Below are 57,671 nucleotides of genomic sequence, written 5' to 3' on the forward strand. Positions count from 1 at the left end.
GGAACCAGGAAGTTACGAGCGTAGCCCGCTTTAACGTTAACCTGATCACCCAGGCTGCCCAGGTTTGCTACTTTATCAAGCAGAATAACTTGCATTACCTTATCCTCTTAAAGTCGTTAATGGACAGCTACCGATTACTGATGACGATCAGTGTACGGCAGCAGGGACAGGTAGCGAGCGCGCTTGATGCAACGAGCGAGCTGGCGCTGGTATTTTGCACGAGTACCGGTAATACGGCTCGGGACAATTTTACCGCTTTCGGTAATGTAGTTTTTCAGTGTAGCGATGTCTTTGTAATCAATCTCTACAACGCCTTCCGCGGTGAAACGGCAGAACTTGCGACGACGGAAATAACGTGCCATTAGGCTAGTCTCCAGAATCTATCAAATCAATCTGCTCGGCATGTAACACCATTCTACTCTGCCCATTGCGTGCCTGATGGCAGCTAATGAAACCTTCAAGAGTGAGTTGCGTGCCGACCGTTATATGTTGAGTAATCACCTGATGGGTGCTGCCGCTGATAATCACCGGCATTTGACACCAGGCTTGCCGGTGGAAACCGGCTTCCTCTTGCACAGAACGATGCTCAAGCACGAACTGGCAATGAGGAATCCCTGACGGGCTGACTTTTCGAACTGGCGTCTTGCACACAGTGCCAGACAGGCGCAGCCGATTTGCCGTCATGTCGGATTACTCTTCAGAATCCCCAGCATCTGAGTCATCAGCCGATTCGTTAGCAAAGTCTTCGCGACGATCACGACGCTCATCTTTCGCTTTAACCATCGGAGATGCTTCAGTTACCGCGTGCTTAACGCGCATAACCATGCTGCGGATAACGGCGTCGTTGAAGCGGAAGTTAGTTTCCAGCTCGTCAATCACTTCCTGCGGAGCTTCTACGTTCATCAGAACATAGTGTGCTTTGTGCAGTTTGTTGATTGGGTAAGCCAGCTGACGGCGGCCCCAGTCTTCCAGACGGTGGATCGTGCCTTGTGCACCGGTGATAGCACCAGTGTAACGCTCGATCATACCTGGAACCTGTTCGCTCTGGTCAGGATGGACCATAAATACGATTTCGTAATGACGCATCGATAGCTCCTTACGGATTATTCAGCCTCCTGTCGGGGTCAGCTGCGGCCCATGGAAGCAAGGAACGTTATAGGTGGTGGATCATTGCAATGAATGAAACACACCTCTGAATGCAGCTGAAAAATTGACGCGTAATCATACTGGCGTCTTGCTTGAAACTCAAGCGCACAATTCATCAAATCGCGGGGTTCGTGCCGGGCGCTAACACCTTTTGTGCTAAGCATTGTGATTCAGCGGGTTAAGTCGCGATGGTTCAAATTCTCTGAACGAGGCGTTCAACAGGACGATCTGGCAGCAATGTGGCGAAGAACTACACTATTTACAGGCGCAACGGTTTGGCCAATTTGTCGCGTCTTAGAGTGAATTCCCTGTGAGTTTGGAGTCGATTATGAAAACTATCATTATCGCCACTTTACTGGGTCTCTTCCTGTCTCCACCCGCTTTTGCCAGCTCCGCTGACTATGCGCAGCAGATGAGAAGTAACAGCAATGCGGCTTCAGGCTATGTCTACGTCAACCGGCTGGATGCGCCTGCCAATACTAACCCAGTCAGTGCCAATAGCAGTGCGGCCGATCGGTTGTCGTCACAACTGTAATCCGGCTTGTCGTAACAGGCTGGCGTTTATCACGCCAGCCTGATGTTTTCTATAGATGATGTTTAAAGAAACTCACCAACGCCGTTAGCGCCGCTGGCGTAATCTTGTGCCCGATATGTTTCTCAGATAATGACGTCAGATGCTGATCTAACCCGGCTTCACGCAACGCTTTATCCAGTCGCGCCGTTTCGGCAAATGGCACCACTTCATCCGCTTCACCGTGCCACAGCAGCAAAGGCCGATTGGCCAATTTATCTAAATGTTGGCTAGGATCGTAAGGCGCTAACGGAGCCAGACGCGCAGCGAGCGTCTCTTTTTGTTCTGGCGTACGCGCCACCAGCGGCGGAAACAGCGTTTGGCTGAGCTGCATAAAGTAACCGGAACCCATCATGCACGCCACGCTGTGGATCTGCGGATAGCGTGCCATCGCGCCCAACGCGGTCATACCGCCCATCGAAGCGCCCGCCACCGCGAAGCGTTCATCGGCGATCCAATCGTGCTCACGCAGCGCAGCTTCCAGCAGCGCCACTTCGTCGATGTTCTGTTTGAGGATCTCCCAGAAATGCGTCATGCGCGCTTCGGTATCGCCGTTATAGCGTGCGCCGTGCATATCCGCATCCGGCATGATGACGCGAAAACCGGCTTGCGCCAGCGCCACCGCAAAGTAGCTGTACACCTCTTTGGATGAAGTAAATCCGTGATAGAACAACACCGTCGGTAACCGCGATTGCCGCTGTCCAGCCGGTGCCGCATGAATGCATTCGATCCCCGCCAGATTCTCCGTTGCCAACTCAATCATACCGCCTCCGTTGAGAATGATTATCACTGGACACAGTGTAAGTGCTACACGACAAAACGCGAGCCACTTCACATTTAATTCGAATAATTTCCGCACTAAACTTTTTGTGCTTTTTGCCGTTGATCTTGTACCCCTTCAATAATTTCAAAAAAGGTACTTTATGAAGCGTCTTTCTCTCAGCGCCATGGGTCTCGGAATTAAGCTGTCTGTATTGACGTCTTTGAGCGTGGCAATTGTGCTGTTTACTCTGACCTTAACCCTGAGCCATAACGCCGCGCGTCAGCTTGAACAGCTGGCAACCGATGATATGCAGAACCAGGTGCTAGGCATTAATGAAATGGCCACCATGTTCAACGCCACACTCTCCGAAGAGGTGGCCAACTACACCAAGCTATTCCAAAGCTTTCTGCCAAAACGTTTTAGCCGTGACGAAAACGAGCGCATTCAGGTCGGCGCGCTCAGCACGCCCACGCTGCGTGCCGGATTAAAAACCCTCAACCTTGATCAGATTGCGGTGGATGATTTCCTTGATCGTACCGGCGCAGTCTCGACCATTTTCGTGCGCGATGGCGACGACTTTATTCGCATCGCAACGTCGTTGAAGAAAGAGGATGGCAATCGCGCCGTTGGCACCAAGCTGGACCGCAGCAGCGCGGCATGGCGCAGCGTCAATCAGGGCCAGGTTTATCGCGGCCTGGCAACGCTGTTCGGCCATCGCTACATCACGCAGTATCAGCCGGTGCAAGACAATGACGGCGCGGTGATCGCTATTCTGTTTGTTGGCGTGCAGATTGATGCGCAGTACACCTTGATGCGCGACAAAGTGCTGGCTCGCCATTTAGGTGATAGCGGCAGATTCTTTGTGCTGAACGGCGCGCCGGGCAGCAACCAGGGGCAATACCTGTTTGATCGTCAAAACGAAGGCAAGCTGCCACAGTGGGATCAAGCCACCCAGCAACAACTGTTGAGCCAACCAAAAGGATTGATCTCGTTGGAACTGGATGGCGAAACCAAACTGTTGGCATGGCAACAACTGCCTGGATGGAACTGGATTATTGCCGGTGAAGTCAGCCGCGCGAGTCTGCTGGCGCCGATCACACACAGTCGCAATCTGTTTATGGCGATAGGTTTGGCGCTGGTGATTGCCTTTGCGCTGGGCTTCATCTGGTACAGCCGCCGCGCCATTACGCGTCCGCTGCAACAGGTGATTCATCTGGCCGAGCAGTACGCCGCCGGTAATTTGCAGGCGCATCTCCAATCCAGCCGTCGTGACGAAATCGGCCAGTTGGTCAGCGCGATCAACGGTATTGGCGACGGGTTGGAGAAAGTGGTGAGTCAGGTGCGTGCGGCCGCGCGCGATATCAGCAGCGGCACCGACAGCATCGCCGCCGGCAGTTCGAGTATCAGCGAGCAGATTGGCCGCCAGGCCAGCAGCGTGGAAGAAACCTCAGCCAGCATGGAACAGTTTGGTGCCACGGTGGCGCAAACTGCGGCCAACGTGCGTCAGGCAATGGCGTTGGTGGGTGAAGCGGCGAATACCGTCAATCACGGCGGCAGCACCGTGGCGCGCTCGGTGGAAACCATGTCGGAGATTCGCGTTGCTTCGCAAAGCATTGCCGATATTACCCATGTGATTGAATCGATCGCCTTCCAGACCAACATTCTGGCGTTGAATGCCGCGGTTGAAGCGGCGCGTGCTGGCGAACACGGCAAAGGCTTTGCGGTGGTAGCGGCGGAAGTGCGCGCGCTGGCACAACGCAGCGCTAATGCCGCTAAAGAGATTGACGGTTTGATTGCCACGTCGATCGACAAGGTGGCCGCGGGACACGCGCTGTCCGAGCAAACGCGCGATGCGATGAGCCACATCGTCAATCACATCGAGCAGGTTAAAACCTTGATGGGCGAGATTAATATTGCCGCACAGGAACAAGCGGCGGGTATTGGTCAGGTTAATCTGGCGATGAACCACATCAGCCAGGCAACCCATCAAAGCAGCGATATGGTTAATCAGTCGGAAACCACCGCCAATCATTTGAGTCAGAAAGGCCATCATCTGACGCAGTTGGTGAGCATTTTTCATCTGAAGGACTAAAAGCCACAGGAAGATGGCTTACACTTGAGCCATCTTCCCTGTTCAGGAATGGCTATGCGCACTCTATTTCTGGCGTTGTCTTTATTGTTGAGCGGATGTTCTGCTTTCACCACCACGCCACAAGCGCCACCCGCACCGAGCAATCATGCGCAGGAAATCACCCGCGCACAAAGCTATGGTTTGCCGAAACTTGGCAATATCACTGCTACCACACGCGGTTCACCGGATGATGCTCAGCGCGCCATTGCGGCTAAAGCCAATCAAGCCGGTGCGGTTTATTACCAAATCCTGATGCTGGATGAAACCACTATTCCGAGCTTCTGGTACGCCACGGCGATTCTGTATGGCGCGCCTTCAGCCAGCGCTGGTGCGCAGCAGTAAGCGCGAGCAGAGATCCTCGCTCAACGCGCGATGCCCGCGTGTATCCAATTGCTGCTGGCACCATGCATCGGCCAGCGGCGGTTCCGCTACTTTCAGCAAAATTGCCGCCGTCGCCAGCTGATACAACTCGCGGGTAATTTCGCGCGCTTGCCCTTCGCGCGGATTGGCGAGCTGCAAACGCAGTTGCCGCCAACGGCGATCAAAATGACGATTGCTGCCTTTCACCGCGTCAAACTCATCGTGCAGCATGGTCATCACTTCAGCGTGGCGGCCCATCACGCGCAGCACATCGAGACACATTACGTTGCCAGAGCCTTCCCAAATACTGTTTACCGGCATTTCACGATACAAGCGCGGCAACTCGCTCTCTTCGCAGTAACCAATGCCGCCCAACACTTCCATCGCTTCCGCGACAAACGGCATCCCCGCCTTGCACACCACGAACTTGGCGGCGGGCGTGAATAAGCGTGCATATAAACGTTCATGCTGATTCGCGGGCGTTGACCAGGCACGCGCCAAGCGCATCAACAATGCCGTTTGTCCTTCCAGTTGTAGCGCCTGCTGCGCCAGCACTGCGCGCATCAAAGGTTGATCGCTGAGATTTTTGCCCATCACCTGACGCTGCTGCGCATGGTGTACCGCAATCGATAGCGCGCGGCGCATTTGTCCGTGGCTGCCCAACGCACAATCAAAGCGTGTCATACCGCCCATTTTCAGGATCAGCCGCACGCCCTCGCCTTCCTCGCCCATCAGCCAGCCGATGGCATCCTGAAATTCCACTTCGGCGCTGGCATTCGAGCGATTGCCCAACTTGTTTTTCAGGCGTTCAAGACGGATGGCGTTGCGCGTGCCGTCGGGCAGCAAGCGTGGCAGGAAGAAGCAGCTCAGTCCTTGCGCGGTTTGCGCCAGAATCAGATGTGCATCGCTTTGCGGCACCGAGAAGAACCATTTGTGGCCGGTGATACGATACGCTTCGCCCGGCCCGCGTATGCCTAAGGGTTCAGCGCGCGTGGTGTTGCTGAGTACATCGGTGCCGCCCTGTTTTTCCGTCATGCCCATACCAATCAGCAGACCACGCTTTTTATTACCGGGCAGATGATGGGCATCGTAACGATCGCTGAGCAGCGTATCGCACCAATCTTCGTAGGTTTGAGGAAGGTGATTTTGCAGTAGCGGAATGGCGGCGTGCGTCATGGTGACCGGACAAAGCGAACCGGCTTCAACCTGCGCATGCAATATAAAGCGCGCCGCTCGCGCCACCATCGCATGCGGCTGCACATCAGGTTGCCAACTCAGATTGTGTAAGCGGCTGGCGCATAATCCCTGCATTAACAAATGCCACGCCGGATGAAAACGCACTTCGTCGAGACGTTCACCGCGCGCATCGTAGCGCAGCAATTCTGGCGGTTCGGCATTGGCCAGGCGGCCGAGTTCCAACGATTCGGCGCTGCCAAGTTGCAAACCTACCGAAGCCAGCCATTCACGGTCCCAGCTGGCGCCTTCGCGTGCCACGGCCTCGCACAAGGCGATATCACGGGTAAACAAATTGCTGTTGTTGAGTGGATGTGGCTGATTGAATACGGTGTGGGTATTCCAGTTCATTGAGCATTCCCCTTCATACGTGTTTCTAAAGTATGAAGGGGATTTGTAGTTATGCCTGGCCTGGAAAATCTTTTGCGGCGAGGATCACGCCTGGCGCTGACGTACCGCTTCGAACAAGCAGACGCCAGTGGCGACCGACACGTTCAGAGAAGAGACGCTGCCAGCCATTGGAATGCTGATCAACTCATCGCAGTGTTCACGGGTTAAGCGACGCATGCCTTCACCTTCCGCGCCCATCACCAGCGCCATTGGGCCGGTCATTTTGCTTTGGTAAACGGTATGATCGGCTTCGCCTGCGGTGCCCACCACCCAAATGTTGTATTCCTGCAACAGACGCAAAGTACGCGCCAGATTGGTGACGCGAATCAACGGCACGTTTTCCGCCGCGCCGCTCGCCACTTTTTTGGCGGTGGCATTCAACGGAGCTGCACGATCTTTTGGCACAATCACCGCATGCACACCCGCCGCATCAGCACTGCGCAGGCAAGCGCCCAGGTTGTGCGGATCGGTAACGCCATCCAGCACCAGCAAGAATGGTTTTTCCAGACTTTGCAGCAGATCCGGCAGATCGCCTTCCTGGTACTGTTTGCCCGGTTTCACGCGCGCCACGATCCCCTGATGCACGCCGCCTTCAACCTGGCTATCGAGCCATTGGCGATTGGCAACTTGCACCGGAATGCCCTGAGCTTCCAGCGCGAGGATCAGCGGATGCAGGCGACGATCGTCACGGCCTTTGAGGATAAAGACTTCCTGAAAACGCTGAGGATCGCGCTCCAGCAGCGCCTGCACGGCATGAATACCAAAAATTATTTCACTCATTACTTTGCTCAAGGTTGGATGTAGATCGTTGAGGACTGGCCCATTCGGGCCAGCCATCTTTAGGCTTCGTCAGGTTGCTTCTTCGACGCGCGCTTGGCTTTGGTAGCGGCGGCGATTTTACGGGTTTTATCCGAGACTTTTTTGCCTTTTTTCTCAGTTTTCACCGCAGGCTCAGCAACGGCCGGTTTTTTCTTGCCGCCTTTTGCGGCCTGAGCGGCGACTGCGGGTTTCTTCTTGTCGCCACGGAAAGCAGAATCTGGCTCGAAGGTGCCTTTCTTACCGGCATCGCGACGACGTTTGGCTGGCGGTTTGCCGCCACGTTTTTCACGCTCGCGTTCGGTTTTACCTTCGCCGCGCGGCACGCGTTTGCTGGAGATCAGCGCAAAGTCGATTTTGCGTTCGTCCATATGCACCGCATCGACGCGCACTTCGACCGCATCACCGAGACGATAAGTACGGCCACCGGATTCGCCAATCAGACGCTGCCCCACCGGATCGAAGCGATAGTAATCGTTATCCAGCGTCGAGACGTGCACCAAGCCATCAATGAACAGGTCATTGAGGCGTACGAAGAAACCAAAACCGGTGACGCTGGAGATCACACCGTTGAATACGTTTCCGACCTGATCCTGCATGAAGTCACACTTCAGCCAATCAGCAACATCGCGCGTGGCTTCGTCAGCACGACGTTCAGTCAACGAACAGTGCTGGCCGAGTTGCAGCATCTGCTGCATGTCGTAGTGATAGCCGCCGGTTGGCGTGGTGATGCCATCTACTTCGCCACGCTCTCTCGCCAGCAGATATTTGATGGCGCGATGCAGCAGCAGATCCGGATAGCGACGAATCGGTGAGGTAAAGTGCGCATACGAAGCCAGCGCAAGGCCGAAGTGGCCACGGTTTTCAGGATCGTAAACCGCCTGTTTCATCGAACGCAGCAGCATGGTTTGCAGCATTTCGGCGTCCGGACGATCGGCCACTTGTTTCAACAAATCGGCATAATCGATCGGCTGCGGTTTCGCGCCGCCCGGCAGGCTCAAGCCCAACTCGTTCAACACCGTACGGAAGCTCTTGATGCTGTCTTCGCTTGGACGATCGTGATCGCGGAACAATGCTGGTTCCTGGTTTTTCTCAACAAAACGCGCCGAAGCGATGTTGGCGAGAATCATGCACTCTTCAATCAGCTTGTGCGCATCATTACGCGAAGTACGCTCAACGCGCTCAATGCGACGTTCGGCGTTGAAGATGAACTTGGCTTCTTCCGTTTCAAACGAAATGCCGCCACGTTGCTCACGCGCAGTTTCCAGCACTTGGTACATGTTGTGCAGTTCATGCAGATGTGGAACCTGCGCCGCATATTGCTCACTCAGCTCGACATCGCCTTGCAGAATGCTCCACACTTTGTTGTAAGTCAGACGCGCGTGGGAATTCATCACCGCTTCATAGTGTTTGAAGCCAGTGAGTTTGCCGCTCGAGGAGATGGTCATCTCACACACCATGCACAGGCGATCCACCTGCGGATTCAGTGAGCACAAACCGTTCGAGAGGATTTCCGGCAGCATCGGGATAACTTGCGACGGGAAATACACCGAGGTGCCGCGCTGATGCGCTTCGTCATCCAGCGGCGTGCCCGGACGCACGTAGTAACTGACATCAGCAATCGCCACCCACAGGCGCCAGCCGCCGCCACGTTTCTTCTCACAGAACACGGCGTCATCGAAGTCACGCGCATCTTCACCGTCGATAGTCACCAACGGCAATTTACGCAGATCGATACGGCCTTGTTTGGCTTCTTCCGGCACTTCTTCTTTCAGTTTGGCGATCTGTTTTTCAACTTCTTCCGGCCAGGTGTGCGGAATTTCATGGGTGCGCACCGCCATATCAACGGCAAGGCTGGTGCCCATATCATCGCCCAGCAGCTCGGTGATTTTACCCAGCGCTTTAGTGCGACGCGTGGCGCGTTGGGTGATTTCCACCACTACCACTGAGCCCATACGCGCATTCAACGTTTCTTCTTGTGGAATCAGGATGTCGAAGCTTAAGCGGCTGTCGTCTGGCACCACAAACGCGGTGCCAGCATCCGTGAAGAAACGGCCGACGATTTGGCTGTTGCGCGGCTCCAGCACACGCACTACGCGCGCTTCACGGCGACCTTTACGATCGGCGCTGCCTGGCTGCGCCAGAATCACATCGCCGTGCAGACAGAATTTCATCTGCTCAGCGGAGAGATAGAAATCATCTTTCTGGCCTTCCACACGCAGGAAGCCATAACCATCGCGGTGACCAATCACTTTGCCACGTAGCAAATCGAGACGTTCAGGCAAGGCATAACATTGACGGCGAGTGAACACCAACTGACCGTCGCGCTCCATGGCGCGTAGACGGCGGCGCAGCGCTTCGAGCTGCTCTTCGCTGGTGATGTTCAGTTCCTGCGCGATATCATCGCGGTTGGTCGGTTTTTCCCGTTTTTCTAACAGTGCCAGGATAAATTCGCGGCTTGGAATAGGGTTTTCGTACTTTTCAGCTTCTCTATCCTGGAAAGGATCTTTTGACATTACGGTTCCTCCGATGTCATTTAATTTGAATTGCCACCGGCGGTTCGGACAATAAAAGTTGGTACAGCGAGTCGTTGTTTTTGACCAAATCGGCCAGCGTGTACTTGTCCAGTTCCTTGAGGAATAGCTGGACCGCATCGTACAGCGCTTTGCGTAAGCGACAAGCTGGAGTAATCACGCACTCATCACAGTTCACCAGCTGCAATGGCTCCATTTTTCTCACCACGTCGCCGATCACAATTTTTTCCGGGTCCATGCCTAAACGAATTCCGCCGTTTTTACCGCGTGTTGCGGCGACAAAGCCTGCCCGGCTGAGTTGGTTGATGATTTTAACCATGTGGTTACGCGACACCCCGTAGGTATCGGTCACTTCGGTGATGTTGGTCTGCTTACCTTCCGGTAACGTCGCCATGTAAATCAGCGCACGCAGACCATAATCGGTAAAACTTGTTAGCTGCACATATACCTCAAAGAATCATCGGTCGTTATGGTTATGCGCCGGTCGGCGTGATATTTAAGTATGATGATAAACCAGAGCGTGGAGGCCGGTGCGTTTTTTTCCGGCAAGTGCCGATATTTGCGAGAAAAAACAGAGTGAGAGGCGTTGAAGAGCAGATAAATGAAGGCCGGACATTGTCCGGCCTCTGAAGATTATGCGTCGAACGGATCGCGCAGAATCATGGTCTCACTACGGTCTGGGCCGGTAGAAATAATATCAATCGGCACGCCAGTTACTTCTTCTACACGCTTGATGTAGTCGCGAGCCGCTTGCGGCAGACCATCCAGCGTCTTCACGCCAAAGGTGGTTTCGCTCCAGCCTGGCATTGATTCATAAATCGGCTCAATGCCTTCCCAGCCTTCAGCAGCCAGCGGCGTGGTGGTCATTTCGCGGCCATCTGGCATGCGATAACCCACGCAAATTTTCACTTCTTTCAGGCCATCCAGCACGTCCAGTTTGGTCATGCAGAAACCTGACAGTGAGTTGATCTGTACGGCACGGCGCACGGCAACCGCATCCAACCAGCCAGTGCGACGACGACGACCGGTGGTCGCGCCAAACTCGTTACCTTGTTTGCACAGGAACTCGCCAGTTTCATCAAACAGTTCAGTCGGGAATGGACCTGCACCCACACGGGTTGAGTAGGCTTTCACGATACCCAGTACGTAATCAACGTAACGTGGACCAATACCAGAACCGGTCGCTACGCCACCTGCGGTGGTGTTAGAAGACGTCACGTACGGATAGGTACCGTGATCGATATCCAGCAGCGTACCCTGCGCGCCTTCGAACATGATCAGGTCGCCACGCTTACGCGCGCCGTCCAGCAGTTCAGAAACGTCAACTACCATGCTGGTCAGGATGTCGGCAACAGCCAGCACATCGTTCAGCACTTTTTCGTAGTCAACCGCGTCGGTTTTGTAATAGTTAACCAGTTGGAAGTTGTAGAAATCGACGATTTCTTTCAGCTTCACCGCAAAGGTTTCTTTGTTGAAGAGATCGCTCACGCGCAGACCGCGACGAGCCACTTTATCTTCATAGGCTGGGCCGATACCGCGGCCAGTGGTGCCGATAGCTTTGGCACCACGCGCTTTTTCGCGCGCCAGATCCATTGCTACGTGGTATTGCAGAATCAACGGGCAAGCTTCAGAGATCAGCAGACGTTCACGTACCGGCACACCGCGCTCTTCCAGCCCTTTCATCTCTTTCATCAGCGCTTCAGGCGACAACACCACACCATTACCAATGATGCTGGTGACGTTTTCACGCAGAATGCCAGAGGGAATTAAGTGGAGGACGGTTTTTTCACCGTTGATGACAAGTGTGTGGCCTGCATTGTGGCCACCTTGATAACGCACGACGTAATTCGCGCGCTCTGTCAGAAGGTCTACGATCTTACCTTTACCTTCGTCACCCCATTGGGTGCCCAGTACGACGACGTTCTTACCCATTTTTTCAAAATCACCGATTGCTTAAAAAAGGATTCTACCACCTGATTTTGTCTCTTTCAGCACTTTTAGCATACGATTGCGCTGTTTTTTGCCTGAGTTTTGGTCAGCTCACAACATGTTGGGGGAAGCGCGGCAATGAGACACAATTCACCGTGCGACAGCGCACAAATTTACGCTAATTAACGCGCATGCAAGCTGATCATGGCGTAAATCACCACGCCAGCCACCACTAAACCACCGCCAAAACGATGCAGAAGACGATCGGGCAACTGCGTCATCGCCAAAATCATGCGACGCCAGGCGCGCGGCATAAACATCGGCCCAAGTCCTTCCAGCACTAAAACCAAAGCCAGCGCCATCCAGATGGTTGTATTCATGATTTTTTCCCAAAAAAAAGGCCGACAACAGTGTCGGCCTCAGAGTTATATCAGTTCTTAACGCGTAGCGTTAGAGGGCGCTTTCATATAGCGGAAGAAATCGCTATCCGGGCTCAATACCAACACATCCTGGTTGTCTGCGAAGCTATTTTCATAAGCGCGCAGGCTACGGATAAAGGCGTAGAAATCAGGATCCTGGCTGAAAGCATCAGCAAACAGTTTTGCTGCTTCACCGTCACCTTCACCGCGTGAAATCAGAGCCTGACGCTGTGCTTCTGCCAGCGTACGCGTTACCTGATAATCGGCCTGAGCACGCAGTTTTTCTGCTTCTTCCTGGCCTTGTGAACGTTGGCTACGTGCAACCGCTTCACGCTCAGCGCGCATACGGTTGTAGATCGCATCAGACACTTCGGTTGGCAGGTTAATCTGCTTGATACGCACATCAACCACCTGAATACCTAATGCCGCCATACTGTTCGGGTTCGGTGCCGGTTCGCTGCTGTTGGTTTCACGCTCTACACGTGCCGCCGCATTCGCAATCGCATCATCGGCGGCTGGCGTCTGCACTTCATCATCAGCACCTGCGGTACCGGTGTTCAGCGCATCGCGAACGTCAGTCGTTAAACGACCACGCGAATCAGTAACGATGTCTTTAACATCCAGACGACCCATTTCAGAACGCAGACGGTCACTGAACTTACGTTTCAGCAGTACTTCCGCTTGAGAAACATCGCCACCGCCAGTTGCCAGGTAGTAACGGCTGAAATCACTGATGCGCCATTTGATATAAGAATCAACGATCAGGTCTTTCTTCTCTTTGGTAACAAAGCGATCGGCTTGGTTATCCATGGTCTGAATACGTGCATCCAGCGATTTAACCGTTTCAATGAATGGAATCTTGAAATGCAGACCTGGCGCGTATACCTGCGGTTTGTTTTCGCTATCGCGCAGAACTTTGCCAAAGCGCAGCACAATGCCACGTTGACCTTCCTGCACCACGAACAGTGACGCGTAAAGCACCACCAGCACTACAATAATTACGGCGATGATTGGCTTACGCATCGATTACTCCCTCCCTTCGCGCTGGGTATCGTTGCGCAGCGCATTGGCGCGACGCTGATCCATGATGCTGTCTGGACTGTATGATGAAGTGTCGCTGCGGCTCGCGTTGCTGCCGGAAGACGAAGGCGACTTCATCAGGTTTGTCGTCTTGTTGCCGCTCTGGCCTGATGCCTGACCACCGCGCATCAGCTGATCCAATGGCAGAACCGTCAGATTGTTACCACGATCGCTGATCAACACTTTGCGAGTGTGACTCAACACGCGTTCCATGGTTTCGATGTAAAGACGCTCTTTAGTGATTTCTGGTGCCGCTTTATATTCTGGCAACAGACGGGCGAAACGTGCCACTTCACCTTGTGCTTCAAGCACAGTACGTTCTTTGTAAGCGCGACCTTCTTCCAGGATACGCTGCGCCTGACCATTAGCACGCGGCTGCACTTCATTCGAATAGGCTTCGGCTTCACGCACGTACTGCTCACGGTTTTCACGTGCAGCAATCGCATCATCAAACGAGGCTTTAACTTCTTCTGGTGGACGCGCCGCCTGGAAGTTTACGTCAAGCAGCGTGATGCCCATGTTGTAAGGACGAATGGTTTCGTCAAGCTCGCGTTGGGTTTCGCTACGCACCACGGTACGGCCTTCAGTCAGGATGCGATCCATGGTTGAACGACCAATAACGCCGCGCAATGCGCTGTCCGTCGCCTGACGCAAGCTGTCGTCAGCGCTGGTCACCGCATACAAATAACGCTCAGGATCAGTGACGCGATACTGTACGTTCATCTCAACGCGCACCACGTTCTCATCCGAGGTTAACATCACGCCAGAAGCCGCCAATTCACGCACCGCTTCAACGTTGACCGCACGAACCTGATCGATGAAGGTCGGTTTCCAGTTAAGGCCTGGCTCAACCAGATGGCTGAATTTGCCAAAGCGCGTAACCACACCGCGTTCTGCTTCTTTGATGGTGTAGAAACCGCTGGCCGCCCAGATTACTACTGCCGCGACGGCAACAATGCCAACCACTTTGCCACCGCTACCGCCGCTGCGCTGGCCATTATCATTCTGTTTGCCACCGCCCAATCCGCCGAGTTTTTTACTCAGCTTACGGAAGATATCATCCAGATCAGGAGGCCCCTGATCGCGCCCTCCTTTATTTCCCCCAGAGTTGCCGCCTTGATTATTGCTGCTTCCCCACGGGTCGCGGTCCTGTCCGTTATTTCCGGGCTGATTCCACGCCATGTCTCTACTCCATTTATTGTATTTACGTTTTTTACCCTTCATCTTTCGGATTGCAGCTTCGTTGGCTGCCTTCGCTCACCCCAGTCACTTACTGATGTAAGCTCCTGGGATTCACTTAGTTGCCGCCTTGCTGGAATCCGAAATATTCGGTTAAATCCTGCACACGCGGCCTGCAACGATAATAACGACAATCTTCAAGATATTGAGTAAAGGCGTTTGGGCAATGTTAAACAATATAATCAGCTAGCGACGGCTCTTGTTTGCATAAACGACGCCAATCAACAATCGGCATACGCACGTGCAAACTCACACAGCCATCATCTTCATTCCATTCTTTTTCTATTGCGTGTAACTGGTAAAAACGACTGCGTAAACGGCCTGCTTCTGGCGGCAGGCGTAAATCGTATTGCGCAATTTCTCCGGCTAAACGCTCAGAAAGCGCCTGCCACAGTAACGGCAAACCGAGTCCGGTTTGTGCGGATAACCAAACGCGAATCGGTTGGTTCTCTTCGTTGCGATCGATACGCGGCTCAAAGCCTTCCAACATATCGATTTTGTTCATCACCATCAGTGCTGGAATTTCATCGGATTCTATTTCTGCCAGCACTTCATTCACGGCTTCAATGTTGTCATTGATGCGTAAATCAGCCGCATCAACCACATGCAGCAGCAACGCTGCCTGACGCGTTTCTTGCAACGTGGCTTTAAACGCGGCGACTAAGTCATGCGGCAAATGACGAATAAACCCAACGGTATCCGCTAAAACCACTTCGCCAACATCGGCCACATTCAGGCGACGTAAGGTCGGATCAAGCGTCGCAAATAGCTGATCTGCTACATAAACATCAGCGGAAGTGATCGCATTAAACAGGGTAGATTTGCCTGCGTTGGTGTATCCCACCAGAGAAACGGTAGGCACATCGGCTTTTGCACGTGATTGTCGGCCCTGATCGCGCTGCTTCTCAACACGCTCAAGGCGAGAAAGGATCAGGCTAATTCGATTGCGCAGCAAACGACGGTCCGTTTCCAACTGGGTTTCACCCGGACCACGCAAACCGATACCGCCTTTTTGGCGCTCAAGGTGCGTCCATCCACGCACTAAGCGGGTTGCCATATGGCGTAACTGTGCCAGCTCGACCTGTAATTTACCCTCATGGGTACGGGCGCGCTGGGCGAAAATATCAAGAATTAAGCCGGTGCGGTCAACAACACGACATTCGCACACACGCTCTAAATTACGTTCCTGGGCAGGAGTTAAGGCATGATCGAATAAAACGACCGATGCTCCACTCGCTTTCACCGCATCGGCAATTTCAACTGCCTTTCCTTCACCGACAAAATATTTGGGATGTGGCGCTTTACGGCTGCCCGTAATGACTTGCAGCGCTTCAACGCCCGCAGAAGAGACAAGAGTTTCAAACTCCTGCAAATCTTCCAGCTCTTTGTCTTGGGAGAACCAGATGTGTACCAGTACGGCCTGCTCACCGGCATCATAACGGTCAAACAAGCTATAACCTCGCTAAATAAAATAACCAGGACGGGAAAACGTTATCGCTCCCCAGCCCTGGCTTTACGGCAGCGCAAAATTATTCTGCGTTATCGCCGTCTTGTTGTGGCTGCGACTGAGCGCCTTGGCTGCTTCCGCTGTGATGATAGTTGCTGCTACCACCGCTGCCGCCCGCGTTGTTGCTATGGTGCGAAACCGGACGAGAAGGAACCACTGTAGAGATGGCGTGCTTATACACCATCTGGCTAACCGTGTTTTTCAACAGAATGACGAACTGATCAAAGGATTCAATTTGCCCTTGCAGCTTAATACCATTCACCAAATAGATCGAAACCGGTACACGTTCACGACGCAATGCGTTCAAAAACGGGTCTTGTAAAGATTGCCCCTTAGCCATTCTATCTTTTCCTTATATGCTTGTTGTTTGTTGCTTTAAGAACCGTGGTTCAGAAAAACTGCGTAAAAATTTGCGCACGATAACGAACCAATTGTACACAATCATCCCTGCTACGCACTAACTACCTTAAGCACCGCATTACGCGCTAACTCTGGCTCATCACTGTCTAACCAGTGAACTTCAGGCCAGCCACGTAACCAGGTCATCTGGCGTTTAGCGAGCTGCCGAGTGGCGCAAATTCCCCGATAAACCATTTCGTCGTAATCGATTTCACCGGATAGATAAGACCACATCTGGCGATAACCCACACAACGAATGGAAGGCATGTCCGTATGCAAATCACCTCGCGCAAACAGTGCACGAGCCTCCGCTTCAAATCCTGACGCTAGCATCTGGTCGTAACGCAACGCAATGCGTTGATGTATCAGTTCGCGGCTCGCAGGTGCGATAGCAAACTGGTACACGTCGTAGGGTAACGCTTCGCCGGAGGTTTTTGTCAGTTCCGTTAAAGTTTTACCCGAAATAAAAAAAACTTCCAGTGCTCGCGAAAGTCTCTGCGGATCATTCGGATGAATACGACTACCGGCGACCGGATCGATTTCACACAGCTGGCGGTGCAGGGCTTCCCACCCTTTCTCCGCCGCCATTTGCTCTATCCGCTGACGCACCTCGGGATCGGCCGAGGGCAACGGCGACAATCCTTCAAGCAACGCCTTGAAGTAGAGCATGGTTCCACCAACAAGCAACGGAATCTTCCCCTTCTGGGTGATTTCCGCCATTTCTGCCAGCGCATCGCGACGAAATTCTGCAGCGGAATACGCTTCCGCTGGATCGCGAATGTCCAGCAAACGATGGGGCGCCAATGCCAACTCTTCTTCCGACGGTTTCGCCGTGCCAATATCCATCCCGCGATAGATTAAGGCAGAGTCAACGCTAATAAGTTCCACCGGAAGTTGCTGACGCAGCGAAATCGCTAATGCCGTCTTACCGGAGGCGGTAGGCCCCATCAAAAAAATTGCCTTTGGCCGGCTAGCCTGGTTTAGTTCACTCATGCTTCAACGCGTTAATCGCGCTCTCAATCTCAATGGTCTGTAACAGACCTGAAGGCGGCGATTTCAGCAGTTGTGGACACAGCCTTTCCAGCTCTGCCAACAGTGCAATCGCCTGCGAGTGATTCCAGTGAGCGTCTTCTGCATCATCACGACGAGCCAGCCATTGGGCCAACATCGATGCAGAAACCTCTTGCTGCCGGGCCAAGTAGCCTAACAGTTCTGGAATCAAGATTTGTAAATTTTGTGTTCGTAACGGTAAAGGGACGGCACGCAAGGTCACATGCTGACCTTCCCGTTGTAAATCAATGCCCATCAGGTTTAATAGCGCCGATTGTTCACTGATTACCGCCAGTTCAGGCGCCGCAATTTTTAGTCGTACTGGGATCAGCAACGGCTGCGGTTTTAAGCCCTCTTCTCCGGGTTGCAGCTGGGCCTGTTTCAGCCAACGCGCAGCAACCGCCAGCGCTAGCACTTGCAGCTGATTGCCGCGTTCCAGCAGCGCGTAGCGATCTTGCAATACGCTTAACACGCGACCAAAACTTTGCGCATGCGCAGTCAGCGGTGTTTCACGCGGTTCTGGCTGACGAGCTGGCGCAACAGGTGAAGCAGGTGCTGCGGCACGCGGTGCTTCAACCAGCGGCGTTTTCATTAACTGTTTATAGGCAGAACCTTCACGCGCACTGTAAACCGGTTCTTTGTTCTGCCAGCCGGCACTGGCACCAGCAACACCGCCACTGCGCGGTTGTGCGAAGTGGTTAGCGCCCGCTGCCTGACGGTTTTCAGGTTGCCATTTCGGCGCAGGCTCCTCGGCGTGAGCGATCGGCAATTCTGGAGCGCGACTGGCTTGCAATGCGCTCATCACGCCTTGCCAGATAAAATCGTGCACCAAACGCGACTGATGGAAACGCACTTCATGCTTGGCTGGGTGCACGTTGACATCCACCTGATGCGGGTCGATCTCCAGATACAGCACGTAAGCCGGTTGCTGATCATCGCCCAGTTGGGTTTGATACGCCTGACGAATCGCGTGATTGATCAGCTTGTCGCGCATCATGCGGCCGTTGACGTAGCAGTATTGCAAGTCGGTCACCTGGCGCGAACCGTTCGGATCGGCCACCCAACCGCGCAGCGCGAGATCGTCATGCTGCCAATCGATACGCAGCGCATGTTGCATAAACGTGGTGCCGCAAATCGCACCTAAACGCCGTTCACGCTGCGCATCGTCGTTGACCGCGCGATATTGGCGCATCAATTTTCCGTTGTGACTCAGCGAAATCGCCACATCAAAGCGCGCCAGTGCAATGCGGCGAATCACTTCATCAATGTGGGTAAACTCGGTCTTTTCGGTACGCATGAACTTGCGACGTGCGGGCGTGTTGTAAAACAGGTCGAGCACTTCCAGCGAAGTGCCCACGGGATGTGCCGCCGGTTTTACCGTCACATCCATATCGCGCCCTTCCGCATAGGCTTGCCAGGCTTCATTTTGCTCGGCGGTGCGAGATGTTAGCGTTAAGCGGGAAACCGAGCTGATACTGGCCAGCGCTTCGCCGCGAAAACCGAGGCTCATGATCGCCTCAAGATCGTCGAGCGAAGCGATTTTACTGGTGGCATGACGCGCTAGCGCCATTGCCAGTTCCGCTTTAGCGATGCCACAACCGTTGTCGCGAATGCGGATTAGCTTGGCACCGCCCTTTTCAATATCGACATCAATACGTGTCGCGCCCGCATCGAGGCTGTTTTCCACCAGCTCTTTTACGACCGATGCCGGACGCTCAACCACTTCGCCCGCGGCAATCTGGTTCGCCAACTGCGGCGGTAAAATTTGTATTGGCATGGTGGAGATCCTCTGGCAGGTTGGCTCACGCGGAGCCAACAATCAGGATTGCGGAATTTTTAGGTTTTGCCCCAGCATCACGTTGCTCGACTTCATATTATTCGCCTGCATGATGGCTTTCGAGCTCACGCCATAGCGCGCTGCAATCGCCGTCAGCGAATCGCCGCGCACTACCTTATGCCGGGTTGGGCGGCTCGCCGCCGCTACGCTTACGTTGGATTTGGCAGGCACTTTCAGACGCTGTCCCACCCACACCACATCACGCTTCAAGCTGTTCAGGTCACGCAGCGTTTCCATGCTCACACCATACTTCGCGGCGATGCCGGAGAGCGTTTCGCCGCGCGTTACCGTATGACGCTGGGTTGCGCCGGTATATTGCACCGTGCCGCTCGCCGGATTGCTGGCTACGCTAACCGCCGGTACGCTGTCCAGCGGCCGGTTTTCCTCCTTTGGGATCGATTGCAGCGGATGCGCGAGGAAATAATTGCGTAAGCCTTTATAAATCGACTGAGCAATTTTCTCCTGATACGCGCTGCTGCCGAGCAGCCGCTCCTCCGCGGCGTTACTAATAAAGCCGGTTTCGACCAGTAAAGAAGGAATATCCGGGGAACGCAATACGCCAAGGCTGGCATGTTCCGGCAGACGTTTATGCAGCGGCGTGATGCCGCGCAGCTGTTGCAGCACTTTAACGGCGACGTCATAACCGACGCGCTGTGAATGACCAAACTGCAAATCCAACACCGCCTGGCTGAGATACGGATCGGCCTGACTGTTCGCCAGTAAATCACCCGCGCCGCCTAGCAGCTCAGATTGTTTCTCTTTCTGCTCGAGCCAGTTGGCCATTTCGTTGTTGGCGCGACGGTTAGACAGCACCCAAACGGATGCGCCGCTCGCGGAGTGATTTGGCGCAGCATCGGCGTGAATCGAAACCAGCAGGTTAGCGTTCTCTTTACGCGCCACTTCGGAACGGCCCATCACCGAAATGAAGTAATCGCCGTTACGCGTCAGCACCGGTTTAAACATCGGATCTTGATCCATCAGCACTTTCAATTTGCGCGCGATGGAGATGGTGACATTCTTCTCGTGCAAGCCGTGCTGACCCGACGCGCCAGGATCCTGGCCGCCGTGTCCGGCATCAATCGCCACAATCACCACATCATTGCGACTGACAGCGCTGCCAGGACGCACGGTAGTATTGCTGCTGGTCACCGCAGTGACCGGATTGGCATTAAACGGATTGGCCTGGCTTTCAGTCTGGCGCGCGGTGGTAACCGGTGCGGTCGGCGCGGTGGCGCGCTTAGCCGGCTGCGTGCCACGAATGGTGAACACCACACGATATTGATTGCCATCGCGCTGCGTGGTGGCGCGGGTTTGCGCCGCTTGCGTCAATTCAAATACCAGACGCAAGCTTTGCTTGTCTTTCGGTTGGCTGTGACGAATACGCTGCACGATATTTTCACCGCTGAAATTCAACGGTAAACCTTTAATCGCACCGCTTTGGCGAATATCCAATACCACGCGATTGGGATTGTGCAGCGGGAAGAAGCCGTAAACCGGCTGACCGTTAAAACTCAGCGTGACGGTCGCCTGGCTGTCGCCGTTATCCACTTTGATATCGGATAACGTGGCTGACAGCGCCGAAGCAGAAAACAGACACAGCAGGCCCAGAACAATGATTTTCATCCGTGACATCATGCCGAATCCCTGCCTTGCTGGAATTGCTGCAACAACGCTTCCCCAGTGGCTGAAATCGCGCTGATTTCCGCTTCACGCGCGGCATCGACGTAACGCAGCGTCAACGCCAAATCCGGTTCGGGCAGCACGCCAGTGCCTTGCTGCGGCCATTCCACCAGACACAGCGCATCACCGCTGAAATAGTCGCGGATGCCCATAAATTCCAACTCTTCGGGATCGGCAAGACGATAAAGATCGAAGTGATACAGCGTGCGCGAGCCGAGTTCGTAAGGCTCAACCAAAGTGTAAGTTGGACTTTTCACATTGCCTTGATGGCCGAGCGCCTGCAAAAAACCTCGGCTAAAGGTGGTTTTACCGGCACCTAAATCGCCATAAAGATAGATCACCAGCGCGCTGTCACACACGCGCGCCAATTGCGCACCCAGATTCAGGGTTGCCGCCTCATCGGGCAAAGAAATAACACAGGTCTTCATGCTTTATTGTTGGATCATCTCTGGATTAACAAACTGCCACAGCAGTTCGAACAAATCAGTGGCTAACATGCCGCGAGTTCCGCGTTGACGCGCAACGGCATCGGCGGTTGCGCCGTGTGCAACACAGCCCGCGCAGGCTGCCTCGAATAATGTCAGTTTCTGGCCTAACAAAGCGGCAATAATTCCGCTTAACACATCGCCCATCCCGCCGGACGCCATGCCTGCGTTGCCGACATCGGCAATCGCTAATTCTCCCGCCGCGCTGGCGATAATCGTGCCAGCGCCTTTCAGCACCACAACGCCACCGTAGCGTTTCGCCAGGGCTTGAGCCGCCGCAATGCGGTCACTCTCAATTTCGCTGGTTTTCACGCCCAGCAAGCGTGCCGCTTCGCCTGGATGCGGCGTAATGATGCGATTCTGACGGTTATCAGGATTGATTGCCAGCAGGTTAAGCGCATCCGCATCCCAAAGCATCGGCTTTTCACTTATCGCAATCTTTTTCAGTGCCTTCCGAGCCCAATCACGTTGACCGAGCCCCGGTCCAACCGCGATCACATCTGCCCATTCCAGTGCCTGATCCAGACGTTCCTCGTTCAGCGCATCCACCATCAATTCCGGCCGCGCAGTAAGAATCGGCGCAATATTATCTTCATGTGTCAGCACACGCACAAGCCCAGCGCCAGTGCGCAAGGCCGCCTCGCCAGTCATACGGATCGCGCCGGCTGTGCCGCTGTCGCCGCCAATCACCGCTAAACGCCCGTTATCACCTTTGTGCGAGGTGGCGCGACGTGGTTTGAGCCAGCGCGATAGATCCTGCGCATCGTAACGGGTGATTGGCGCGCGCTCTCCTGCCAGAAACGCGCTTAAACCGAGATCGTCGTGATGCAATCGACCAACATAATCGCGCGCTTTGCCAGTAAGTTGGCCCGGCTTCAGGGCAATCATGCTGAGCGTGTGATCGGCAACCATCGTTTCACCCGGCGCGATGCCGGTCGCCGCGATTAAACCAGAAGGCATATCGATCGCCAGCACCGGCGCAGCGTGCGCGTTAGCTAGTGTAATCAGGCGATTGTAGGGCGCAGCAGGTGCGCGATTTAAACCAGTACCGAGCAACGCATCGATGATCACGTCAACCTGTTCCGGCCAGATTGCATCGGCCGCATGAATCACACCGCCCGCGGCCAACCACGCTTCGCGCGCTTGCTGCGCTTCTTCCGGCAACGCTTTGCTGCCCTCGCAGGCCAGCAACGTCACGCTAAAACCGGCTGCCTGCGCCAATCGCGCAACCACATAACCATCGCCGCCATTGTTGCCATGCCCGCAAAGAATCAACCAATGCTGCGCTTGCGGCCATAATTGACGCGCCAATTCATAACTGGCTTGCCCGGCGCGCTGCATCAGTTCGTACAGCGTTAATCCCAGACTATCGGCGGCATTGCGCTCCAGCTGCGCCATGGCCTGCGCAGGCCAGACAGAGTGTGTTAAACTGCGGACGTTTGCTTCAACTGCCTGGTTTCTCATGTCATACCCTCTCGATCTTCAACAGCTCGCTCAACAAATTAAACAGTGGGGACGCGAACTCGGCTTCCAACAGGTTGGTATTTGCGATACCGATCTCAGCGCCGAAGAGCCCAAACTGCAAGCCTGGCTGGAGAAGCAGTATCACGGCGAGATGGATTGGATGGCGCGTCACGGCATGATGCGTGCGCGTCCACATGAATTGCTGCCCGGCACACTGCGCGTCATCAGCGTGCGCATGAACTACCTTCCAGCGAAAGCCGCGTTTGCCAGCACTTTAAAAAATCCGCAACTGGGCTACGTTAGCCGTTATGCGCTGGGGCGCGACTATCACAAAGTATTACGCAATCGACTGAAAAAGCTTGGAGAAATGATTCAAGCGCACTGTGGTGAACTCAATTTTCGCCCGTTCGTCGATTCTGCACCGATCCTTGAACGCCCAATTGCTGCCAAAGCGGGATTAGGTTGGACTGGCAAGCACTCATTGATTCTCAATCGTGAAGCCGGTTCGTGGTTTTTCCTCGGCGAACTGTTGATTGATATTCCGTTGCCAGTCGATCAGCCCCAAGAAGAACAGTGTGGCCGCTGCGTTGCCTGCATAACCATCTGCCCCACTTCCGCCATCGTTGAACCTTATGTGGTGGATGCGCGTCGCTGTATCTCCTATCTCACCATCGAATTGGAAGGCGCAATTCCCGAAGAGTTCCGTCCGCTGATCGGCAATCGGATTTACGGTTGCGATGATTGCCAGCTGATCTGCCCGTGGAACCGCTACGGCCAACTGACCGACGAAGATGATTTCTCACCGCGCGCCGTATTACATGCACCGCCGCTGACCGATTTGTTCCAATGGGATGAAGCCAAATTTTTGCGCATCACCGAAGGTTCAGCGATTCGTCGTATTGGACATCTGCGTTGGCTGCGCAACGTGGCGGTGGCATTGGGCAATGCACCTTGGGCAGAAGAAAATATTGCGGTATTACAACTGCGCAGCGGTGAGCATCCGATGCTTGATGAGCATATCGAATGGGCAATTGCACAGCAGTTAGAGAAACGCGCGGAACAAGCGGTGGAAGTGCAGCCTGCGAAGAAACAGCGCTTGGTGCGCGCAGTTGAAAAAGGTTTGCCGCGTGATGCGTGATTGAGCAGTCGCACAGGATAAAACGCTTTTCCACATGCTGTGAATAACATTATCCAACTGTAAAGTGACGAAGATCGTAATTTCGTTCAGTAAGTAGAATCACACACTGAAACATCCTAAACATAACACAAATCAATAAGTTACATTATAGATGTAAATAGATACGTCCTGTTTTGCGCGCACGGGCATGTCCAGAGCTTGTGGATAACTCTGTTCAAAACAGTTTTGTAGATAGGGGAAAACAGCGTCAGCACGTTGCAGGCACATTGTGGATAACCTGTAAAACTACAGTAACTAACAACAGGCATTATGCGGACTAACAAGGTGTGCACATTTCCAGAAATAAACGTGGTACTTAAGATCGATAACGACCAGCAGCAGTTTTAAATCTGATTGCGCCCTAGGGCAAATAACATTAGTGAATATAAAAATTTGGAGCGGGAAACGAGACTCGAACTCGCGACCCCGACCTTGGCAAGGTCGTGCTCTACCAACTGAGCTATTCCCGCATAATCTTCGTATTTTAGTCGACTGCGTTAGCGACTGACTAAATCCGTGATTTGGATGGTTTACTGCAAACTCTGGAGCGGGAAACGAGACTCGAACTCGCGACCCCGACCTTGGCAAGGTCGTGCTCTACCAACTGAGCTATTCCCGCATTAGAGGTTACTTCTACTACGATACAAATTTTGGAGCGGGAAACGAGACTCGAACTCGCGACCCCGACCTTGGCAAGGTCGTGCTCTACCAACTGAGCTATTCCCGCGCCGTGTACCGTATGAAATTCTTCACCGGTACGGGGTGCGCATTATACGAGAAATCCTTTCAGTCGCAAGAGTCTAAAAGCAAAATTTTGCGCTTTCTGCGCGATCGCTGCTTTAATCGACAACCTGGTGATTTCCTGCGCACCCTTTGCTGATTAAAGCTGCAAGAAGTGTTCGCGGTAGTACGCCAGCTCGGCAACAGACTCGCGAATGTCATCTAACGCCTGATGACTGCCAGACTTTTTAAAGCCAGGCAAGATATCCGGCTTCCAGCGACGCGCCAGCTCTTTCAGCGTGCTGACGTCGAGATAGCGATAGTGGAAATAGGCTTCCAGCTCAGGCATATACTTAAACAGGAAACGACGATCCTGGCCGATACTGTTGCCGCAAATCGGCGAGGTATTTGCCGGAACCCATTGTTTAAGGAACTCAATGGTGGCCAGTTCTGCTGCCCGATCGTCGTGCTGGCTGGCTTTCACCCGCGCCACCAAACCGCTGTTGGTGTGGGTACGCACGTTCCAGTCATCCATCAACGCCAACTGGTCGTCAGATTGATGCACGGCGAACACCGGGCCTTCCGCCAGAATGTTGAGATTGGCATCGGTGACGATGGTGGCGATCTCAATAATGCGATCGCGTTCCGGATCGAGTCCGGTCATTTCGAGGTCGATCCAAATCAGATTGTTTTCATTTCCCGCTGTCATGCGTTTCCCGCCTGTTGCCAAAGTCGTCATTAAACTCATTTCAGGTGTATCATAGACGTTTTGCCCAGCAGGGCGAAGCCTGGCGAGAGCCGTGAGAGGATGCGTGAGTAAAAACAAACTGTCGAAAGGTCAACAACGTCGTGTCAGCGCCAACCATCAGCGTCGTCTACAGCAACGGAGCGATAAGCCGGAGCCCGATGATAGCCTGTTTGGAGAGGCAGCCGATGGCGTGGTGATCAGCCGTTTCGGCATGCACGCAGACGTGGAAGACAGCGCAGGCGAAGTGCATCGCTGTAACATCCGCCGCACTATTCGCTCGCTGGTCACCGGCGATCGCGTGTTGTGGCGCGCAGCGATCGGCGGCGGCAAAGGGATCGTGGAAGCCGTTCACGATCGTAAAACCGTCTTAACCCGCCCAGACTTCTACGACGGCGTGAAACCGATCGCCGCCAACATCGATCAGATCATTATCGTTTCGGCGATCCTGCCGGAACTGTCGCTTAACATTATCGATCGCTACTTGGTTGCCAGTGAAACCTTGGGCGTTGAGCCGCTGCTGGTGCTGAACAAGACCGATCTGCTGGATGCCGAAGGACGCGCCTTTGTCGATGAGCAGATGGAGATTTATCGCAACATTGGTTACCGCGTGTTGATGGTGTCCAGCCATGCCAAAGATGGTTTAGTCGAGCTGGAACAAGCGTTAACCGGCCGCGTCAGCATCTTTGCCGGTCAATCGGGCGTGGGGAAATCCAGCCTGTTGAACAATTTGTTAGGTCTGGATGTTGCCACTGAAATACTGACCAACGATGTTTCGAACGTTTCCGGCCTCGGCCAGCACACCACCACCGCATCGCGCCTGTATCACTTCCCGGCTGGCGGCGATGTGATCGATTCTCCCGGCGTGCGCGAGTTCGGATTATGGCATCTGGAACCGGAACAAGTGACTCGCGGATTTGTCGAATTCCGTGAATATCTCGGGAGTTGCCGCTTCCGTGACTGCAAGCACGATACCGATCCTGGATGTGCGATCCGCGAAGCGGTAGAAAACGGCGCTATCGATATTTCCCGCTTCGATAACTACCATCGAATTCTGGAGAGTATGGCGCAGGTAAAAACGCGTAAAAACTTTTCCTCCGACGAAATTTAACGCGTACAACGGCACATTCGCCAATGAGCTGGGGCGCTGTTACAATCCGCCCCCCTTTTTGTTAACGACACGTAATTAAGCCAGGAGGCAACGGTGTTTGATCGTTTTAAACTCGGCCTGAATCATATTTTGCCCAAAAAAGGGCTCACCGAACTCGCCGGTTGGGGTGCGAGTCGTCGTGGTGGCTGGCTCACTAAAGCGGTCATCGACATATTTGTCTGGTACTACAAAGTGGATATGGCGGAAGCCAGCAAGCCACATACCGGCAGCTATCGTACCTTCAATGATTTCTTTGTCCGCCCGTTAAAAGAGGGCGCGCGTCCTATCGATCCGGACGCGTCTTTATTGGCGCTGCCAGCCGATGGCGCGATCAGCCAATTAGGCCGCATTGCGGGCGATCAGATCTTCCAGGCGAAAGGCCACACTTATAGCTTGCAAGCGCTGCTGGCGGGCAATGACGATCTGGCGGATCAATTCCACGACGGCGAGTTCGTTACCACTTACCTCGCGCCGCGTGACTATCATCGCGTGCACATGCCATGTAACGGCGTCCTGCGCGAAATGGTGTATGTGCCAGGCGATCTCTATTCTGTTAACCCGCTGACCGCTCGCAACATTCCGAATCTGTTTGCGCGTAACGAGCGCGTGATCTGTGTGTTTGATACCGATCACGGCCCAATGGTGCAGATCCTTGTCGGTGCCACCATTGTTGGTAGCATCGAAACCGTGTGGGCTGGCACCATTACGCCGCCGCGCGAAGGGGTGATCAAACGCTGGCGTTATCCTTCTGCCGATCATGATGGCGCGGTTGTGCTGCTGAAAGGTCAGGAAATGGGTCGCTTCAAATTGGGTTCAACGGTGATCAACCTGTTCGCGCCAAATCGCGTGAAATTGGCCGAAAGTCTTGAAGCTGAGAGCAAAACCCGTCTTGGTCAGCCGCTGGCTATCGCCCTGCCCCAGCCCGGCGACAGCGTCTCACTCAGCAAATAACCGGAACCTCTCCCGTGCGCGTTTTTCTCTCTTTACTGCTGAGCCTGGTGCTCAGCAGTTCTGTATTTGCAGCCTCCGTTCCGCAATCCAGCCAGCTCAAGCAAGAGTTGGATGCGGCTAAATCCGCGAAAAATTCCCCTGCGCAAACCGAACAGGTTCAGGCGCTGGAAGCGGCGATCAACTTCCTCACCGAACGCGACGAGTCGCAGGAGCGGGCTAAGCAATATCAGCAGGTGATTGATGATTTCCCGCGCCTGTCGCGCGAATTACGTCAGCAAATCGCCACGCTGACGGAAAGCAGCAAAACGGTGCGCAGCAACATGAGCAGCGCCGAGTTGGATCAGGAATTGTTGCAAGTTAGTAGCCAGCTGCTGGAAGAAGGCCGCCAGGCGCAGCAAGAGCAGGATCGCGCACGCGAGATCAGTGATTCACTTTCACAGCTGCCGCAACAGCAAACCGATGCACGTCGCGCGATGACCGAAAGCGATCGCCGGGTACAGAGCGCATCGGCGGCCTCCACTCCTTTAGCGCAGGCGCAGATCTACGCGCGCCAGGCGGAAAACGCTGCCAATAAAGCGCGCGTTGATGAACTCGAACTGGCACAACTCTCCGCCAACAATCGTCAGGAACTGGCGCGCATGCGCGCTGAAGTGCATCAGCGCAAAGCCACCCAGCTGGATAATTATCTGCAAGCGCTGCGCAATCAGCTCAACAATCAGCGTCAGCGTGAAGCCGAACTGGCGCTGGAGCGCACCGAGCAACTGGCCGAGAACAGCGGCGATTTGCCGAGTTCCATCAGCGATCAATTCCGCGTCAACCGCGAACTTTCAGCCGATCTTAATCAGCAAGCGCAACGTATGGATCTGGTGGCATCACAGCAACGGCTTGCCACCAACCAAACCTTACAAGTGCGCCAGGCGCTGAGCACGTTGCGTGAGCAGTCGCAATGGCTCGGCGTATCGAACTTGTTGGGAGAAGCGCTGCGTGCGCAAGTGGCACGCTTGCCGGAAATGCCGAAATCGCAGCAGATTGACAGCGAAATGGGGCAACTGCGTGTCCAACGTCTGCATTATGAAGATCTGTTAGAGCATCAGCAGGAACTGCGTAAAGCCAAGCAGGATGACGGCACACCGTTCAGTGCCGATCAGACGCGTATCCTTGAAGCGCAGTTGAAAACCCAGCGCGAATTACTGAATTCGCTGATCTCCGGCTGCGATACGCTGATTCTGGAAATCACCAAACTCAAAGTGTCCAATACCCAGTTGCAGGATGCGTTGGTGGAAGTGAAAGACGCCACGCACCGCTATCTGTTCTGGACCGCCGACGTTAACGCCATCGGCCTGAATTTCCCGATGGAAATGGCGCAGGATCTCAATCGCCTGCTGTCGTTGGATACCGCAGGTCAACTCGGCAAAGCGCTGGCGATGATGTTCACCAACCGTGAAACCGTGCTGCCGATTATTGGCGCAGTGTTATTGGTCGGTTTCAGCATCAGCTCGCGTCGTCATTACCACGCCTTTATGCAGCGCTCTGCCAGCCGCGTCGGTAAAGTGACCCAAGACCGCTTTAGCCTGACGTTGCGTACGGTGTTTTGGTCGATTCTGGTGGCGCTGCCGCTGCCGGTTTTGTGGGCCGCGCTCGGTTATGGTTTGCAGCATGCGTGGCCGTATCCGTTCGCCGTAGCGATTGGCGATGGCATCACCGCCACGCTACCGCTGCTGTGGGCCTTTATGATCAGCAAAGCCTTTGCCCGCAGCGACGGTTTGTTCGTAGTGCATTTCCGTTGGCCGCAAGCGCGTGTGGCGCGCGCCATGCGCTATTATTCGCTGACTGTCGGCTTGATTGTGCCGCTGATTATGTTGCTGATCGCCTTTGCCAACCTCGACGATCCGCAGTTCTCCGCAACGCTCGGCCGCCTGTGCTTTATCCTGATTTGCGGCGCGCTGAGTATCGTGACGGTGAGCCTGAAACGCGCAGGCATTCCGCTGTATCTCGATAAAGAAGGCAATGGCGATAACTTTGTAAACCGCATTCTGTGGAACCTGCTGATTGCCATTCCGTTGGTGGCGGCATTCGCTTCCTGCATCGGTTATTTAGCCACGGCGCAGGCGCTGCTTGCGCGTCTAGAAACCTCGGTTGGCATTTGGTTCTTCCTGTTAGTGGTCTATCACATCATTCGCCGCTGGATGCTGATTCAACGTCGCCGCATCGCCTTTGATCGTGCACGCCAGCGTCGTGCCGATATGCTGGCTAACCGCGCGCGCAGTGAAGAAGAGAAAGAACAACAAACGCCGGTCAATGCTGACACCATCGAAATTGATGAGCCAAGTATCGACCTGGATGAGATCAGCGCGCAGTCGCTGCGTTTGGTGCGCTCGATTCTGACGCTGATCGCGCTGGTTTCGGTGATTGTCTTGTGGTCAGAGATTCACTCTGCGTTCAGCTTCCTCGATAACATTCCGTTATGGAACGCCACCACAACTATTCAAGGCGTTGATAGCGTGCAGGCGATTACGCTGGGTGCGGTGCTGATTGCCATTCTGGTGCTGATTATCACCACGCAACTGGTGCGCAATATGCCAGCGCTGCTGGAATTGGCGCTGTTGCAACATCTCAGTCTGGCGCCGGGGACCGGTTATGCGATCACCACCTTAACCAAATATGCCCTGATGCTGATCGGCGGTCTGATCGGCTTCTCGATGATGGGCATTGAGTGGTCGAAGTTGCAATGGCTGGTTGCCGCGTTAGGTTTGGGATTGGGCTTCGGTATGCAGGAGATCTTCGCCAACTTTATTTCTGGCCTGATTATTCTGTTTGAGAAGCCGATTCGTATCGGCGATACCGTCACCATCCGTGATTTGACCGGCAGCATCACACGTATCAATACGCGCGCCACGACGATTACCGATTGGGATCGCAAAGAGATTATCGTGCCGAACAAGGCGTTCATTACTGAGCAATTCGTTAACTGGTCGCTGTCGGATTCAGTAACGCGTGTGGTGCTCACCATTCCAGCACCGGCGCGAGTGAATAGCGATGAAGTGACCAACATCCTCAAACAAGCGGCGGATCGTTGTACTTACGTGCTTGATATGCCAGCGCCGGATGTGTTTCTTGTCGATCTGCAACAAGGTATTCAATTGTTTGAACTGCGCGTGCACGCGGCGGAAATGGGACATCGCATGCCGCTGCGTCACGAATTGCATCAGCTGATTCTGCGCGGCTTTGAGGAGCATGGCATTGAGATGCCGTTCCCACCGTTCCAGGTACGCATGGAAACCTTGGGTAAGCAAAATCCGGCCAGTAACGGCACTCCAGCCAGTAAGACCTTTAAGTCTGGCGGATTATAAAAACAAAATGCCCGGCAATTGCCGGGCATTTTTATAACAGCGCTGGAAAGGTTATTTCACGAACTCTTCGCCCTGCGCGATATCTTTCTTCAGCGTATCCAGCATGCCGTCTAGTGCTTGCTGTTCAAAGGCGCTCAACGTGCCCAATGGACGACGTTCGACAATACCGTTTTTGCCCAGCAGCAGCGGCTGAGAGAAGAAGCGCGCGTATTCGCCATCGCCTTCAACATAAGCACACTCCACCACATTGGCTTCGCCTTGTAGCGCGCGAATCAGCGACAAACCAAAACGTGCCGCCGCTTGCCCCATCGACAACGTTGCCGATCCGCCACCGGCCTTGGCTTCCACCACTTCAGTTCCGGCGTTTTGGATGCGTTTAGTGAGATCAGCCACTTCCTGATCGCTGAAGCTCACACCTTTTACCTGCGACAGCAGTGGCAGAATCGTCACGCCCGAGTGTCCACCGACCACCGGAACCTCAATTTCAGTAGGCTGCTTGCCTTTCAACGCAGCGACGAAGGTATTGGCGCGGATGATATCGAGCGTTGACACGCCAAACAGACGATTTTTGTCATATACGCCGGCCTTCTTCAGCACTTCAGCGGCAATCGCCACCGTGGTGTTCACTGGATTTGTGATGACGCCGATCAGCGCTTTCGGCGCGGTGCTGGCAACCTGCTCAATCAAATTGCGCACGATACCGGCGTTGACGTTAAACAGGTCCGCGCGATCCATGCCGGGTTTACGTGCCACGCCAGCGGAGATCAGCACCACATCGGCACCATGCAGTGCGGGTGTCGCATCTTCGCCACTGAAGCCTTCAACCGTGACTGCGGTTGGGATGTGGCTGAGATCGACCGCCACACCCGGCGTAACCGGCGCGATATCATATAGTGAGAGGGCTGAACCTGCGGGCAATTGAGTTTTAAGCAGCAGTGCAAGCGCTTGGCCAATACCACCAGCGGCACCGAGAACGGCAACTTTCATCCTGAACTCCTTATTAAGGTGGGGCAGAGATATGCCGAAAATCCATCAGGTTACGAGTTTAATCAACTTCTCAGGCGATAGCGACAAAACCTGTCGCGCACTTAACACTACGCCGCAATCGATCGGCTCCCGAGACATCTCCACTTCAGAAGTCGCCTGAATGATTCATTCGCAGCCAGAAGACAATGGACGGCAATGATCATCAATATTGTTGTTACCACCTCAATAATATAACAACTTTGCAACCTTCGCTTTGCGCGTCAGCCCGCGATTTTCGTGCGATATAAAATTCTGCTATGATCGCTGCCCTGCGAGTAATTCACATCAGATTGATTGCATAAAAATTCATCTAAATGCATAATAATTTATCTGCCGTGGGCCTGTTGCCTGCTGCAACCCTCTCTTATTGGTAGCTTATGCGAAACCCATCAAAACAAGACGACCTGATCAAGGCGTTCAAAGCCTTATTAAAGGAAGAAAAATTTAGCTCCCAAGGCGAAATCGTGCAGGCGCTGCAAGAAGACGGCTTCGAGAACATTAATCAGTCCAAAGTGTCTCGCATGCTGACCAAGTTCGGTGCAGTACGTACCCGCAACGCGAAGATGGAAATGGTGTATTGCCTGCCAGCAGAGCTTGGCGTTCCAACCACCACCAGCCCGCTGAAGAATTTGGTGTTGGATATCGATTATAACGATGCCTTGGTCGTGATTCACACCAGCCCCGGCGCAGCGCAGTTGATTGCGCGCTTGCTGGATTCTCTCGGGAAAGCAGAAGGGATTCTCGGCACCATCGCCGGTGATGACACCATCTTTATTACGCCAGCGCGCACCTTCTCGGTAAAACAGCTGTACGACGCCATTCTGGTTTTATTCGAACAAGAGCTATAAAACCCTGCCCGTTGCCGGCTGTTCATCTGCCGGTAACCTCTTTCTGCGCACCGCTTATCTGCCATTCTTGCCACAAAATCCTTTTCTTATAATAGGTTATCCATATACCTGAGCGTTATCATTCCATCTCAATAATGGTACGACCTTTTCCCCCTGCTTAACCTATTGCGCTATTTTACACTGCTTTACATTATGTGCTCAGTGTCATTCCCTTCTCACGGCGTATCAGCCAGCGGGATCAACCATGATCTTTCGCACTAAAAGATAATTTGATGTAGATCATTGTTTTTACATTGAAATAACAAGCTATGGTTAATATCCAGGCGGTTTTTATAACTTACCGTTCTAAAAAAGTGCCATAAGGATAAAGAATTACAACCAAACATTATTAGCTGGATATTAATTTCATGGGTGATTAGATCTATACTTAGTTTCGTGATGCAAATCACACGAAAGAAAAAGATAAAAATAGACGACGAGGAAAAATACCATGAACGTTAAAACTACTATTGCAACATTAAGTGTTCTCTCTGCCCTGTCATTTGGTGCATTTGCAGCAGATTCTATCAATGCTGAACAAGCAGCGAATCTGCAACCCGCAGGCACCATCAGCGTCAGCGGCGTGGGCGGTTCTCCAATGGATATCCGTCAGCAGTTAAACGATAAAGCCGATCAGCAAGGTGCAAAAGCCTACCGCGTGATTGAGGCGAATACCGGTGACAGCTATCACGCTACCGCTGAACTGTACAAATAAGTTACTGATTCAAGACGCAATGTGAAGGGTGACCCGTTTGAGACGCCTTTGCCTCTCAGGTTACCAACCCAATTTTCAGGAGAGTAGAATCATGAAAACCAAATTATCTATCGCTGTACTGACCTTGGCTTCTGTTCTGTCATTTGGCGCTAGCGCCGCAAGCCTGGTTTCAAATGAACAAGCCGAACAGCTGCAACCACTGAATCAAACCATCAGCGTGAGCGGTGTGGACGGTGACCAGACTAACGTACGCCAGGAACTGTCACAGAAAGCCGATGCTCAAGGTGCTAGCCATTACCGCATCATTGAGAACAACCGTGGCGATACCTTCCACGTCACTGCTGAACTGTACAAATAATTAAACATCGAACGTCAGGCGCCGCGTAGGCGCCAGACAAGAGATCGACGACCCGCTTACCCCTCTTTTTGCCGCAGGTTGTTGATTATACGAGGAGAAAAATTATGAATATCAAAACAACCATCGCAACTGCTAGCCTGCTTTCCCTGTTCGCCTTCGGTGCCTCTGCGGCACAGCTGGTAACCGATGAAACAGCGCAGAATCTGCAACCTACCGGCAGCACTATCTCAATCAGCGGTACCGGCGGTTCACCAATGGATTATCGTGCCCAGCTTTCGCAGAAAGCGGATGAGCAAGGTGCCAGCGCTTATAAAGTGATCGAAGCCAAAACCGGCGACAGCTACCACTTAACCGCTGAGCTGTATAAGTAATTCCTCGTCAATTAAGACGAACCCTTTGGCCCCGCTCGCCGGGGCCCTTTTTGGGTCTACTGCTTTACATTGAAGCGGAGCTGGCCTTCCAGCTCCTCTTCTGCTTCATCAAATAGCAGGATCAATGCGCCATACCGGCGTTTCTGCCCTTTCCCCAGATTCACAAACTCAATCTCCAGCGGCAACGGCAATTGCTCACCTATGATCGCGTCCCAAAGATCGTCAAGATCGTTGATGGCAAGATCGGCCAGCGCAAAACGATCGCTAAACTGTCGGTAGAAATGGGCTTGATCGACAATTTCATCGAAATCAAAACGCTCGGTTCTCATCATGATGCCCTCTTAGTCGTCGCGGCTAGCCAAGTCCGCCGAGGTGCAGCGCTTTCACTTCCAGATACTCTTCCATCCCCAACACCGAGCCTTCGCGTCCTAATCCTGACTCTTTCACACCGCCGAAGGGTGCCAGTTCGGTTGAAACCGCACATTCGTTAATGCCGATCATCCCGGCTTCCAGCGCCGCTGAAACGCGGAACACACGCTGAAGATTCTGGGTGTAGAAATAGGCCGCCAAACCATATTCGGTGTTATTGGCGCGCTTCAGCACATCGGCTTCATCGTCAAAACGGAAGCACGCCGCCACCGGACCAAACGTCTCTTCTTGCGCCAGCGTCATCTCTTCATGCGCATCAGCGATCACCGTTGGCTGCCAGAAGTTGCCCCCCAACGGATGACGTTCACCACCAACCAACAATTTACCGCCTTTGCTCAGCGCGTCTTTGACATGCTCTTCGACTTTTTCCAGCGCCGACCGCTCAATCAATGGACCAACAATCACGCCCTCCTCAACGCCGTTGCCGACTTTAAGCTTGCCAACCTCATCAGCCAGTTGGTTGACGAAACGATCGTACACCGCGTTATGGATATAGAAGCGATTGACGCTGACGCACACTTGCCCAGCGTTGCGGAACTTGTTGGCAATCGCGCCCTGCACCGCAGCATCAATATCGGCATCCTCAAACACGATGTAGGGCGCGTTACCACCTAACTCCATAGACACTTTCTTCATGGTTTCCGCCGCGTTACGCATCAGCGTTTTACCTACCGCAGTAGAACCCGTGAAGGAGATTTTGCGCACCGCTTTGCTGGCCATAATCGCATCGCTGATGGCATGCGTATCACCCGCAACCGCGTTCAACACGCCATCGGGAACGCCGGCTTTTTGCGCCAGCGCCAGCAGCGCAAAGGCACTGAGCGGGGTGTTATTGGCAGGTTTGATGATGCCGGTACACCCCGCGGCGAGTGCGGGGCCGAGTTTGCGCGTCAGCATGGCCATCGGGAAATTCCACGGCGTGATGGCAGCGACCACGCCAATCGGTTCACGTGTGGCGAGGATGCGTGAACCCGGTTTGGCAGGCGGGATGATCTCGCCGTTGGCGCGTTTTGCCTGCTCGGCAAACCACTGAATAAAGCTGGCGGCATATTCCACTTCGCCTTCCGCTTCTTTGAGTGGTTTGCCTTGTTCAGCTGTCATCAGTTGGCCCAGCCAACTTTTGTTCTCAATCATCAGTTGATACCAACGATTGAGGATCTCGGCGCGTGCCTTGGCGGTTTTATCGCGCCAGGCGGGAAACGCACGCTCTGCGGCGGCAATTGCCTGTTCGGTTTCGTGCTTACCGGCTTTGGCGACTTTAGCTAGCACTTCACCGGTGGCGGGATTGGTTACATCAAAGGTGGCGCTGGCGGTATGCCATTGACCGTCGGCGAAATAGCCGGTTTTGAATAATTCGTGGTGTTGCAGGGAAGTAGACATCGGTTCGCTCCTGTCGGTTTGCGTCCTGTCAGGAAAGTATAGATGCCAAATTTGCTGATTTTTGTGTCAACGTGGGATCAAAAAGGCCGCTGCACGATGCAGCGGCCAGTTTCAGATTTGGATGAGGGTGTTTTGATACTTATCCAGCATCAGCGCCAGTCGTTTCACCGGCTCAGTAACGTTATCGGGAGCCGAATAGTGATGCAGCTTATCCTGATACACCTCCAACTCTTTCAGCAACCGCTCAAAGTAATAGCGGCGCTTGTCATCGCTGGTTGCCGAAATAATCCGGTCGGCAGTATGACGCAGTTGGCGGTGATACGCCGACAAATCCGCGTTGATTGGCACTTCCGCGTTACGCAAACGCTGATGCCCGATGATCAGTGTTAACGCGATGCGATACTTATCGATATCGCCAGGAAACAGGTTAAGCAGCAAAAATAGTTGCTGATACAGCGCAGGCAAATGGTTTTCCCGGCGGCGCGCCTGATTGGTGGTCAACGCCGCCACGGCTGCATACATAAAGCGGTTCAGCAACTTACGACCGGTGCGATCGCGTGATTTGTCACGAATCAACAGAATCACCATCATTGCCACGAAGCAACCAATCACCTGGCCCAACACGTTGTCGAGGAACACGTTGAACTCGAACTTCATCGGGTTATCCAGCACCAATACGTTGATGGTGCCAATCAACGCACCGAGCGTACCGAGCTGGCGGCGCTGCACAAAGATACCGCCGATAAAGCCCAGAGCACCAATGGCGATGCACAACAGCAACACGCTTTGCTGCGTCGCAGGCAGAATAAAGATGAAGTACAGCGCGCCGAGTGGTACCGCAACCGCCATGCCGTACAGGAAGTCTTTCGCCATCATTAGCGGGTTTGGCATTCGCATCGCCAGCGCGGTAATCACCGCCAGCATCACCATGCAGCCGCTGCCCGAGGTCCAGCCGGTATACAGCCAGAATAACGAACCGAGTGCGGTCGCGACAAAGGTGCGCACGCCGTTGATCATCGCGTGATGCGTTTCGGCAGAACGCGCCTGAATCACCACTTCGCGCTGCAAAATGCTCTCTTCCAGCGTGGTGATGCGGCTATTGCTTTTCACGCCGTTAATCAGCAACAGATATTCGGTGGCGGCACCGACCCAACTGGCGACAGTCAGCGGCACGGTTTTGCTGCTCACACCAATCAGGCGACGCATCACCTTCATGCGCTTGTGCACATCATTAACGTTGTTGACCTCTTTTTCGATCAGCAAACGATAGTGCGGCGGAATGTATTCGGGTCGCGCATTTTGAATCAGGAAGGTTTCTGCAGCCTGAGTGATCATGGTGAGCGACAAAGTATTGAGCATTTGCAGACGGCGGCTGGAGTTTTTCCAGCGCGAGGATTCCATCATCAGCTGGCTGCGCATGCCATTCAGCGCCGTGGTGCGGCGCACCAGCGCGCTCCACGCTTTGTCCACTTCATCTTTGTCTTCATGCGCCACGCACAGTTGCAGCAGCTTGTACTGCGCCACCAGCAAGGCATCGACTTCTTGCTCAATCACCTTCTTGATCGAACGCGGCGAGAACAACATGTCGGCCAGAATCGCGCACAAAATACCGATAACGATTTCGCTGCAACGCTCGACCGCGAACTGCGGCGCGAGCGTTAAGCCACCACTGGCATCGGCGGTAATCACGATGATTAGCGCGGTGTAACCCGCCAGCCCCAGCGCGTAGGAGTTTTCAACTTTGATTAACGAGGAGAGCCACACGCACATGCCCGCCCACAGACAGCACAGCAGCAGCATCACGACGGGCGCGCGCACCGTGGCAATCATGATGGTGAGCGCAGCGATACAACCAATAAAGGTACCAATGATGCGCAGGATGCCGCGATAGCGCAGTGCGCCAGAATAGGGATCGCCCCCCGCAGCAAAAGCGGTACCGCCGGCGACAATGCCCGCGGTCATGACCGCCCAACGCGGCGTTTCCAGATTGAAGTGAAAGCCAATCATCAACGCCGCAACCAGCGCGAAGGTGAGCTTCACCGGGAAACGCAAAAACTCAATCATATCGCCCTCGCTTAACCAAACTCACGCAGGCGATTGAAAAACTGCGCCATTGGCGAGACTTTGGTTTCGCGATCTTGCGCACCGGTGATCACCACCGTCGCGGTAGTACCTGCCGGGAAGCGGTTGCCCGGTTGATCGTCGAGACGAATACGCACCGGTACACGCTGCGCCAGACGCACCCACTCCAGATTCGAGTCGATTGTCGCCATGCCTTTGCTGTCGCTGGTGCTGCTGCTGTTGGTCACACCCGCCGCGATGCTATCGACGGTGCCGCGCAGCACTACGTTGCTACCCAGCGGCGTGATTTGCGCGCGGAAGCCCGGACGTACACCATCCAGCTTGGTCTCTTCCATATACGCCAGCACGTAGAACGAATGTTGCTGCACCAGCGCCACCGCCACGGAACCGCGCGTGATGAATTCACCCTGATAAACGTTGAGGTTGGTCACCCATCCATCGGAAGGCGCTTTAATGGTGGTGCGATCAAGGTCGATCACCGCCAGATCGCGCGTTGCAACGGACTTCGCCAGCTGATGTTCGCTGGTTTGCAAATCGTTGTTGGATTGCTCAATAGCTTCACGCGACATCGCGCTGGTGCCCAACTGATTGCGGCGCGTGGCTTCACGACGTTTTTCGCTCACCAACGCCTGGTAATATTCGACATCCGCTTGGGCTTCATCCAACGCTTTTTGATAGCGCGGACGATCCACCACAAACAGCGTGTCGCCTTTTTTCACCAGTTGGTTATCGTGCACCGGCACGTCAGTAATGATGCCGGTGACGTCAGGCGAGATGGCGACGACATCAGCGGAGAATTTGGCATCACGCGTCCACGGTGATTCGGTGTAAAACACCCACGCGCGGAAGATGATCACGATGGCGATGACAACCAGCAGGAGCGTAATCGCGTATCGCGCGATTTTTCTTATTAGCGCTTTCACTTAAAAACCTCAGACGAATAAACGGGATACAAGATAAAACACACAGCAATACAGCGCAGTGTTAAACAGTGCGGGATGCCAAACCAGATCGTAGATCCCGCTAGGCGTCAGCACGCGCTTCACTAGCCAGAACAGCGCCAGCGAAACTAATAGTTCAACGAAGATGGGCGGAAAACTCAGCCCGAATACGACAAATACCGGAAGCACACTCATTTCGGATCCTTAGTTCGACCTTGCCGGATTGCACCGATACCTGCCCACATGCGTTGCAGCATGTTGGGTTTACGATCAGGGGAAGACGGGTAAACTGATGGCAACATTCAGGCCGCGTTGAGCTAATCATAGCGTATCATCGGGTTAACACAGCCATGTTCAGGTGCAGTGAAGAGACCCAGCGACGCGTATAGTAACGCGCTTGACTATACGTTTTCTACATATTGTGAGCTAAATCACTTTTTAGTCAGAGTAAACAATGGATCGACTTAAAAGCATGTCCATTTTCGCCAAAGTGGTTGAATTGGGTTCATTTACCGCCGCGGCGCGCCAGCTTCAGCTCAGCGTTTCCTCTATCAGCCAGATTGTCGCCAAACTGGAAGATGAATTACAGGTCAAATTGCTCAACCGCAGCACCCGCAGCATTGGCCTGACCGAAGCGGGAAAAATCTACTTTCAGGGCTGCCGCCGCATGTTAGCGGAAGCGTCGCAGGTGCATGAACAGCTCTACGCCTTTAATAACACGCCAATTGGCATTCTACGCATCGGTTGCTCATCCACCATGGCGCAAAACGTCTTATCGGCGATGACCAGCGAGATGTTACGCGAATATCCCGGTTTGAGCGTGAACTTGGTCACCGGCATTCCGGCACCGGATTTGATCGCCAACGGTCTGGATTTGGTGGTGCGCGTCGGCGCTTTGCAGGATTCGAATCTGTTCTCGCGGCGTCTCGGCGCGATGCCGATGGTGGTGTGTGCCGCCAAAAGCTATCTGGCGCAGCACGGTACGCCGGAGAAACCTGGCGAAATCGACAATTTTTCCTGGCTGGAATACAGCGTGCGTCCGGATAACACCTTTGAATTGGTGGCGCCAGAAGGTTTAGTCACGCGACTCACGCCGCAAGGTCGCTTCGTGACCAATGATTCGCAAACGCTGATTCGCTGGTTGAAAGCCGGTTGTGGCATCGCTTATGTGCCGCTGATGTGGGTAATTGATGAGATCAGCAGTGGAGAGATCGATATTTTGTTCCCGCAATACCATTCCGAGCCGCGTCCGGTGTATGCGCTGTATACCGAGAAGGACAAGCTGCCGCTAAAAGTGCAGGTATGTATCGATTATCTGACGGAGTATTTCAAGCAGGTGGCGCGGCAGTATCAGCAACACCGCAAGAGTTAAAGCAGATTCTTGACGTAGGGTCGCCATTCATGGCGACCTGGTGCGCATCAATGCGCACCCTACGTTAGAGATATTAAGCAGTACCACCCACGGTGATTTTATCCAGCTTCAGCGTTGGCTGACCGACGCCAACCGGCACGCTTTGACCTTCTTTACCGCACACGCCGACGCCTTTATCCAGTGCCAGATCGTTGCCGACCATCGAAATTTGCTGCATCGCTTCAATGCCGGAACCAATCAGCGTCGCGCCTTTTACCGGTGTGGTCACTTTGCCGTTCTCGATCAGATAGGCTTCTGAAGTTGAGAACACAAATTTGCCGGAAGTGATATCCACCTGGCCGCCACCAAAGTTCGGCGCGTAAATGCCGTACTCAACACTTTCGATAATCTCTTGCGGCGTTGATTTGCCCGCTAACATATAGGTGTTAGTCATGCGCGGCATTGGCAGGTGCGCGTAAGATTCACGGCGACCGTTACCGGTTGGCGGAACGCCCATCAGGCGCGCATTCAACTTATCCTGCATGTAACCTTTCAACACACCGTTTTCAATCAGCATGTTGTATTGGCCCGGTACACCTTCATCATCGACCGCCAGCGAACCGCGCAGGCCTTCAATAGTGCCGTCATCGACAACGGTACACAGCTCGGATGCCACTAACTGGCCCATTTTGCCGCTGAATACTGAGGTCGCGCGACGATTGAAGTCGCCTTCCAGGCCATGCCCAACCGCTTCGTGCAGCAGCACGCCCGGCCAGCCCGCGCCTAACACGACCGGCAGCATGCCCGCTGGCGCAGCGACCGCAGAAAGGTTAACCAGCGCCATGCGTACCGCTTCACGCGCCCACGCATCGGCACGCACATCGCCACTTTCATCGGCGAGGAAGAATTCATAACCGGTACGCGCACCGCCGCCGCTTGAGCCACGCTCGCGCTTGCCCTGATCTTCAACTTGCACGCTGATGGAGAGACGCACCAGCGGGCGAATATCGGCCGCCAAAGTGCCGTCGGTTGCCGCTACCAGCACTTGCTCATACACGCCGCTCAGGCTGGCATTCACTTCCTGCACACGAGGATCCGCAGCACGCGCCACTTTATCGACACGATGCAGTAAGGCAATTTTGTCTTCACGCGTCAGGCTATCCAGCGGATTGACCGGCGCATACAACGAACGGTTCAATACCGCCGATAAGGTATGCGCTTTGCCGTTGCCTTGCTCACGCACGATGCTGCGCGCCGCCTCAGACGACTGGCGCAGCGCATTCAGGGAGATCTGGTCAGCGTAAGCAAAACCGGTTTTCTCGCCGCTCACCGCGCGGACGCCAACGCCTTGATCGATATGGTAGGAACCATCTTTGATAATTTTGTCTTCCAGCACCCAGGATTCGTGGAAACTGGACTGGAAATAGAGATCGGCATAATCCAGACGACGTTCTGAAAGCTGCCCTAACAGGGAATAAAGGTCCTGCTGATTAATGTTGTTCGCAGTTAGCAACTGCTCACTTACCAGATTCAGAGTCATCGTTTCTCACTCATTATGTGCTCGGATAGTCATAGCCTGCGGCAATTACCCGACGGCGTCAAATTCACTTCTTTTTGTCTTCGCGCGGTTTGCGCAGCACTTCATTGATTTCCGGCTTATCCAGCGGACCGCTGATGTGATAACGCAGCAGCGAAATCTTGTTCCAAATCGGCCCCAACACTTTGCTGGCCGCAAACACCGCTGCGCCCACCACCGGATTGATGACAAAAGCGGTTGCCACGCCAACCGAAGCGGAAATTTCCGGTGCGACCACCGCTTGCATGTCGATCTGCCGTTTCGCCAAATCAATCTTACCGTTCATGGCGATATCCGCTTCGAGGCCATCCACCAGCAGGTTATCGGTGCGCATCACACCGTTTTCAATCCACGCGGTGCCGTTAATCGAATCGAAGTAGAAGCCATCGCTGAAGGTATCGCTGAAATCGAAACGCAGCTTACGCAGCAAGGCATCGAAGCTCACCAGACGCAGTAACTGCCCGGCACGACCGGTACTGACATCGGCAATTTGTCCTTTACCGAAGTGCGTTTTAAGCGTGCCGCTCAAGGTTTCAGGCGATGGCTGCCACGGTGCAGAACGCCAATGCAGATCGTAATCGACTTTAAATGGCGCATCACGCAGCGGCGTGTTCATACCAAACCAATTGGCTGCATCATTGATATTCTTGCCGCTCAGGCTGCCTTTCAAAGAGGTGCGCTGATCGCCCGGTTTATTCACCCATTCACCATCAACATTCAGCTTCGAGCTACCGGAATCAATCGAACCGTTAGTGAGTGCTAACGTATCGCCCTGCGGCTGCAACCTAGCCTGCATGTGACCGAACTTCTGCCCGCGCAGCCAGCACTCATCACAGTTAAGCTGCAATGCCGGCCAACCGCTAAAGTTGATATCGCTGCTGGCGCTGAACGGCGATGATTTATCGTCGGTTTTGCCCGCCCATTCTGGATTGTAGTAGAGATAGTTGAGGTCGATACGCCACGGCGCACTCTGAGCGGTTTGCAAACTGCCGCGCGCTTCACGACTTGTCAGTTGGAGGTGAGTGTTGCCGCTTGGGCCTTGTGTGATCGCCGCATTGACGTCGTGCCACTGCTGACCACCCAGCGTTAACGCTGGCGTACGCAGAATGAAATCGCCCGGCAGCAATGCGCCACCAACTTCCGGTTCGCCCTGCGCATTGCGTGAACTGCCTGCACCGGCCAGCAAGCCCATCCAGGCTTCACCATCCAGCGCAGGCAAATTCAATTCCATGCCGCGATTCTCAGGCAACTTCGGCGTACTTTTCGCATCGTTGAGCCAAATGCCGCGATCAACGCGCAGCTGCGGCTCGAGAATCCAACGGCTATTGAATCGATGGCGTTCTTGCACGCTGCCACTTAGCGTAAAGCCATGCAAATCACCATCGGCGTTAATGGTAATCGGCATCGCTGCGCCCGCTGACTTGTCTAGCGGCGCAGGTAAGTGACTGCTTACTGTTTTTGCATCACCCTTCAACTCAACTTTATAACTGGCGCCGCCTTTGTGCGGTAACGTGATATCGACATTGCCCTGCCACGGCACACTGCCGCTCAGTTTACTGGTGACGGCAGCGGGTAGCATTTTCAGCTGTGCGGGTTGCCAATCGCCCAGCAGTTTGACGTTAACGCCAAAGTCATTGGGATTTTCCGTGGTGCTGAAGGTGACTCCGGTGTGCTGTCCAAACCAGTTCGCCTGCAACTCTTCACTTTCCAGATTGCCGTTGTTGTAGCGGAAGCGACCGGTGAGATTATTCAAGGTGGTTTTCAGCGGCTTGATAAACAAACTGTTATTGTTCAACACCACGTTGCCGCTAGCATGGACTAACTCGCCATCCAGCGGAATATCAAGGTTTAGCTTGCCGCGTACCTTGCCGCCAATTTGTAACTGTTGTAGTGCCGCCCCCAGCGTTGGCTTGAGTGGCGTTTGTTCAAAGTAGCTGGCGATTTGCTTTCCTTCGCCGCTGATATCGCCATCTATAATCAGCTTCTCTTTGAGGTAATCCGGGATTACCGCGCTGACATTGCGCGCATCGACATCGCCGAGCTTGGTTTGCTCTGCCTTCATCCACAAGCCGTTGTTGAGGAAGTCGAGATTGATATCGAGGTTTTCCAGCGCCGGCCAGCCCGGTTGGAACTGGAAGGTGGAATTACGCAGCGGCACCCACACTTCAAACATGCCGTCATTGTGATTAAACGGGAACAAGGTGGGATCGCCAGCAAACAGCAGCGTGGCATTATCCACCTGCCCGCCTTTAATCGCGGTGCTGAGGTAATGCGTAAGATCATGCCCCATCAGCGGTTCCGGGAAGTAGCGCCACGCATCGCCTGCATCGGTCACGCGAATCCCGGCGAGGATATCCAGCCGCGGCGCTTTGCCGATATTTTGCTGATAGCGGAAATCACCGCGCGCCCACAATGATTTGGCCTGCACATCAAGCTGATGCCCGTCGAGCGTCAAACCGCTGTCATCGCGCTGCCAGTTCAGTTGGCCGGTGATCTGTTTGATTTGCAGCGGTGCCTGGAACATATCGCCGTACGGCACTTCGGCCTGGCCCATCGCTACGTCCAGCAAACCGTTATTCAAACTACCGCTGGCGCTGCCGCTAAGATTGCTGATGCCTGGCAGCAATTCCCACTGTTGCCAGGCGAGATCGCGCCATTTGGCCTGCAAACGGGTTTGTTCCGGCTGAGCAAGCGGGATGTCCAGCGCCAGCGCATCAATATGGCCGCGCGGTTGCAGCGCACGCCAGTTATCGAGCAAAGCCGGTGAAAGCGGTTTAAACAGCGGAACAATCGGAGCCAGACGATCTAAATCAAGCTGCGTGGCACGCACGCGCACTTCTGGCGCACCATTGCTGCCGAGCATCTGCTTATCTTCCGGCTTCCACAGCAGAGAGAAGTGTCCCGGAGCCCACGCAATGCCGTCGGTGCTGAGGCGGGTTTGCGGCACCGCCAGACTCCAGCCGTTCTGGAAGCGAGAAAGATGCGCGGTTAATCCATCAACTTGCAACTGGTGATCGCCTTGCTCACCACGCCAGCGCGCGCCACCTTTGCTCAGCAGCAGATCGCCGGCGTAGACGTCGCCATCGCGCAGATTTACCCACGCGGCAAGGCTGAAACGCGCGCTTTCAAGGCTGGTGTTGTCACGCAGCCACGGACCAATCCACGGACGCACATCAACGTCATCGGCCTGCATCCAGATGCGGCCATCGTTGAGCAAACCATTGTTATCGCTAAGATCGAGTCGTACTTGCACTACGCCGTGCTGGCCGGTAAAGCTGGAAAGGCTAACTTCCCCTTCCGCGCGATGACGCGTGTCTTCATTGAGCCAGGTTAAACGCGGAATCGCCAGTTCGGCATGTTGGCCGGACGGCGTGAGAAAGCGGATACTGCTGTCACGCAGATCGAAGTGGTCAAACTGGCGCAAAAACAGATCGTTAATTTGCGCCGGTTTGAAGCTGTTTTTCTGCTCATCATTAGTGAGCAATGGATGATTGGTTTCGAGGCGCAACTGCCAGAAGGTGAGATCGCGGAATTGCCAACGCCAATGCAGCAGCGATTGCCAGACGTTGAGCGCTAAGGTAACGCGGCCGATAGTGAGATTGCCATCTTCCTGCATCGCGACTTTGACATCGCGCACTTGCAGCGTCGGGCCAAAGTTTTCCCACTTGCCCTGAATTTCGCTGGCATCTACCGTTACGCCGCTGACGCGAGAAATCGTCTGCAGAATATCGCTACGATAGCTGTTGAGGTGCGGCATCACGAGGCGCAACCCGCTGACCAGCAGCGCCACAATGACGATGATTGCGGCGAGCAGCAGTAACAAAATCCTCGGCAACCGCCTCACACACCTCTCCTTGCAGTCCGTTGGGTTACAGCGTGAAACCTCACGATCACATCATGACCACGTCAAACTGCTCTTGAGTATAAAGCGGTTCAACATGCACTTTGACCTGCTTGCCGACGAAGATCTCAACTTCAGCCAGCGCATGCGACTCTTCGCCTTTCAACGCATCGCCAACCGCTGGTGAAACGTAGACCAGGAAACGATCGGAGTCGTAAGCATGATGCACGCGCACAATTTCGCGCATGATCTCATAACACACCGTTTCGACGGTTTTCAGCGTGCCGCGACCTTTGCACACCGGGCAATCAGCGCACAACACATGTTCGATACTTTCACGTGTGCGCTTGCGCGTCATCTCCACCAAACCCAGCGCCGAGAAGCCGTTGATACCGGTTTTCACCCGATCTTTGCTCAAGGCACTTTCCAGCGAATGCAGCACGCGGCGGCGATGTTCGTCATTACTCATGTCGATGAAATCGATAATGATAATGCCGCCGAGGTTGCGCAGTCGCAGTTGGCGCGCGATGGCTTGCGTCGCTTCGATATTGGTGTTGAAGATGGTTTCATCGAGATTGCGATGACCAACAAACGCGCCGGTATTAATATCCACTGTGGTCATGGCTTCGGTTTGATCGATGATCAAATAGCCGCCCGATTTCAGCTCGACTTTACGCTCCAGCGAGCGCTGAATTTCGTTCTCAACATCAAATAGATCGAATATTGGCTGCTTGCCGCTGTACAACTCCAGCTTGCTGGCCATTTCGGGAATGTATTCACCGGTGAATTCCACCAGCAAATCGCAGGTCAAACGTGAATCAACGCGAATACGATCCAGCGCCGCGCCAGCGAAATCACGCAGTACGCGTTGTGCCAACGCCAATTCGCCATACAGCAGGCAACGGGTTTGATTGCGTTTTTTACGCTCGCTGACTTTCGTCCACAAGCGTTTCAGGAAAGCGGCATCTTGCGCCAGCTCTTCGGAACCAATGCCTTCGGCAGCGGTACGAATAATGAAGCCACCCAGATCGTCACAGTAAGCCGCAACGACCGCTTTTAAACGATCACGTTCAGCTTCACTTTCAATACGCTGCGAGACGCCAACGTGCGATGCGCCAGGCATAAACACCAGGTAACGTGAAGGCAAGGTAATGTCAGTGGTGAGACGCGCACCTTTGGTACCCAGCGGATCTTTCACCACCTGCACCATCAGATCCTGGCCGGGACGTACCAGTTCGCCAATGTCGCGTACGACAAAATTTTTCTTCTCATCACCCGCCACGCATTCGGTGTGCGGCATGATGTCGGAAGCGTGCAGGAAGGCGGCTTTATCCATGCCGATATCGACAAACGCCGCCTGCATGCCCGGTAAGACGCGGCTGACGCGTCCTTTATAGATGTTTCCCACAATGCCGCGACGTGCTTCGCGCTCAATATGGATTTCTTGCAGAATGCCGCCATCAATATAGGCAACACGCGTTTCGGAAGGTGTCACATTTACCAGCAGTTCAGCCGTCATCTTGTCCCCTCAAAGCCCGCAGTGACTGAAAATGACTCAGCAGCTCGCCAGTCTCAACCAGCGGCAATCCCACTACGGCGTGATAGCTTCCATTAATCTTGCGGACAAAATTGCCGCCAAGGCCCTGAATTCCGTACGCGCCGGCTTTATCCATCGGCTCGCCGCTGGCGATATAGTGCGAAATTTCTTCTTCGCTAATATTGCGGAATGTCACGTCGGTGGTGACCAGACAATCCAACTCGCGTTGTGCATCGGCCAGCGCGACTGCGGTCATCACTTGATGCGTTTGCCCGGAAAGCTTACTCAGCATCTCAGCGGCATGCGCGGCATCTTGCGGTTTTTCCAGCACTTCACCGTTCAGCACTACGATGGTATCCGCACCTAAAACCGGAAAATTTTGCGGCGCCACTGCCACGCCCGCACGCGCTTTATCTGACGCCAAACGACGCACGTAAGCCTCAGCCGCTTCTTCTGGCTGGCGCTGCTCTTCAACGTGGGTTATCAGGCGTTCAAATTGCAGACCAAGCTGCGTGAGCAGCTCACGTCGACGCGGTGAACCGGATGCGAGGTACAGGCTTATCATAGTATTCCTTACTGAACTGCAAACTGACGGCGAATCTTTCTCATTAATAAGAATAGCCAAGGCCAGAGGATGCCGTCGACCACGCTACTCCAGAAGATTTCCGGGCGGAATGAGACGTTAATCACCAGGAATTCTGCCCAGAAAACAATCACATCCACGGCAAGCGACAGCACCATAACCATTAATGCTTGCTGCCACAACGCTAAGTTTCGGAATAGTTGAAATTTGAAGGCCACCAGATACGCGATGATGCTAAATGCCAAAGCACGCACACCCAGCGTGGAACCCGCCACCAGATCCATGATGCCACCGAGGAAAAATCCGGTGCCCACATTTACCCGATGCGGCAGCGCCAAAACCCAATAAATGAGGATCAATAATAGCCATGAAGGCCGGAACATGTAGATTTGTTCCGGCCAAGGCATGATTTGCAGGACAAGGGCAACCAGAAAGGACAGCCAGATAACCCAACGACCCTGGCTGCGATATCGACTCAAGGCTGGCCTCCGCGTGTGTTCGCAGAATTCCCTTGCGAACGACTGCTGTTAGCGGGTTGCGGCGGGCCCATTTGCTGCGCGGGCTGCATCATATCGGGCGCTGGCGGCCCCATTTCTCCTGCTGGCGGCAGCACTTGCGGCATCATCTGCATCAAACGTTCATTGGCAACGCGGTGCACTTCGTCAGGTGCCATTGGCGCAACACCGTTACGATCCGCGCCCCACAGCAGCAGCAGATAGCGCAGACGCTGCAATCCAGCGGTTGGACGCGCCTGAATCACGGTGTAAGCGCGCTGTGTATCGACTTTAACCGAGGAGACCACGCCGACCGGATAACCTTCCGGGAAGCGACCACCGAGGCCAGATGTCACTAACACATCGCCAACGCGAATATCGGTATTACCCGGCAGATGCTCCAGTTGCAGATCTTCGCTACAACCGTTACCAGCAGCAATGACGCGAATATCATTACGCAGCACCTGAATCGGCAGCGCATGCGACGCATCGCAGATCAGCAGCACACGGCTGGTGACCTGACCCACAGCAACCACTTGACCAACGACACCTTTATCGCTGATTACCGGCTGGCCTTCGTAAACACCGTTTACGCTGCCTTTGTCGATAACCACCTGATCGGTATAAGGATCGGTACCGGTCGAGATAACTTGCGTGACCATCTTGTGCTCATCCTGACGCAGCGGCGAGCCGAGCAGTTCACGCAGACGCGCGTTTTCCTGCTTGTATTGCCCCAGCATCAGCAAGTCACTGTTTTTCAGGAAGAGCTCACGGCGCAGTGCTTTATTTTCCAGCTCCAATTGCTGGCGTGAAGCCAGCGTTTCGGAAACGCCGTCAAGAAGTTGTCTTGGCCCGTTGGCCAAAAAATAAAATGGACTGACCGATGTGTCCAAATAGTTGCGGATCTGGGAAAAGGAGCTCACGCGGCTATCGGCGATAATAATCGCGATAGCCACAATGACTGCCAGAAAGAGACGCAACTGCAGGGAAGGTCCCCTGCTAAAAATCGGCTTCATAAATTCTGCGTGTTCCTCGACATCAGGGAAGGAGCGTTAGCCGTATAGCCAACGCCTCCAGAGCTGGACGCATCACGCCGTCGTGCATAACAGCAGCAGCGTCAGCATAAGCGCTATTCCCTGCGCAATTTGACCAGGGCCTCAGCCGTTGAGGAATTACTCCTCGCTGAACAAATCGCCGCCATGCATGTCGATCATTTCCAACGCTTTACCACCGCCGCGCGCTACGCAAGTCAGCGGATCTTCTGCCACCACCACCGGAATACCGGTCTCTTCCATCAGCAGACGATCAAGGTTACGCAGCAGCGCACCACCGCCGGTCAGCACCATACCGCGCTCGGAGATGTCAGAAGCCAGTTCTGGCGGGCACTGTTCCAGTGCAACCATCACCGCGCTAACGATACCGGTCAGCGGCTCTTGCAGCGCTTCGAGGATCTCGTTGGAGTTCAGCGTAAAGCCGCGTGGAACACCCTCTGCCAGGTTACGACCGCGCACTTCAATCTCGTGCACTTCATCGCCCGGATACGCAGAACCAATACCGTGCTTGATGCGTTCCGCAGTCGCTTCACCGATCAGTGAACCGTAGTTGCGGCGTACATAATTAATGATAGCTTCATCGAAGCGGTCACCACCAATACGTACAGAAGAAGAGTAGACCACGCCGTTCAGTGAGATCACTGCAACTTCAGTGGTACCACCACCGATATCGACCACCATCGAACCGGTTGCTTCAGAAACTGGCAAGCCAGCACCAATCGCCGCAGCCATTGGTTCTTCAATCAGGAATACTTCGCGCGCGCCTGCACCTTGTGCAGATTCACGGATGGCACGACGCTCAACCTGGGTCGCACCAACCGGTACGCATACCAGCACGCGTGGGCTTGGACGCATAAAGCTGTTGCTGTGCACTTGCTTGATGAAGTGCTGCAACATTTTTTCGGTTACGAAGAAATCAGCGATTACACCGTCTTTCATTGGACGGATAGCAGCGATGTTGCCCGGCGTACGGCCCAGCATCTGCTTAGCATCATGACCGACAGCCGCTACGCTCTTTGGGGAGCCGGCACGATCCTGACGAATGGCAACCACGGAAGGCTCGTTTAACACGATGCCTTGTCCTTTTACGTAAATCAGGGTATTCGCAGTACCCAGGTCAATGGACAAGTCATTGGAAAACATGCCACGAAATTTTTTAAACATACTAAGGGATAATCCTGCAAGCTGGGGGCGGAAAATAAAATCCGCCTACTTTACCAACCACGCGAAGCCGCTACAAGGCGCAAAAACGTTCTGCTTCGGTGAAAAAATACGCTGAATAATTTTTTGGCCTGATTGTCGCATCTTTCGTCGCCGCTAAACGGCGTTAACACGCCGCATTAACACAAATTTACCCGCCAATCGCAGGTGAATTTCGACATAAAATTTAACATTTCCAGCCGCCAGGATCGCGCGCTCCGGCACAAATAAGCGAGAAAAACAGACTTCAGCCCGGTTTTCGCGTGCTGAAGGTTTAAATCCGATAACGTTGCGAGTGTTTCTTCACGTTGCTGTTGACCGGCAACGAGGGCGCAAAGAAGTCTCCCTGCCCGCCTGAAATACCCAATCCCGACAACATTTGCCACTCCGCGCGCGTACGCACACCGGCGGCAAAAACTTGCGTCGGTGAAGACTTACACACTTCTAGCAAGCTCTGCACAAACAATTGGTTCTCGGTACGACGCTCAATATTGCGCACCAATCCCGGCGCAAGCTTGATCACCTCAATCGGGAACTGCTTGATATAGGCACTGCTCACCACCGTCAAACCTGCTTGATCCACCGCAATGCGACAACCGAATGCGGTCAACATATGGAATACCGGCGCTAAACGGTTGATGTGTTGACAAACGTCCGCCTCAGCAAGTTCAAATAAAAAACGTTTTCTTTGCGATTTGCTGCATTGAAGTAGCAACTGTTGCAGCCAGCGCTGGAATGGCCGCTGCAAAAGCGAATCAATATTCACTGGTAGCGCCAGCGTTTCATCCGGCCACATTTCTGACAATGCAGCGATACGCGCCACCAATTGTCGATCCCAGCTATCGGTCATCCCCAGTTGCAACACCAGCGGCATAAACTCGGCCGACAACACTTCTTTATCACCATCAAACACACGCACCAGCAATTCGCGGTGATGAACTTTGCCATCCAGCAACACCGCGGGTTTCTGATAAAGTCGCGGGCCGCCACGATTTAAGGTGTTCTCTAATAAGGTACGCCAGCGCACGCTGCCACGTCCCATATCCAGCGTGTTGCCTTCGCCCACCGACCAGCTATTACCACCTTGCAAAGTGGCGCGCCGCGTTGCCATCTCCACATTTTCCATCACCTGTGACACGCTTTGTCCGCTGCGCCACGCGCTGATGCCGATGTGGATCAGATCGTCACGATCAACCATGCGCATCGGCGGCAGCGAGTCGACGGCATTGATCAATTGATCGGCGATGCTGTTGGCTTCTTTTAACGTGCGATGCGGTAGCAGTACGGCAAAATCGCTGCGGAAGTAGCGTGCTAACAGTGCGCCCGGATAGCGCAGCACAAAGGTTGAAAGCATGTTGATCAGATCAAACAGGTACTCTTCCACCAGTGTCGGGCCGAGCGTTTCATTCAGCGTGTCGAGATCCGGCAAGCGCACCATCATAACAACGCCGTGTGTGCCGACATCTTCTTGATCTTCCAGCAGCGTTGCCAACTGGTTATCAAAGAACAGGCGATTATTCAGGCCAGTACGCGAATCTTGCGCGGCAAAAGTGCGTATTAAAGTATCGATGCGTAAGCGCTGTTCACCGGCTTCCTGTAAATCGCTCAGCAGCGCATCAATCGCTCGACTGGCTTTGGGCGGCCACTCTGTTGCATGTTCAATGCGTGGCAGCCGCTCGCCAGCCAAAATGCGTTCGGCGCGCGCTTCCAGCTGTTCCATGTTGTGCCAACGGCGATTCAGCCAGCGATTGGTCATCACCAATAGCGCCGACATAATGGCCACCACCGTAAGCAAGACAACCAGCGTGTAGGCACCTGTAAAGGAGCGGAACCAGGTTTTGGCCGGATCGAGTACCACTACGTGCAGCTCCAATCCCGGCGAGTGCGACAGCGGCAAATCGAATTGGATAAAACGATTGGGCTCATCTTCCAGCATTGGATTTTCATGGCGCGCTAAACTGAACACTAAGGTGTCGCCATTGATCAGCTGCATCTGCTCAGCGTTGACCACCGGCATCATGCGCGTCAGCCATTGTGTTAATTCTTCGGGCGATTGTGTCGCCAGTGCTTTATCAACTTCGGTGGCTAAGGTATGCATGCGCGTTTCCACCCGCTGCTGCGATAGCCAGATAAAACTAAAAGCGCAGCCCACCAGCATTAACAGCATTGCCAGTAAGCTTAATAAAGTAATAAACGCAGAAAATTTAGTAGTTAATCGCATCCCTGTGCCTGCATCACTGCGGTTATGAACGGTGATCATCCGTTGGCGCCTTTCTGACCATTGGCGCAAACCTGAGCAAAATAGCACAAATCAAGGTGTGATTCAGCGCAAAACAGGGTTCAAAAGCACCTGTTTTGCTGCCTAATAAGCGCTACGGCGCGAGTATAGCGCCAAACGATGAAGGCCTGAGTTTGACGCGGACTTTTTCGTCCTATTCTCAAATAACGGCTTCAGCCAGGAAATTTCACATTTTTGCCAGCAAGTTAGCGTCACAGGCGCAAGTTGAGCATGCTAGCTGTAATTTACTTTTCGCAGGAGAACGTCATGAACCTGAAGCACTTGCTCACAGAAGCCGACGTCACGCCAGAAGGCGTCTTTAATATGCGCCGTCGTCAGGTGCTGAAAGCGTTGGGATTAAGCGCCGCCGCAGCCAGTTTACCGGGCACAGCGCAAGCTGACGTACTGAGCTGGTTTAAAGGCAACGATCGCCCGCCTGCGCCAGCAGGCAGAGATCTGGATTTCAGCAAACCCGCCGAATGGCAGGCCGATTTGCCGCTCACACCGTTTGATAAAGTTTCTGGCTACAACAACTTCTATGAATTTGGTCTGGATAAAGCCGATCCGGCCGCCAATGCCGGCACGTTGAAAACCGATCCATGGAAGCTTCGCATTGAAGGCGAAGTCGCTAAGCCAATCACGCTGGATATGGATGACATATTCAAGCGTTTCGCCATGGAACAGCGCATCTATCGCATGCGCTGCGTCGAAGCCTGGTCGATGGTGATTCCGTGGGTTGGCTTTGAGTTGAATAAGTTGTTGAAGTTGGCTGAACCCACCAGCAATGCGCGCTATGTGGCGTTTGAAACCTTGTATGCGCCGGACCAAATGCCTGGCCAGAAAGACCGCTTCATTGGCGGCGGATTGGATTATCCGTATGTCGAAGGTTTGCGCCTCGATGAAGCGATGCACCCACTGACGCTGCTGAGTACCGGCGTGTACGGCAAAGCATTGCCGCCGCAAAATGGCGCGCCAATTCGCCTGACGGTGCCATGGAAATACGGTTTCAAAGGGATTAAATCGATCGTCAAGATCACCTTAACGCGCGATCGCCCGCCAACAACATGGAGCCAGATCGCCGCCAATGAATATGGTTTCTACGCCAATGTGAATCCGCATGTGAACCATCCGCGTTGGTCACAGGCGACCGAACGCTTTATCGGTGCAGGCGGCATTCTTAAGGTTGATCGCCAGCCGACGCTGCTGTTTAACGGTTATGCGAAGGAAGTGGCTTCGCTGTATCACGGGATGGATTTGCGGGAGAACTACTAAGTGCGCCTCACTTTACGCCACATCACCGGCTTAAAGGTGGTGCTGCATTTGGCGGCTTTTCTGCCATTTGTTTACCTGTTTATGGCAGCCAGTCAAGGCTGGTTGAGTGCCGATCCGGCGAAAGATATCCAGCATTTTACCGGCAGAATGGCGCTAAAGTTGCTGTTAGCCACATTGCTGGTGTCGCCGCTGACGCGTTACCTAAAGCAGCCATTGCTAATACGCACGCGCCGCCTGCTCGGCGTATGGTGCTTTGCTTGGGCGAGTTTGCATCTTACCAGCTACTACTTGTTGGAACTTGGCTACGATCATCTGCGATTGCTCGGCAGCGAGGTGATTTCCCGTCCTTATTTGTTACTGGGCATGATCAGCTGGATAATTCTGTTCGCCCTGGCTATCACCTCATTTCAACGCATGCAGCGTAAGCTCGGTCGCCGCTGGCAAACGCTGCATAACGGCGTGTATTTGGTGGCGATCCTCGCACCTATCCACTATTTGTGGTCGGTAAAAGTATTGTCGCCGCAACCCGTTATCTACGCGCTGCTGGCTATACTGCTGTTAGGCTGGCGTTACAATAAGTTGCGTAAACTTCTCCACAGATAATCCCCGCACGGTTGTGTTCCTCCCGCCAAATCTGTTAAAACGTGTGGCCTTCGGGCCGCATCCGATCATCTTCGCTGATAAGACCAGTATTTTGCTGCGATTGGCGACGAAACGGATATAATGCCCGGCTTTATTGCAAGCGAAGTCTTCTTTTTCACTCTCAGGAGTGACAAACGCAAGATGCCGCGGTATTTTACGCGATGCCTTACTGATTGCAGGAGATAGCAGCAAGATGGCGCACAAATTTCACATACTGCTTTTAAACGGTCCCAACTTGAATTTGTTGGGGACGCGCGAGCCTGAGAAGTATGGTCACACCACGCTGGCGCAAATTGTCAGCGATTTGACGCAACAGGCCGATCAGCACCATGTGAAATTGAGTCATTTGCAATCGAACGCCGAGTTTCAGTTGATCGATCGTATCCACGAAGCTCGCGGCAATGTGGATTACATCATCATTAATCCTGCTGCGTTCACGCATACCAGCGTTGCACTGCGTGATGCCCTGTTGGCGGTTAGCATTCCTTTTATTGAGGTGCATCTCTCAAATGTGCATGCACGCGAACCGTTCCGACATCACTCCTATCTTTCCGATGTATCTGCCGGCGTCATCTGTGGACTTGGCGCTGATGGATACTCGTGGGCTTTACAAACGGCAGTAAAACGCCTGTCACATTCCAATTAAACAGAGTACGGAACCACACTCATGGATATTCGTAAAATTAAGAAACTGATCGAACTGGTTGAAGAGTCTGGCATCTCCGAGCTGGAAATCTCCGAGGGCGAAGAGTCCGTTCGTATCAGCCGCGCACCTGCAAATGCCGGTTACCCGATGATGCAACAGGCTTACGCTGCGCCAATGCAGCAGCAGCCTGCGCTGGCAACCGCCGTGGCTCCTGCCGCTGCGCCAGCCGCTGAAGCACCTAAAGCTGAAATCAGTGGCCACATCGTGCGTTCACCGATGGTCGGCACCTTCTATCGCACCCCAAGCCCGGATGCGAAAGCCTTCATCGAAGTTGGCCAGAAAGTTAACGCTGGCGATACTCTGTGCATCGTTGAAGCGATGAAAATGATGAACCAGATCGAAGCCGATAAATCCGGCGTTGTGAAGGCGATCCTGGTCGAAAGCGGCCAACCGGTTGAATTTGACGAGCCGCTGGTCATCATCGAATAACGAGGCGAAGCATGCTGGATAAAATTGTCATTGCTAACCGTGGTGAGATAGCGCTGCGCATTCTGCGTGCCTGCAAAGAGCTGGGCATTAAGACTGTTGCTGTGCACTCCACCGCGGACCGTGACCTGAAGCACGTGTTGCTGGCAGACGAAACTGTCTGCATCGGCCCACCGCCTTCGGTCAAAAGCTATCTGAACATCCCGGCGCTGATCTCTGCGGCTGAAATTACCGGCGCGGTAGCGATCCACCCGGGTTACGGCTTCCTGTCTGAGAACGCCGATTTCGCCGAGCAGGTTGAGCGCTCTGGCTTTATCTTCATCGGCCCGAAAGCCGACACCATTCGTCTGATGGGCGATAAAGTTTCTGCGATCACCGCGATGAAAAAAGCCGGCGTACCGACCGTACCGGGTTCTGACGGTTCGCTGACCGATGACATGGAAAAAAACCGTGCCTTCGCTAAGCGCATCGGCTATCCGGTGATCATCAAAGCTTCTGGCGGCGGCGGCGGTCGCGGTATGCGCGTGGTGCGCAGCGACAAGGATCTTGAGCAATCCATCAACATGACGAAAGCGGAAGCCAAAGCGGCTTTCAACAACGACATGGTGTACATGGAGAAATACCTCGAGAATCCGCGCCACATCGAGATTCAGGTATTGGCTGACGGTCAGGGCAACGCTATCTATCTGGCGGAACGTGACTGCTCAATGCAGCGTCGCCACCAGAAAGTGGTCGAAGAAGCACCTGCGCCAGGCATCACGCCGGAACTGCGTCGCTACATCGGCGAGCGCTGCTCCAAAGCCTGTATCGACATCGGCTATCGCGGAGCCGGTACCTTTGAGTTCCTGTACGAAAACGGTGAGTTCTACTTCATCGAGATGAACACCCGTATTCAGGTGGAACATCCGGTGACTGAGATGATCACCGGCGTCGATCTGATCAAAGAGCAGCTGCGCATCGCTGCGGGTCAGCCGCTGTCGATCAAACAGGAAGATGTGGTGATTCGTGGTCATGCGGTGGAATGCCGTATTAACGCCGAAGATGCCAACACCTTCCTGCCAAGTCCTGGCAAGATCACCCGTTTCCACGCGCCTGGCGGTTTTGGCGTGCGCTGGGAATCGCACATCTATGCCGGTTACAGCGTGCCGCCGTACTACGATTCAATGATTGGTAAGCTGATCACTTATGGTGAAAACCGTGACGTCGCGATTTCACGTATGAAGAACGCGCTGGCGGAACTGATCATCGACGGCATCAAGACCAACGTCGAGCTGCAGATGAAAATCATGAACGACGAAAACTTCCAGCAAGGTGGAACTAACATCCACTATCTGGAGAAAAAACTCGGCCTGCAAGAGAAGTAATCGCAGCGCAGAGCAAAGCAGAGGCCGGTTAATC

51 protein-coding genes, 3 tRNA genes and 1 pseudogene are annotated in these 57,671 nt (G+C 53.9%); 17 read left to right on the forward strand and 38 right to left on the reverse strand.

The window, feature by feature from the left end:
* From rplI to rpsF, 4 genes and pseudogenes are all read right to left on the reverse strand, one after another.
* Positions 1-95, reverse strand: a pseudogene (gene rplI / locus ABDW13_RS13240) (50S ribosomal protein L9); the annotation flags it as partial.
* A 39-nt stretch (positions 96-134) separates the two neighbouring features.
* Positions 135-362: a 30S ribosomal protein S18 gene (rpsR, locus tag ABDW13_RS13245; RefSeq protein ID WP_002210155.1), complete on the reverse strand. Its 228-nt coding sequence runs from the start codon at positions 360-362 to the stop codon at positions 135-137.
* 4 nt (positions 363-366) lie between these two features.
* Positions 367-684 carry a primosomal replication protein N gene (gene priB, locus ABDW13_RS13250; protein WP_007892027.1) on the reverse strand — a complete coding sequence of 106 codons (318 nt, stop codon included), beginning with the start codon at positions 682-684 and terminating at the stop codon, positions 367-369.
* A gap of 6 nt (positions 685-690) precedes the next feature.
* Positions 691-1,086, reverse strand: coding sequence for a 30S ribosomal protein S6 (rpsF, locus tag ABDW13_RS13255; protein ID WP_101762874.1), 396 nt, complete (start codon positions 1,084-1,086; stop codon positions 691-693).
* Positions 1,087-1,474: 388 nt separating this feature from the next.
* Here rpsF and ABDW13_RS13260 point away from each other — a divergent pair, with 388 nt between their 5' ends.
* Entirely contained in the window at positions 1,475-1,681 is a 207-nt protein-coding gene (locus ABDW13_RS13260; protein ID WP_343553022.1) for a hypothetical protein, read from the forward strand.
* 49 nt (positions 1,682-1,730) lie between these two features.
* On the opposite strand, the gene yjfP is transcribed toward ABDW13_RS13260, so the two are convergent.
* The gene (yjfP, locus tag ABDW13_RS13265) at positions 1,731-2,480 is read right to left on the reverse strand and encodes an esterase (RefSeq protein ID WP_343553023.1); all 750 of its coding nucleotides are present in this window, start codon (positions 2,478-2,480) and stop codon (positions 1,731-1,733) included.
* Between the two features lie 160 nt (positions 2,481-2,640).
* Here yjfP and ABDW13_RS13270 point away from each other — a divergent pair, with 160 nt between their 5' ends.
* Both ABDW13_RS13270 and bsmA read left to right on the forward strand, forming a co-directional pair.
* Positions 2,641-4,572, forward strand: a complete 1,932-nt coding sequence (locus ABDW13_RS13270) for a Cache 3/Cache 2 fusion domain-containing protein (RefSeq protein ID WP_343553024.1) — start codon at positions 2,641-2,643, stop codon at positions 4,570-4,572.
* Between the two features lie 54 nt (positions 4,573-4,626).
* Positions 4,627-4,953 (forward strand): biofilm peroxide resistance protein BsmA, encoded by a 327-nt coding sequence (bsmA, locus tag ABDW13_RS13275; protein WP_343553025.1) that lies wholly within the window; start codon positions 4,627-4,629, stop codon positions 4,951-4,953.
* On the opposite strand, the gene ABDW13_RS13280 is transcribed toward bsmA, so the two are convergent.
* The 15 genes from ABDW13_RS13280 to nnr all read right to left on the reverse strand — a co-directional run bounded on the left by ABDW13_RS13280 (position 4,927) and on the right by nnr (position 23,033).
* Complete coding sequence (locus ABDW13_RS13280) at positions 4,927-6,555, reverse strand: isovaleryl-CoA dehydrogenase (RefSeq protein ID WP_343553026.1); 1,629 nt, start codon at positions 6,553-6,555, stop codon at positions 4,927-4,929. The two genes, bsmA and ABDW13_RS13280, sit on opposite strands and share 27 nt — an antisense overlap.
* 84 nt (positions 6,556-6,639) lie before the next feature.
* Positions 6,640-7,374 carry a 23S rRNA (guanosine(2251)-2'-O)-methyltransferase RlmB gene (rlmB, locus tag ABDW13_RS13285; protein WP_343553027.1) on the reverse strand — a complete coding sequence of 245 codons (735 nt, stop codon included), beginning with the start codon at positions 7,372-7,374 and terminating at the stop codon, positions 6,640-6,642.
* Between the two features lie 59 nt (positions 7,375-7,433).
* Positions 7,434-9,926, reverse strand: coding sequence for a ribonuclease R (rnr, locus tag ABDW13_RS13290; protein WP_343553028.1), 2,493 nt, complete (start codon positions 9,924-9,926; stop codon positions 7,434-7,436).
* Positions 9,927-9,942: 16 nt separating this feature from the next.
* Complete coding sequence (nsrR, locus tag ABDW13_RS13295) at positions 9,943-10,386, reverse strand: nitric oxide-sensing transcriptional repressor NsrR (protein ID WP_343553029.1); 444 nt, start codon at positions 10,384-10,386, stop codon at positions 9,943-9,945.
* A gap of 191 nt (positions 10,387-10,577) precedes the next feature.
* Positions 10,578-11,876: an adenylosuccinate synthase gene (locus ABDW13_RS13300; RefSeq protein ID WP_343553030.1), complete on the reverse strand. Its 1,299-nt coding sequence runs from the start codon at positions 11,874-11,876 to the stop codon at positions 10,578-10,580.
* 179 nt (positions 11,877-12,055) lie between these two features.
* Positions 12,056-12,253: a DUF2065 family protein gene (locus tag ABDW13_RS13305; RefSeq protein ID WP_343553031.1), complete on the reverse strand. Its 198-nt coding sequence runs from the start codon at positions 12,251-12,253 to the stop codon at positions 12,056-12,058.
* A gap of 57 nt (positions 12,254-12,310) precedes the next feature.
* A complete protein-coding gene (gene hflC, locus ABDW13_RS13310) occupies positions 12,311-13,315 on the reverse strand; it encodes a protease modulator HflC (RefSeq protein ID WP_343553032.1) in 1,005 nt (334 codons plus the stop codon).
* 3 nt (positions 13,316-13,318) lie between these two features.
* Positions 13,319-14,554 (reverse strand): FtsH protease activity modulator HflK, encoded by a 1,236-nt coding sequence (hflK, locus tag ABDW13_RS13315; protein ID WP_343553033.1) that lies wholly within the window; start codon positions 14,552-14,554, stop codon positions 13,319-13,321.
* Positions 14,555-14,780: 226 nt separating this feature from the next.
* Positions 14,781-16,061, reverse strand: coding sequence for a ribosome rescue GTPase HflX (gene hflX, locus ABDW13_RS13320; protein ID WP_343553034.1), 1,281 nt, complete (start codon positions 16,059-16,061; stop codon positions 14,781-14,783).
* 79 nt (positions 16,062-16,140) lie between these two features.
* Positions 16,141-16,458: an RNA chaperone Hfq gene (gene hfq / locus ABDW13_RS13325; RefSeq protein ID WP_007892010.1), complete on the reverse strand. Its 318-nt coding sequence runs from the start codon at positions 16,456-16,458 to the stop codon at positions 16,141-16,143.
* 110 nt (positions 16,459-16,568) lie between these two features.
* The gene (gene miaA / locus ABDW13_RS13330; RefSeq protein WP_343553035.1) at positions 16,569-17,510 is read right to left on the reverse strand and encodes a tRNA (adenosine(37)-N6)-dimethylallyltransferase MiaA; all 942 of its coding nucleotides are present in this window, start codon (positions 17,508-17,510) and stop codon (positions 16,569-16,571) included.
* The gene (gene mutL / locus ABDW13_RS13335; protein ID WP_343553037.1) at positions 17,503-19,344 is read right to left on the reverse strand and encodes a DNA mismatch repair endonuclease MutL; all 1,842 of its coding nucleotides are present in this window, start codon (positions 19,342-19,344) and stop codon (positions 17,503-17,505) included. Before mutL ends, miaA begins: the two co-directional genes overlap by 8 nt.
* A gap of 42 nt (positions 19,345-19,386) precedes the next feature.
* Positions 19,387-21,039, reverse strand: a complete 1,653-nt coding sequence (gene amiB / locus ABDW13_RS13340) for an N-acetylmuramoyl-L-alanine amidase AmiB (RefSeq protein ID WP_343553038.1) — start codon at positions 21,037-21,039, stop codon at positions 19,387-19,389.
* Positions 21,036-21,512 (reverse strand): tRNA (adenosine(37)-N6)-threonylcarbamoyltransferase complex ATPase subunit type 1 TsaE, encoded by a 477-nt coding sequence (gene tsaE, locus ABDW13_RS13345; protein WP_343553039.1) that lies wholly within the window; start codon positions 21,510-21,512, stop codon positions 21,036-21,038. Before tsaE ends, amiB begins: the two co-directional genes overlap by 4 nt.
* A 3-nt stretch (positions 21,513-21,515) precedes the next feature.
* Positions 21,516-23,033, reverse strand: a complete 1,518-nt coding sequence (gene nnr, locus ABDW13_RS13350) for a bifunctional ADP-dependent NAD(P)H-hydrate dehydratase/NAD(P)H-hydrate epimerase (RefSeq protein WP_343553041.1) — start codon at positions 23,031-23,033, stop codon at positions 21,516-21,518.
* On the opposite strand from nnr, the gene queG reads away from it, so the two are divergent.
* The gene (gene queG / locus ABDW13_RS13355; protein ID WP_343553042.1) at positions 23,032-24,171 is read left to right on the forward strand and encodes a tRNA epoxyqueuosine(34) reductase QueG; all 1,140 of its coding nucleotides are present in this window, start codon (positions 23,032-23,034) and stop codon (positions 24,169-24,171) included. The two genes, nnr and queG, sit on opposite strands and share 2 nt — an antisense overlap.
* 433 nt (positions 24,172-24,604) lie before the next feature.
* Here queG and ABDW13_RS13360 read toward each other — a convergent pair.
* From ABDW13_RS13360 to orn, 4 genes are all read right to left on the reverse strand, one after another.
* Positions 24,605-24,680 (reverse strand) — tRNA-Gly (locus ABDW13_RS13360).
* A gap of 73 nt (positions 24,681-24,753) precedes the next feature.
* Positions 24,754-24,829: transfer RNA gene (locus tag ABDW13_RS13365), tRNA-Gly, on the reverse strand.
* Between the two features lie 32 nt (positions 24,830-24,861).
* Positions 24,862-24,937 (reverse strand) — tRNA-Gly (locus tag ABDW13_RS13370).
* A gap of 153 nt (positions 24,938-25,090) precedes the next feature.
* Complete coding sequence (gene orn / locus ABDW13_RS13375) at positions 25,091-25,639, reverse strand: oligoribonuclease (protein WP_049851240.1); 549 nt, start codon at positions 25,637-25,639, stop codon at positions 25,091-25,093.
* A gap of 103 nt (positions 25,640-25,742) precedes the next feature.
* On the opposite strand from orn, the gene rsgA reads away from it, so the two are divergent.
* The 3 genes from rsgA to mscM all read left to right on the forward strand — a co-directional run bounded on the left by rsgA (position 25,743) and on the right by mscM (position 31,126).
* Positions 25,743-26,786 carry a small ribosomal subunit biogenesis GTPase RsgA gene (rsgA, locus tag ABDW13_RS13380; RefSeq protein WP_343553045.1) on the forward strand — a complete coding sequence of 348 codons (1,044 nt, stop codon included), beginning with the start codon at positions 25,743-25,745 and terminating at the stop codon, positions 26,784-26,786.
* A 93-nt stretch (positions 26,787-26,879) separates the two neighbouring features.
* On the forward strand, positions 26,880-27,776 hold the full coding sequence (gene asd / locus ABDW13_RS13385) for an archaetidylserine decarboxylase (protein ID WP_343553046.1): 897 nt from the start codon (positions 26,880-26,882) through the stop codon (positions 27,774-27,776).
* A 14-nt stretch (positions 27,777-27,790) separates the two neighbouring features.
* Positions 27,791-31,126 (forward strand): miniconductance mechanosensitive channel MscM, encoded by a 3,336-nt coding sequence (mscM, locus tag ABDW13_RS13390; RefSeq protein ID WP_343553047.1) that lies wholly within the window; start codon positions 27,791-27,793, stop codon positions 31,124-31,126.
* A gap of 51 nt (positions 31,127-31,177) precedes the next feature.
* Here the strand turns inward: mscM and mdh are convergent, their stop codons facing one another.
* The gene (mdh, locus tag ABDW13_RS13395; RefSeq protein ID WP_343553049.1) at positions 31,178-32,113 is read right to left on the reverse strand and encodes a malate dehydrogenase; all 936 of its coding nucleotides are present in this window, start codon (positions 32,111-32,113) and stop codon (positions 31,178-31,180) included.
* A gap of 416 nt (positions 32,114-32,529) precedes the next feature.
* Here mdh and argR point away from each other — a divergent pair, with 416 nt between their 5' ends.
* The 4 genes from argR (at position 32,530) to yhcN (ABDW13_RS13415) (ending at position 34,483) form a co-directional block, all read left to right on the forward strand.
* Complete coding sequence (gene argR / locus ABDW13_RS13400) at positions 32,530-33,000, forward strand: transcriptional regulator ArgR (protein WP_008101964.1); 471 nt, start codon at positions 32,530-32,532, stop codon at positions 32,998-33,000.
* 490 nt (positions 33,001-33,490) lie between these two features.
* Positions 33,491-33,754 (forward strand): peroxide/acid stress response protein YhcN, encoded by a 264-nt coding sequence (gene yhcN / locus ABDW13_RS13405; protein WP_256697598.1) that lies wholly within the window; start codon positions 33,491-33,493, stop codon positions 33,752-33,754.
* 91 nt (positions 33,755-33,845) lie between these two features.
* Positions 33,846-34,112 carry a YdgH/BhsA/McbA-like domain containing protein gene (locus ABDW13_RS13410; protein WP_343553050.1) on the forward strand — a complete coding sequence of 89 codons (267 nt, stop codon included), beginning with the start codon at positions 33,846-33,848 and terminating at the stop codon, positions 34,110-34,112.
* A 104-nt stretch (positions 34,113-34,216) separates the two neighbouring features.
* Positions 34,217-34,483, forward strand: a complete 267-nt coding sequence (gene yhcN / locus ABDW13_RS13415; RefSeq protein ID WP_343553051.1) for a peroxide/acid stress response protein YhcN — start codon at positions 34,217-34,219, stop codon at positions 34,481-34,483.
* Positions 34,484-34,539: 56 nt separating this feature from the next.
* Here yhcN (ABDW13_RS13415) and ABDW13_RS13420 read toward each other — a convergent pair whose 3' ends face one another.
* The 5 genes from ABDW13_RS13420 to aaeX all read right to left on the reverse strand — a co-directional run bounded on the left by ABDW13_RS13420 (position 34,540) and on the right by aaeX (position 39,510).
* Positions 34,540-34,812: a hypothetical protein gene (locus tag ABDW13_RS13420; RefSeq protein WP_343553081.1), complete on the reverse strand. Its 273-nt coding sequence runs from the start codon at positions 34,810-34,812 to the stop codon at positions 34,540-34,542.
* Between the two features lie 25 nt (positions 34,813-34,837).
* Positions 34,838-36,292 carry an NAD-dependent succinate-semialdehyde dehydrogenase gene (locus tag ABDW13_RS13425; protein ID WP_343553052.1) on the reverse strand — a complete coding sequence of 485 codons (1,455 nt, stop codon included), beginning with the start codon at positions 36,290-36,292 and terminating at the stop codon, positions 34,838-34,840.
* Positions 36,293-36,403: 111 nt separating this feature from the next.
* Positions 36,404-38,356 carry a p-hydroxybenzoic acid efflux pump subunit AaeB gene (aaeB, locus tag ABDW13_RS13430; RefSeq protein ID WP_343553053.1) on the reverse strand — a complete coding sequence of 651 codons (1,953 nt, stop codon included), beginning with the start codon at positions 38,354-38,356 and terminating at the stop codon, positions 36,404-36,406.
* Positions 38,357-38,367: 11 nt separating this feature from the next.
* Complete coding sequence (gene aaeA, locus ABDW13_RS13435; protein ID WP_343553054.1) at positions 38,368-39,297, reverse strand: p-hydroxybenzoic acid efflux pump subunit AaeA; 930 nt, start codon at positions 39,295-39,297, stop codon at positions 38,368-38,370.
* 9 nt (positions 39,298-39,306) lie between these two features.
* Positions 39,307-39,510, reverse strand: coding sequence for a p-hydroxybenzoic acid efflux pump operon protein AaeX (aaeX, locus tag ABDW13_RS13440; RefSeq protein WP_007891984.1), 204 nt, complete (start codon positions 39,508-39,510; stop codon positions 39,307-39,309).
* A gap of 259 nt (positions 39,511-39,769) precedes the next feature.
* On the opposite strand from aaeX, the gene aaeR reads away from it, so the two are divergent.
* Complete coding sequence (gene aaeR / locus ABDW13_RS13445; RefSeq protein WP_343553055.1) at positions 39,770-40,687, forward strand: HTH-type transcriptional activator AaeR; 918 nt, start codon at positions 39,770-39,772, stop codon at positions 40,685-40,687.
* 73 nt (positions 40,688-40,760) lie between these two features.
* On the opposite strand, the gene tldD is transcribed toward aaeR, so the two are convergent.
* From tldD to csrD, 8 genes are all read right to left on the reverse strand, one after another.
* Positions 40,761-42,206: a metalloprotease TldD gene (gene tldD, locus ABDW13_RS13450; protein WP_343553056.1), complete on the reverse strand. Its 1,446-nt coding sequence runs from the start codon at positions 42,204-42,206 to the stop codon at positions 40,761-40,763.
* 64 nt (positions 42,207-42,270) lie between these two features.
* Positions 42,271-46,086 carry an AsmA2 domain-containing protein YhdP gene (gene yhdP / locus ABDW13_RS13455; protein WP_343553057.1) on the reverse strand — a complete coding sequence of 1,272 codons (3,816 nt, stop codon included), beginning with the start codon at positions 46,084-46,086 and terminating at the stop codon, positions 42,271-42,273.
* Between the two features lie 46 nt (positions 46,087-46,132).
* The gene (gene rng / locus ABDW13_RS13460; RefSeq protein ID WP_343553058.1) at positions 46,133-47,602 is read right to left on the reverse strand and encodes a ribonuclease G; all 1,470 of its coding nucleotides are present in this window, start codon (positions 47,600-47,602) and stop codon (positions 46,133-46,135) included.
* Entirely contained in the window at positions 47,592-48,185 is a 594-nt protein-coding gene (locus ABDW13_RS13465) for a Maf family protein (protein WP_343553059.1), read from the reverse strand. The genes rng and ABDW13_RS13465 overlap by 11 nt, the downstream gene beginning before the upstream one ends.
* An 8-nt stretch (positions 48,186-48,193) precedes the next feature.
* Positions 48,194-48,682 (reverse strand): rod shape-determining protein MreD, encoded by a 489-nt coding sequence (gene mreD, locus ABDW13_RS13470; protein ID WP_343553060.1) that lies wholly within the window; start codon positions 48,680-48,682, stop codon positions 48,194-48,196.
* Positions 48,679-49,713, reverse strand: a complete 1,035-nt coding sequence (gene mreC / locus ABDW13_RS13475) for a rod shape-determining protein MreC (RefSeq protein ID WP_343553061.1) — start codon at positions 49,711-49,713, stop codon at positions 48,679-48,681. Before mreC ends, mreD begins: the two co-directional genes overlap by 4 nt.
* A gap of 156 nt (positions 49,714-49,869) precedes the next feature.
* Complete coding sequence (mreB, locus tag ABDW13_RS13480; RefSeq protein ID WP_007891976.1) at positions 49,870-50,913, reverse strand: rod shape-determining protein MreB; 1,044 nt, start codon at positions 50,911-50,913, stop codon at positions 49,870-49,872.
* Between the two features lie 310 nt (positions 50,914-51,223).
* Positions 51,224-53,170, reverse strand: coding sequence for an RNase E specificity factor CsrD (csrD, locus tag ABDW13_RS13485; protein WP_343553063.1), 1,947 nt, complete (start codon positions 53,168-53,170; stop codon positions 51,224-51,226).
* Between the two features lie 324 nt (positions 53,171-53,494).
* On the opposite strand from csrD, the gene msrP reads away from it, so the two are divergent.
* The 5 genes from msrP (at position 53,495) to accC (ending at position 57,637) form a co-directional block, all read left to right on the forward strand.
* Positions 53,495-54,499, forward strand: coding sequence for a protein-methionine-sulfoxide reductase catalytic subunit MsrP (gene msrP, locus ABDW13_RS13490; RefSeq protein WP_343553065.1), 1,005 nt, complete (start codon positions 53,495-53,497; stop codon positions 54,497-54,499).
* Entirely contained in the window at positions 54,500-55,102 is a 603-nt protein-coding gene (gene msrQ / locus ABDW13_RS13495; protein ID WP_343553067.1) for a protein-methionine-sulfoxide reductase heme-binding subunit MsrQ, read from the forward strand. It begins immediately after the preceding gene.
* A gap of 232 nt (positions 55,103-55,334) precedes the next feature.
* Positions 55,335-55,787, forward strand: coding sequence for a type II 3-dehydroquinate dehydratase (gene aroQ, locus ABDW13_RS13500; protein WP_343553068.1), 453 nt, complete (start codon positions 55,335-55,337; stop codon positions 55,785-55,787).
* Positions 55,788-55,808: 21 nt separating this feature from the next.
* A complete protein-coding gene (gene accB / locus ABDW13_RS13505) occupies positions 55,809-56,276 on the forward strand; it encodes an acetyl-CoA carboxylase biotin carboxyl carrier protein (RefSeq protein ID WP_343553069.1) in 468 nt (155 codons plus the stop codon).
* 11 nt (positions 56,277-56,287) lie between these two features.
* Entirely contained in the window at positions 56,288-57,637 is a 1,350-nt protein-coding gene (gene accC, locus ABDW13_RS13510) for an acetyl-CoA carboxylase biotin carboxylase subunit (protein ID WP_343553070.1), read from the forward strand.
* Positions 57,638-57,671 lie beyond the last annotated feature (34 nt).

It is taken from the genome of Pantoea sp., from assembly GCF_039594315.1.
Lineage (GTDB): Bacteria > Pseudomonadota > Gammaproteobacteria > Enterobacterales > Enterobacteriaceae > Pantoea.

Excerpts from the sequence above, each read along its gene's own strand:
- rpsR (WP_002210155.1), bottom strand. The coding sequence starts at position 362 with ATGGCACGTTATTTCCGTCGTCGCAAGTTCTGCCGTTTCACCGCGGAA.
- priB (WP_007892027.1), bottom strand. The coding sequence starts at position 684 with ATGACGGCAAATCGGCTGCGCCTGTCTGGCACTGTGTGCAAGACGCCA.
- rpsF (WP_101762874.1), bottom strand. The coding sequence starts at position 1,086 with ATGCGTCATTACGAAATCGTATTTATGGTCCATCCTGACCAGAGCGAA.
- ABDW13_RS13260 (WP_343553022.1), top strand. The coding sequence starts at position 1,475 with ATGAAAACTATCATTATCGCCACTTTACTGGGTCTCTTCCTGTCTCCA.
- yjfP (WP_343553023.1), bottom strand. The coding sequence starts at position 2,480 with ATGATTGAGTTGGCAACGGAGAATCTGGCGGGGATCGAATGCATTCAT.
- ABDW13_RS13270 (WP_343553024.1), top strand. The coding sequence starts at position 2,641 with ATGAAGCGTCTTTCTCTCAGCGCCATGGGTCTCGGAATTAAGCTGTCT.
- bsmA (WP_343553025.1), top strand. The coding sequence starts at position 4,627 with ATGCGCACTCTATTTCTGGCGTTGTCTTTATTGTTGAGCGGATGTTCT.
- ABDW13_RS13280 (WP_343553026.1), bottom strand. The coding sequence starts at position 6,555 with ATGAACTGGAATACCCACACCGTATTCAATCAGCCACATCCACTCAAC.
- rlmB (WP_343553027.1), bottom strand. The coding sequence starts at position 7,374 with ATGAGTGAAATAATTTTTGGTATTCATGCCGTGCAGGCGCTGCTGGAG.
- rnr (WP_343553028.1), bottom strand. The coding sequence starts at position 9,926 with ATGTCAAAAGATCCTTTCCAGGATAGAGAAGCTGAAAAGTACGAAAAC.
- ABDW13_RS13300 (WP_343553030.1), bottom strand. The coding sequence starts at position 11,876 with ATGGGTAAGAACGTCGTCGTACTGGGCACCCAATGGGGTGACGAAGGT.
- ABDW13_RS13305 (WP_343553031.1), bottom strand. The coding sequence starts at position 12,253 with ATGAATACAACCATCTGGATGGCGCTGGCTTTGGTTTTAGTGCTGGAA.
- hflC (WP_343553032.1), bottom strand. The coding sequence starts at position 13,315 with ATGCGTAAGCCAATCATCGCCGTAATTATTGTAGTGCTGGTGGTGCTT.
- hflK (WP_343553033.1), bottom strand. The coding sequence starts at position 14,554 with ATGGCGTGGAATCAGCCCGGAAATAACGGACAGGACCGCGACCCGTGG.
- hfq (WP_007892010.1), bottom strand. The coding sequence starts at position 16,458 with ATGGCTAAGGGGCAATCTTTACAAGACCCGTTTTTGAACGCATTGCGT.
- miaA (WP_343553035.1), bottom strand. The coding sequence starts at position 17,510 with ATGAGTGAACTAAACCAGGCTAGCCGGCCAAAGGCAATTTTTTTGATG.
- mutL (WP_343553037.1), bottom strand. The coding sequence starts at position 19,344 with ATGCCAATACAAATTTTACCGCCGCAGTTGGCGAACCAGATTGCCGCG.
- amiB (WP_343553038.1), bottom strand. The coding sequence starts at position 21,039 with ATGATGTCACGGATGAAAATCATTGTTCTGGGCCTGCTGTGTCTGTTT.
- tsaE (WP_343553039.1), bottom strand. The coding sequence starts at position 21,512 with ATGAAGACCTGTGTTATTTCTTTGCCCGATGAGGCGGCAACCCTGAAT.
- queG (WP_343553042.1), top strand. The coding sequence starts at position 23,032 with ATGTCATACCCTCTCGATCTTCAACAGCTCGCTCAACAAATTAAACAG.
- nnr (WP_343553041.1), bottom strand. The coding sequence starts at position 23,033 with ATGAGAAACCAGGCAGTTGAAGCAAACGTCCGCAGTTTAACACACTCT.
- orn (WP_049851240.1), bottom strand. The coding sequence starts at position 25,639 with ATGACAGCGGGAAATGAAAACAATCTGATTTGGATCGACCTCGAAATG.
- mdh (WP_343553049.1), bottom strand. The coding sequence starts at position 32,113 with ATGAAAGTTGCCGTTCTCGGTGCCGCTGGTGGTATTGGCCAAGCGCTT.
- argR (WP_008101964.1), top strand. The coding sequence starts at position 32,530 with ATGCGAAACCCATCAAAACAAGACGACCTGATCAAGGCGTTCAAAGCC.
- yhcN (WP_256697598.1), top strand. The coding sequence starts at position 33,491 with ATGAACGTTAAAACTACTATTGCAACATTAAGTGTTCTCTCTGCCCTG.
- ABDW13_RS13410 (WP_343553050.1), top strand. The coding sequence starts at position 33,846 with ATGAAAACCAAATTATCTATCGCTGTACTGACCTTGGCTTCTGTTCTG.
- yhcN (WP_343553051.1), top strand. The coding sequence starts at position 34,217 with ATGAATATCAAAACAACCATCGCAACTGCTAGCCTGCTTTCCCTGTTC.
- ABDW13_RS13420 (WP_343553081.1), bottom strand. The coding sequence starts at position 34,812 with ATGAGAACCGAGCGTTTTGATTTCGATGAAATTGTCGATCAAGCCCAT.
- ABDW13_RS13425 (WP_343553052.1), bottom strand. The coding sequence starts at position 36,292 with ATGTCTACTTCCCTGCAACACCACGAATTATTCAAAACCGGCTATTTC.
- aaeB (WP_343553053.1), bottom strand. The coding sequence starts at position 38,356 with ATGATTGAGTTTTTGCGTTTCCCGGTGAAGCTCACCTTCGCGCTGGTT.
- aaeX (WP_007891984.1), bottom strand. The coding sequence starts at position 39,510 with ATGAGTGTGCTTCCGGTATTTGTCGTATTCGGGCTGAGTTTTCCGCCC.
- aaeR (WP_343553055.1), top strand. The coding sequence starts at position 39,770 with ATGGATCGACTTAAAAGCATGTCCATTTTCGCCAAAGTGGTTGAATTG.
- tldD (WP_343553056.1), bottom strand. The coding sequence starts at position 42,206 with ATGACTCTGAATCTGGTAAGTGAGCAGTTGCTAACTGCGAACAACATT.
- rng (WP_343553058.1), bottom strand. The coding sequence starts at position 47,602 with ATGACGGCTGAACTGCTGGTAAATGTGACACCTTCCGAAACGCGTGTT.
- ABDW13_RS13465 (WP_343553059.1), bottom strand. The coding sequence starts at position 48,185 with ATGATAAGCCTGTACCTCGCATCCGGTTCACCGCGTCGACGTGAGCTG.
- mreC (WP_343553061.1), bottom strand. The coding sequence starts at position 49,713 with ATGAAGCCGATTTTTAGCAGGGGACCTTCCCTGCAGTTGCGTCTCTTT.
- mreB (WP_007891976.1), bottom strand. The coding sequence starts at position 50,913 with ATGTTTAAAAAATTTCGTGGCATGTTTTCCAATGACTTGTCCATTGAC.
- csrD (WP_343553063.1), bottom strand. The coding sequence starts at position 53,170 with ATGCGATTAACTACTAAATTTTCTGCGTTTATTACTTTATTAAGCTTA.
- msrP (WP_343553065.1), top strand. The coding sequence starts at position 53,495 with ATGAACCTGAAGCACTTGCTCACAGAAGCCGACGTCACGCCAGAAGGC.
- aroQ (WP_343553068.1), top strand. The coding sequence starts at position 55,335 with ATGGCGCACAAATTTCACATACTGCTTTTAAACGGTCCCAACTTGAAT.
- accB (WP_343553069.1), top strand. The coding sequence starts at position 55,809 with ATGGATATTCGTAAAATTAAGAAACTGATCGAACTGGTTGAAGAGTCT.
- accC (WP_343553070.1), top strand. The coding sequence starts at position 56,288 with ATGCTGGATAAAATTGTCATTGCTAACCGTGGTGAGATAGCGCTGCGC.